General features: G+C 65.7%; 36 protein-coding genes, 1 tRNA gene and 1 pseudogene (2 of these 38 running past the window's edge). 16 read left to right on the top strand and 22 right to left on the bottom strand.

Features of this window, described 5'->3' with window-relative positions; translation table 11 throughout:
• The 4 genes from FSB78_RS01520 to FSB78_RS19395 all read left to right on the top strand — a co-directional run.
• Window positions 1–477 carry the 3' portion of a phage baseplate assembly protein V gene (locus tag FSB78_RS01520; protein ID WP_147079360.1) on the top strand. The gene continues 78 nt to the left of window position 1, outside the view, so 477 of the gene's 555 nt are visible here — the last part of the coding sequence; the start codon falls outside the window, past its left edge; its stop codon occupies window positions 475–477.
• Window positions 474–836: a GPW/gp25 family protein gene (locus tag FSB78_RS01515; RefSeq protein WP_147079358.1), complete on the top strand. Its 363-nt coding sequence runs from the start codon at window positions 474–476 to the stop codon at window positions 834–836. The genes FSB78_RS01520 and FSB78_RS01515 overlap by 4 nt, the downstream gene beginning before the upstream one ends.
• 11 nt (window positions 837–847) lie before the next feature.
• Entirely contained in the window at window positions 848–1,276 is a 429-nt protein-coding gene (locus FSB78_RS01510) for a phage tail sheath protein (RefSeq protein WP_147079357.1), read from the top strand.
• A gap of 450 nt (window positions 1,277–1,726) precedes the next feature.
• Window positions 1,727–5,659 (top strand): beta strand repeat-containing protein, encoded by a 3,933-nt coding sequence (locus FSB78_RS19395; RefSeq protein ID WP_242007917.1) that lies wholly within the window; start codon window positions 1,727–1,729, stop codon window positions 5,657–5,659.
• 291 nt (window positions 5,660–5,950) lie between these two features.
• Here FSB78_RS19395 and FSB78_RS19810 read toward each other — a convergent pair whose 3' ends face one another.
• Complete coding sequence (locus FSB78_RS19810; RefSeq protein ID WP_479685472.1) at window positions 5,951–6,517, bottom strand: terminase large subunit domain-containing protein; 567 nt, start codon at window positions 6,515–6,517, stop codon at window positions 5,951–5,953.
• Here FSB78_RS19810 and FSB78_RS19380 point away from each other — a divergent pair.
• The 4 genes and pseudogenes from FSB78_RS19380 to FSB78_RS01465 form a co-directional block, all read left to right on the top strand.
• A pseudogene (locus FSB78_RS19380) lies at window positions 6,479–6,793 on the top strand (P2 family phage major capsid protein); the annotation flags it as partial. The gene FSB78_RS19810 and the pseudogene FSB78_RS19380 sit on opposite strands and share 39 nt — an antisense overlap.
• A 104-nt stretch (window positions 6,794–6,897) precedes the next feature.
• A complete protein-coding gene (locus FSB78_RS19025) occupies window positions 6,898–7,230 on the top strand; it encodes a phage tail protein (RefSeq protein WP_158637947.1) in 333 nt (110 codons plus the stop codon).
• Window positions 7,223–7,549, top strand: coding sequence for a phage virion morphogenesis protein (locus FSB78_RS01470; protein WP_242007915.1), 327 nt, complete (start codon window positions 7,223–7,225; stop codon window positions 7,547–7,549). The genes FSB78_RS19025 and FSB78_RS01470 overlap by 8 nt, the downstream gene beginning before the upstream one ends.
• Before the next feature lie 467 nt (window positions 7,550–8,016).
• The gene (locus tag FSB78_RS01465; RefSeq protein ID WP_147079353.1) at window positions 8,017–8,829 is read left to right on the top strand and encodes a GT-D fold domain-containing protein; all 813 of its coding nucleotides are present in this window, start codon (window positions 8,017–8,019) and stop codon (window positions 8,827–8,829) included.
• 230 nt (window positions 8,830–9,059) lie between these two features.
• Here the strand turns inward: FSB78_RS01465 and FSB78_RS01460 are convergent, their stop codons facing one another.
• Entirely contained in the window at window positions 9,060–9,320 is a 261-nt protein-coding gene (locus FSB78_RS01460) for a hypothetical protein (protein ID WP_147079351.1), read from the bottom strand.
• Between the two features lie 87 nt (window positions 9,321–9,407).
• On the opposite strand from FSB78_RS01460, the gene FSB78_RS01455 reads away from it, so the two are divergent.
• Together FSB78_RS01455 and FSB78_RS01450 are read left to right on the top strand one after the other, a co-directional pair.
• Window positions 9,408–9,848, top strand: coding sequence for a site-specific integrase (locus tag FSB78_RS01455; RefSeq protein WP_147079349.1), 441 nt, complete (start codon window positions 9,408–9,410; stop codon window positions 9,846–9,848).
• Window positions 9,849–10,083: 235 nt separating this feature from the next.
• On the top strand, window positions 10,084–10,917 hold the full coding sequence (locus tag FSB78_RS01450; protein ID WP_242007913.1) for a site-specific integrase: 834 nt from the start codon (window positions 10,084–10,086) through the stop codon (window positions 10,915–10,917).
• A gap of 21 nt (window positions 10,918–10,938) precedes the next feature.
• Here the strand turns inward: FSB78_RS01450 and FSB78_RS01445 are convergent.
• A tRNA-Thr gene (locus FSB78_RS01445) sits at window positions 10,939–11,014 on the bottom strand.
• Between the two features lie 164 nt (window positions 11,015–11,178).
• Here FSB78_RS01445 and FSB78_RS19375 point away from each other — a divergent pair.
• Together FSB78_RS19375 and FSB78_RS01435 are read left to right on the top strand one after the other, a co-directional pair.
• Window positions 11,179–12,618 carry a PAS domain-containing protein gene (locus FSB78_RS19375; RefSeq protein WP_242007911.1) on the top strand — a complete coding sequence of 480 codons (1,440 nt, stop codon included), beginning with the start codon at window positions 11,179–11,181 and terminating at the stop codon, window positions 12,616–12,618.
• A gap of 80 nt (window positions 12,619–12,698) precedes the next feature.
• Window positions 12,699–17,312, top strand: a complete 4,614-nt coding sequence (locus FSB78_RS01435; protein ID WP_147079347.1) for an NAD-glutamate dehydrogenase — start codon at window positions 12,699–12,701, stop codon at window positions 17,310–17,312.
• A gap of 18 nt (window positions 17,313–17,330) precedes the next feature.
• Here the strand turns inward: FSB78_RS01435 and FSB78_RS01430 are convergent, their stop codons facing one another.
• From FSB78_RS01430 to FSB78_RS19215, 9 genes are all read right to left on the bottom strand, one after another.
• On the bottom strand, window positions 17,331–18,875 hold the full coding sequence (locus FSB78_RS01430) for a DHA2 family efflux MFS transporter permease subunit (RefSeq protein ID WP_147079345.1): 1,545 nt from the start codon (window positions 18,873–18,875) through the stop codon (window positions 17,331–17,333).
• A gap of 175 nt (window positions 18,876–19,050) precedes the next feature.
• Entirely contained in the window at window positions 19,051–20,229 is a 1,179-nt protein-coding gene (locus FSB78_RS01425) for an HlyD/EmrA/EmrK family protein (protein ID WP_147079343.1), read from the bottom strand.
• Window positions 20,226–21,617, bottom strand: coding sequence for an efflux transporter outer membrane subunit (locus FSB78_RS01420; RefSeq protein ID WP_147079341.1), 1,392 nt, complete (start codon window positions 21,615–21,617; stop codon window positions 20,226–20,228). The genes FSB78_RS01425 and FSB78_RS01420 overlap by 4 nt, the downstream gene beginning before the upstream one ends.
• Window positions 21,614–22,084, bottom strand: a complete 471-nt coding sequence (locus FSB78_RS01415) for a MarR family winged helix-turn-helix transcriptional regulator (RefSeq protein ID WP_147079339.1) — start codon at window positions 22,082–22,084, stop codon at window positions 21,614–21,616. Before FSB78_RS01415 ends, FSB78_RS01420 begins: the two co-directional genes overlap by 4 nt.
• A gap of 57 nt (window positions 22,085–22,141) precedes the next feature.
• Complete coding sequence (locus FSB78_RS19020) at window positions 22,142–22,303, bottom strand: hypothetical protein (protein ID WP_158637946.1); 162 nt, start codon at window positions 22,301–22,303, stop codon at window positions 22,142–22,144.
• A 241-nt stretch (window positions 22,304–22,544) separates the two neighbouring features.
• On the bottom strand, window positions 22,545–26,420 hold the full coding sequence (locus FSB78_RS01410) for a M10 family metallopeptidase C-terminal domain-containing protein (protein WP_158637945.1): 3,876 nt from the start codon (window positions 26,418–26,420) through the stop codon (window positions 22,545–22,547).
• Between the two features lie 530 nt (window positions 26,421–26,950).
• Window positions 26,951–27,757, bottom strand: a complete 807-nt coding sequence (locus FSB78_RS01405; RefSeq protein WP_147079336.1) for an alkaline phosphatase family protein — start codon at window positions 27,755–27,757, stop codon at window positions 26,951–26,953.
• Window positions 27,750–29,141 (bottom strand): TolC family outer membrane protein, encoded by a 1,392-nt coding sequence (locus FSB78_RS01400; RefSeq protein ID WP_158637944.1) that lies wholly within the window; start codon window positions 29,139–29,141, stop codon window positions 27,750–27,752. The genes FSB78_RS01405 and FSB78_RS01400 overlap by 8 nt, the downstream gene beginning before the upstream one ends.
• A 210-nt stretch (window positions 29,142–29,351) precedes the next feature.
• Window positions 29,352–37,451 (bottom strand): beta strand repeat-containing protein, encoded by an 8,100-nt coding sequence (locus tag FSB78_RS19215; protein WP_147079332.1) that lies wholly within the window; start codon window positions 37,449–37,451, stop codon window positions 29,352–29,354.
• Window positions 37,452–38,338: 887 nt separating this feature from the next.
• Between FSB78_RS19215 and FSB78_RS01390 the strand changes: the two genes are divergently transcribed.
• The 4 genes from FSB78_RS01390 (at window position 38,339) to acnA (ending at window position 47,159) form a co-directional block, all read left to right on the top strand.
• The gene (locus tag FSB78_RS01390) at window positions 38,339–40,012 is read left to right on the top strand and encodes a type I secretion system permease/ATPase (protein ID WP_158637943.1); all 1,674 of its coding nucleotides are present in this window, start codon (window positions 38,339–38,341) and stop codon (window positions 40,010–40,012) included.
• Entirely contained in the window at window positions 40,009–41,433 is a 1,425-nt protein-coding gene (locus tag FSB78_RS01385; RefSeq protein WP_147079328.1) for an HlyD family type I secretion periplasmic adaptor subunit, read from the top strand. Before FSB78_RS01390 ends, FSB78_RS01385 begins: the two co-directional genes overlap by 4 nt.
• A gap of 1,021 nt (window positions 41,434–42,454) precedes the next feature.
• Window positions 42,455–44,260 (top strand): calcium-binding protein, encoded by a 1,806-nt coding sequence (locus FSB78_RS01380; protein ID WP_147079326.1) that lies wholly within the window; start codon window positions 42,455–42,457, stop codon window positions 44,258–44,260.
• Window positions 44,261–44,474: 214 nt separating this feature from the next.
• Window positions 44,475–47,159 (top strand): aconitate hydratase AcnA, encoded by a 2,685-nt coding sequence (acnA, locus tag FSB78_RS01375; RefSeq protein WP_147079324.1) that lies wholly within the window; start codon window positions 44,475–44,477, stop codon window positions 47,157–47,159.
• Between the two features lie 346 nt (window positions 47,160–47,505).
• On the opposite strand, the gene FSB78_RS01370 is transcribed toward acnA, so the two are convergent.
• The 10 genes from FSB78_RS01370 to sucD all read right to left on the bottom strand — a co-directional run.
• On the bottom strand, window positions 47,506–48,057 hold the full coding sequence (locus FSB78_RS01370; protein WP_147079322.1) for a GNAT family N-acetyltransferase: 552 nt from the start codon (window positions 48,055–48,057) through the stop codon (window positions 47,506–47,508).
• The gene (locus tag FSB78_RS01365; protein WP_147079320.1) at window positions 48,054–48,836 is read right to left on the bottom strand and encodes a LysR family transcriptional regulator; all 783 of its coding nucleotides are present in this window, start codon (window positions 48,834–48,836) and stop codon (window positions 48,054–48,056) included. The genes FSB78_RS01370 and FSB78_RS01365 overlap by 4 nt, the downstream gene beginning before the upstream one ends.
• A gap of 145 nt (window positions 48,837–48,981) precedes the next feature.
• Entirely contained in the window at window positions 48,982–49,380 is a 399-nt protein-coding gene (gene apaG / locus FSB78_RS01360) for a Co2+/Mg2+ efflux protein ApaG (protein WP_147079318.1), read from the bottom strand.
• Window positions 49,377–50,582, bottom strand: coding sequence for a trans-sulfuration enzyme family protein (locus FSB78_RS01355; protein ID WP_147079316.1), 1,206 nt, complete (start codon window positions 50,580–50,582; stop codon window positions 49,377–49,379). Before FSB78_RS01355 ends, apaG begins: the two co-directional genes overlap by 4 nt.
• A gap of 99 nt (window positions 50,583–50,681) precedes the next feature.
• The gene (lpdA, locus tag FSB78_RS01350; protein WP_147079314.1) at window positions 50,682–52,076 is read right to left on the bottom strand and encodes a dihydrolipoyl dehydrogenase; all 1,395 of its coding nucleotides are present in this window, start codon (window positions 52,074–52,076) and stop codon (window positions 50,682–50,684) included.
• On the bottom strand, window positions 52,069–52,431 hold the full coding sequence (locus tag FSB78_RS01345; protein WP_158637942.1) for a DUF5615 family PIN-like protein: 363 nt from the start codon (window positions 52,429–52,431) through the stop codon (window positions 52,069–52,071). Before FSB78_RS01345 ends, lpdA begins: the two co-directional genes overlap by 8 nt.
• Window positions 52,432–52,436: 5 nt before the next feature.
• On the bottom strand, window positions 52,437–52,679 hold the full coding sequence (locus FSB78_RS01340) for a DUF433 domain-containing protein (protein WP_147079310.1): 243 nt from the start codon (window positions 52,677–52,679) through the stop codon (window positions 52,437–52,439).
• 7 nt (window positions 52,680–52,686) lie between these two features.
• Entirely contained in the window at window positions 52,687–53,955 is a 1,269-nt protein-coding gene (gene odhB / locus FSB78_RS01335; RefSeq protein ID WP_147079307.1) for a 2-oxoglutarate dehydrogenase complex dihydrolipoyllysine-residue succinyltransferase, read from the bottom strand.
• A 123-nt stretch (window positions 53,956–54,078) separates the two neighbouring features.
• Window positions 54,079–57,012, bottom strand: a complete 2,934-nt coding sequence (locus FSB78_RS01330) for a 2-oxoglutarate dehydrogenase E1 component (RefSeq protein ID WP_147079305.1) — start codon at window positions 57,010–57,012, stop codon at window positions 54,079–54,081.
• Between the two features lie 114 nt (window positions 57,013–57,126).
• On the bottom strand, window positions 57,127–57,671 hold the 3' portion of the coding sequence (sucD, locus tag FSB78_RS01325; RefSeq protein WP_147079303.1) for a succinate--CoA ligase subunit alpha. It continues 346 nt past the right edge of the window; 545 of the gene's 891 nt are visible here — the last part of the coding sequence; its start codon lies beyond the right edge, outside the window; its stop codon occupies window positions 57,127–57,129.

Below are 57,671 nucleotides of genomic sequence, written 5' to 3'. Positions count from 1 at the left end.
GCGGGCACCGCGCGCGTCCGCTTCAACGACGATCTGACCACCGGCGACATTCCATGGCTTGCCAGCCGTGCCGGCAAGACGCGCACCTGGTCGCCGCCGTCGGTCGGCGAACAGGTCGCGGTACTGGCGCCGAAGGCCGACACCGCGCGCGGCATCATCATAGGCAGCCTGTCGAGCGACGCGTACCCACACCCCGCCAACGACGCCTCGACGCTGATCGAATACGAAGACGGCGCGCGCATCGGCTACGATCCAGTCGCACACGCACTGACCGCGATCCTTCCCGGCGGCGCGACTGTCCGGATCGACGCCGATGGCGGGCTGTCCCTCAAGGGCGACGTGACCGTCGACGGCGACATCCGGTCGACGGGCACGATTACCGCCGACACCGACGTCATCGGCGCCGGCAAGAGCCTGAAGGATCACGTCCACCTCGGCGTCCAGCCGGGCGGCGCTGTGTCGGGGAAACCGCAATGATCGGCATGGACCGCGTCACCGGCGCGCCGATCGCGGGGGCCGATCACCTCGCACAGTCGATCGGCGACATCCTCGGCACGCCCCTCGGTACGCGCCTCGGCCGGCGCGACTATGGGGCGCTGGTTCCCCAGATGCTCGATCAGCCGAACAACGATCTCGGCCGGCTGCGCATCTTCGCCGCCGCGGCGCTCGCGCTGATGCGCCAGGAAGGGCGCGCGCGCATCTCGCGCGTCACGCTGTCCGCCGGTGCCGAGCCGCATCAGGCCGTCATCACCGTCACCGGCCGGCGCACCGACGCCCCCGGAGCGCCCGCCTTCTCGCTTTCGTCCACCATCCGCGCCCTGTCGGCGCTCGCCTGAAAGGTCCGCATATGAGTTTCCTGCACGGGATCCAGATCACCGAAGTCGCGCCCCGGTCGCGCGCGATCACAACGATTGCCACCGCCGTCATCGGGCTGGTCGCAACCGCACCCGACGCGGCTGTCGGCGCATTCCCGCTCGATACCGCAGTGCGGGTCACGAGCATTGACGACGCCATCGCAAAGGCGGGCGCCACCGGCACGCTGCGCGCCGCATTGCGTGCCATCGCCGGCCAGGTGATCGCGCCGATCGTCGTCGTGCGCGTCGCGCCTGGCGCGAACGCCACCGACACCACCGCGGCGATCGTCGGCACCGACGAAGCGGGCGTGAAGACCGGGATGCAGGCGCTGCTCACCACGCCCGCGCAGCTGAACCTCCACCCGCGGATCCTCGGCGCGCCGGGTCTCGAAAGCGAGCTGGTGACGACGTACGCAGTTTGATGCTTCACCAAGCCCGAAGGCCCCGAGCCACACCCCGACAGCGTCAAGCGACCGCTGTCGAACGTAGCCGCTTGGGCGGCTACGGGGGCTCCCTGGGGGGAGCAGGCGGGTTCTGATGCGTGTCAATCACGAAGCGCGCGCTATTTGACTCGTTGCTGCACCGAACTGCACCGGTGATCGATATTCCTAATAAGCCCCAAACCTTAGGATCGAGGCCGGATCCGGCTGGGTCACCAACTGCACCTTTTGCGCCACGAAAAGCCCGCAAGCGAGGCGGGGGGAAAAGCGTGCTCCCCGGGGCCATAGCTACAGAGGTTCCGGGCGCGAGGTCCGGTTCAAGATCGAGCCAGGCAAAAGCGAGCCGCATAGCGAGCGGATGCGCTGCTGCTCCGCCGCCCTAGAATCATATGTTCCCTTTGGCGTTGGGCGATCTTCACTGGAAATGAAAATTTGTTCCAAAAACCGCTGCCACATACGATTGAGTTTCAGCGATCTTCTACCGCCATTGCCGTTACGCGTCTGGCGGAAAGTGCGAACAGCTTGAGACGGCAACAACCGAACGGGCAGTGGCCGGCTGTGAAGTTGCTTGGCGGCATGATCGTACGGGATATGTCATTGACATTTCTAGGCGATCATAGGTTATGCGTCGATTTTTCGGCGGCCAAGAATCTGCTGAACGCGTCGGTTTTTTGGGGAAGACATTCAATGGACAGTTCGACCTGGAGCGACGCTCAAGCGCTCGCTTACATCGCATCGTACGCGGATCTACGCGCTGCCTTCGGCTCCGACGCGCAAGCTGGACGGTTGCACTACGCGCAAGCCGGCCTCTCGGAAGGTAGATCCATTTCGTTTGACGTGTACGGCTATTTGGCGAGCTATAGTGACCTTCGCGCCTTGTTCAACACGGACATCGCAGCTGCAACCCGGCATTTCATCCAAACCGGCGCTGCCGAAGGTCGAAGTGTTTCGTTCGACGCTTACAGTTATCTCGCAAGCAACGGCGATCTCAGGGTCGCGTTTGGCAACGACACCGCGGCTGCAACGCGCCACTTCGTTCAAACCGGCGCCGCTGAAGGCCGGAGTGTTTCATTCGACGCTTACGGTTATCTCGCAAGCAACAGCGATCTCAGGGTTGCGTTCGGCAACGACACTGCGGCTGCAACGCGCCACTATGTACAAACCGGCGCCGGTGAACACCGTAGCGTTTCATTCGATGCACTCGGCTACGTTGCATCCTATGCGGACCTGCGGGCAGCGTTCGGGACAGACACGGCTGCCGCTACACGCCACTTCGTGCAGAACGGAGCATCGGAAGGCCGTACCATTTCCTTTGATCCCGTTGCATACCTTCTTAGTAACGCTGACCTATCAGCGGCGGGTTTCGACGTGCAAAGCGCAACATGGCACTGGATTGGCAACGGCGCCAATGAGGGGCGCAGTGCGTCAGGCTTGTACGGCACCGAACAAACCAGTCACGATCTCGCTATAGGTTTCAACACGGTCGGAGTAATAAACCAAGCTGGTGACCATGATTGGTTCAAGGTCAACCTTGGAGCAGGCGACCGGGTAACGTTCGGTCTCTCCACATCTAACGGCAACGGTATCTTGACGATTTATGATGCGACGGGACACCAGCTGACGACCGATGGAGTGGATGGAACTGGCACGCGCTTTGTCGCAAGCACAACTGGCCTGTACTATGTTGCTGTTTCTGCAATCAATAACGCGACCGGTAATTACACCTTGAACGCGCATGCAACGGCGACGATCACGGGCACTAACGGTTCCGACACCTTGACGGGTACGGCAGGCGACGACGTGATCGACGCACTGGCAGGCGCTGACAGCGTGGATGCGGGTGGCGGCGCCGACACGGTGTACGGCGGTTCTGGCAACGACAGTATCCGGGGCGGACTCGGCAACGACAGCCTGTTCGGCGAAGCTGGCAATGACTCCCTCTATGGCGGCCAGGGTACCGATATACTGGACGGCGGGGACGGCGATGATTATCTCTACGATAGCGACGCTGGCTCTGACACTCTACGCGGTGGGGCCGGCCAGGATTATATCTCCTCTACGCATTATTCCAGCAGCTCCAATGCCAGCGAGACCATCACAATCGACGCCGGCGCCGATGATGATCAGGTTTCTTTCTATAGCATCGCATACGGAAGCTCCACGATAGATCTTGGCACCGGCAACGACAAGCTTGAGCTGTCTCAGAATTATTATGGTGATGTGCACGTAACGTTGGGTGCTGGACAGGATACGGTAACCTTAGGGTCCAGCTACAGCATTTACGGCTACAGCTCAGCCACAACCTTTACTGATTTTGCTGCCGGGCCGGCTGGCGACGTACTCAACTTAGACAACTTTCTTACTTCCAGCCTGGTCAACTGGGACGGCTCCAACCCATTCGGCACCACTGGCTACCTGCGATTGGTCCAGTCGGGTAGCGACACCCTGCTCCAGCTCGACCGCGACGGCTCGACTGGCAACAGCTACAACTTCAATACGCTGCTGACCCTCGAACATACGACAGCCAGCCAGTTCACCGCAGCAAACTTCAACGGCTTGGCCCCCAACGGAGCCTCGGCAAGCGGCCAGACGATCACGGGCACTAACGGTTCCGACACCTTGACGGGTACGGCGGGCGACGACGTGATCTACGCACTGGCAGGCGCCGACAGCGTGGATGCGGGTGGCGGCGCCGACACGGTGTACGGCGGTTCTGGCAACGACAGTATCCGGGGCGGACTCGGCAACGACAGCCTGTTCGGCGAAGCTGGCAATGACTCCCTCTATGGCGGCCAGGGTACCGATATACTGGACGGCGGGGACGGCGATGATTATCTCTACGATAGCGACGCTGGCTCTGACACTCTACGCGGTGGGGCCGGCCAGGATTATATCTCCTCTACGCATTATTCCAGCAGCTCCAATGCCAGCGAGACCATCACAATCGACGCCGGCGCCGATGATGATCAGGTTTCTTTCTATAGCATCGCATACGGAAGCTCCACGATAGATCTTGGCACCGGCAACGACAAGCTTGAGCTATCTCAGAATTATTATGGTGACGTGCACGTAACGTTGGGTGCTGGACAGGATACGGTAACCTTAGGGTCCAGCTACAGCATTTACGGCTACAGCTCAGCCACAACCTTTACTGATTTTGCTGCCGGGCCGGCTGGCGACGTACTCAACTTAGACAACTTTCTTACTTCCAGCCTGGTCAACTGGGACGGCTCCAACCCATTCGGCACCACTGGCTACCTGCGATTGGTCCAGTCGGGCAGCGACACCCTGCTCCAGCTCGACCGCGACGGCTCGACTGGCAACAGCTACAACTTCAATACGCTGCTGACCCTCGAACATACGACAGCCAGCCAGTTCACCGCAGCAAACTTCAACGGCTTGGCCCCCAACGGAGCCTCGGCAAGCGGCCAGACGATCACGGGCACTAACGGTTCCGACACCTTAACCGGTACGGCGGGCGACGACGTGATCTACGCACTGGCAGGCGCCGACAGCGTGGATGCGGGTGGCGGCGCCGACACGGTGTACGGCGGTTCTGGCAACGACAGTATCCGGGGCGGACTCGGCAACGACAGCCTGTTCGGCGAAGCTGGCAATGACTCCCTCTATGGCGGCCAGGGTACCGATATACTGGACGGCGGGGACGGCGATGATTATCTCTACGATAGCGATGCTGGCTCTGACACTCTACGCGGTGGGGCCGGCCAAGATTATATCTCCTCTACGCATTATTCCAGCAACTCCAATGCCAGCGAGACCATCACAATCGACGCCGGCGCCGATGATGATCAGGTTTCTTTCTATAGCATCGCATACGGAAGCTCCACGATAGATCTTGGCACCGGCAACGACAAGCTTGAGCTGTCTCAGAATTATTATGGTGACGTGCACGTAACGTTTGGTGCTGGACAGGATACGGTAACCTTAGGGTCCAGCTACAGCATTTACGGCTACAGCTCAGCCACAACCTTTGCTGACTTTGCTGCCGGGCCGGCTGGCGACGTACTCAACTTAGACAACTTTCTTACTTCCAGCCTGGTCAACTGGGACGGCTCCAACCCATTCGGCACCACTGGCTACCTGCGATTGGTCCAGTCGGGTAGCGACACCCTGCTCCAGCTCGACCGCGACGGCTCGACTGGCAACAGCTACGGCTTCAATACATTCTTGACCCTCGAACATACGACCGCCAGCCAGTTCACGACAGCAAACTTCAACGGATTGGCCTCCAACGGAGCCTCGGCAAGTGAATACGGTTTTATCGATGCCGACGACCATTCCAGTGCCGCCAGTGTCTTTAGCGGGGCTGCGATAGATTCTTCGCATGATTTTATGTTTGCATAATCTCAAATATCCAACTTTTGCGGTGGGCATAGCCGTCATGGTCGACGCGCACGATCATGGGGACCAGGCGCCACGCCAGGTTGCGTTTGCCACCGATATAGCCTGCCGCGGGTGCGACGGGCCGAACAGGATTAGGGATGTTCATGTTGGAGAATCTCGCCTTGTAGAGATCCCGCCCGGCGCGAGCCGGGTGCGGGACGGCCGGTGGCCGATGGTCGTGGCGAGCTTGTCCTCGTCGGTTTGCTAGGTTGCCGCCCGACATCCCCCGCCCGGCTCTGCCGGACGCGAAACCTATTTGCCCTTTGCGGGCGCGATCCGTTCCCGAAAGCGGAACGCCTCGATACCGAGCGCCGCGTTCACGTCGGCAAAGACGGCCTGCAGCGGCTGGATCTCCAGCTCGAAGAACATCGACGTCGCATCGGTCGGGTTGCCGAACGCCGAGCCCTGCGCCGGCACGATCCCGAACAGCTGGGGCGGCACGCGGTGCGCGGCCAGGACGTCGGCCTGCGTCGCGGTCTTGATGCCGAGGAACTCGTCCTTGGCGCCCACCTCGGCGATCGGCACGACCCTGATGCCGTGTTCCTTGCCGGCAGGCGCATGAATGAAGAGGTTGCGGAAGTGACCGACTCCGCATCGCCGAAGCTGAACGCCTGCACCGACGACGACGGCGCCGCGGTCGCCTCGATCGCGCCGGCCGACGCGTCGCGCGCCTCGGAGCGCGCCATGCGGCGCGTGGCGGCTGTCCGCTTCGACATCAGATAATCTCCATGGTGGCTTCCGGCCCGTCTCGATCGCGTCGATCAGTGCCTCGAACGCGAAATAGTAGGTCGCGCCGATCTGGCGCGACTTCAGGATCATGCGCGTGCGGAACGACAGCGCCGCGAACCATGCCTCCTGATAGCCATAGAGCTGGTCGAGGAAGATGGCCGCTATTTCTGCGCGCAGACCAACAGCGACACCGCGATCAAGTACGGCAAGCTCGACATGTGGGCGCACAAGCCCGAGTTCCAGACGCTCTACCGCGACACCATCGCCAAGCAGCAGGGCCGCGACCGGATCATGATCGGCTGGAACGGCGTCGCGCGCGCCGACACCACCCACATCGAGACCTACCCGCTGCTGCAGGACGTCAATTACGGCTGGCTCTACAAGATCCGCTATTACGCGCCGTCGCGCCACATCGCAGGCGGCGCGCTGACGCCGGCAACGCGCGATCCCGGTACACGGCTTCAATCTGGGTGCAGGACTTCGCCGGCAGCGTCAACAACCTGTTGGTGCCTCTGCTCTTATGGATCGCGGGCAACCAGTCGGATCTATTCGAGAAGGCCGACCGCAAACCGTTCACGTTTGAATCGGAACTGCTCGATGCCGAGACGTGCGACATCACGATCTCGATTGACCTCACCGAGCTGGTCCGCGTCGAGCAACTGCCGAATGGCCTGAAGGTCACCAACCTGCCCGAACCCGACATGCTCGACGTCTTTCCCTGCGTCCCCAAAGGCACGATCCTATGGACGGGCCTGATCGAAGATCCGGCCAGCGCGATCGAGATCGTCACCCACGATGAATGACTTCGCGCCGATCGAGCAGCTATGCCGAGATCTGCTGTTGCGCACCGCCGCGCCCGAGCGCGCGCGTCTCCTGCGCTCGATCGGCCGAGAGATCCGCAAGAGCCAGTCGGATCGTATCGCTGCCCAGCGCGCCCCGGAAGGCGTCGCGTTCGCTCCGCGACGACCCAAGCCCGATCGCGGCGGGAAGAAGGGCAGGCTTCGCCAGCAAAAGATGTTCCGCAAGCTCCGGATGGCAAAGAGCCTGAAGGCGGGCGCGAACGCCGACGAAGCATGGGTCGGCTTTGGGGGTCGCGCGTCGCGAATCGCTAGCATCCAATAGGAGGGTCTGTCTGATGCGCCTGCTACAGGTCAGCGCAGAGCGCGCTACGCGCGTCGCGTGCTGATCGGCCTGACCGACGCCGAACGCCAGCGGATCCTTGATCTTATTATTGGCGCAGTTGCGAGGCCCTAACCGGTATCGGCGCCCACCCCCGGATCGAGCGCTTGTGTCCGATTTTGGTGGGAAGCGGCCTGTCTGCTTTCGGACAGCGATCGGCGTAAGCGGACGTTCGTTGGGGCGGGGCAGCAAAATCTCGTCGACCGCTTCTGGCGGATGAGGAAGGGTCAGAATTCGGAACATCAGCGATTTGGACGACGCAACGCTAAGTCGAACTAGACATTGCATGAGAACGGAACGAAGCTCCAGAATGCCCCGATCGCCGCACATGGAGCGTATGTTTGATAGAACCTGCTGCCATTGAAGACGTACCACGGTGGTGGCTGCAGGACCGGGCCCCGATCGAGGCGGTGATCAGTCAGATCCTCGACCATCTCGGTTCGGGACGGGCATTCTCCGCGATACGGCTCGGTGACAGCGAAGGTACTGTTATGGACGATCCGCTAGCTGATGAGAGCGAAGTAGCCCACAGTCAAAGAATTTGGTGTGGAGATCAGCAGGTCGGGCAAGCTGACGTTGACCGTATCTCGCACGGACTGCGGTCGGCTTGCGAACAAGCTGATATTCTGGGCCTGCCAAGCGCGTTCCAGTTCGGGGCGCACGAACGCTATCGTCGTGTCTTTAGTGCACTGAGCAAGTGGCAGTGGCCTCGCCCAGAGCAAATGCTAGTCGACGCAAATCTTCATTGGTACCTGCAACTTTCAGGTGCGATGGCGCCAATACTGCGAAACCGCCCGGTAGTCGGGCTCGTAGGTTGTCGCGATCTTGCAATACCGATTCAGGAAACCTTCGGCGTCGATGAGGTTCGATCGTGGTTCGTGCGGGGGGAGACCCAGTATCCCGGCGAGGTGACCGAACCGCATTGGCCGGATGGCTTCAATCGCGTGATGGATACCCTTTCGGTGGCCTATCCCGGACAACTCTTCTTGGTAGGTGCGGGCATTTTGGGCAAAATTTACTGTCAGCGGATCAAGTCGTTGGGGGGCGTGGCGCTGGACCTGGGTAGCGTGTTGGACGCATGGGCCGGTGTCGTAAGCCGGCTGCGATTTGGGCCACATCAGCGCCTTTTCGCGCTCGAGGCTGCGAGAATGCCCGCAGCCACGAACTATCGGGAAGCACTTTCCGACGCTTGCCGCATCGCGAACATACAAGGCCTGTACTGAGCTTTGCCGCGGCAGGTGATCTTATACGCTTCAGTGCCTGCTATTTCGACGAGGGTCCGACGTCGGTCGGTTGACGCTTAGCTTACCGACCAGTCCGTCGTGGTGAAACCGTAGAACGCTCCCGATTGTTTCAATCCAATGCTCACCACCTCATTGTAGTGGATGTACGAGCGTCCACAATCGGGGGCGGCATGCGTCCCCCTGAACGGCAAGGATTGGGCGATAGCGGTCTACGGCCTGATGTCGTCTTCCGCCGTGTAGGCAGGCAACCCGACAACGGCGCTCTGGAACGCAGCTGAAATGTTGGTTGCTCGGAAGCATTGATCCCATAGCTCGGTCGCCAACGTGTTGATCGCGTTCGCCAGCACCGGGTGTTCGGGCCAAGGGTTCGTCTCGTGAAGCTTCTTCAAAGCGACGAAGTATTGATACGACGCCTCGTAGAGCGCCGTCTGCCACTCATGGCACGCGACCTGGTTTTGCTCATCCGTCATAACCGGGAGATGCCACCGCCCATCTACGACCGCAATCGGGGCGCATCGTTTAGCTCGTGAACGGCAACAACTGGGCGATTTGCGACCATGCCCGTGCTCCCGACGCTCGATCGCCGGCTGCGCGCGGAATACGCGACTTTAATGGACCTGGCACCCGCCGACCGGGTCGGGCGCGGGTGGCTCGTCAACTACCACGGCCGCGCGGTGCAGGACGTCGACCGTGCCTGGGACACCATGCTTACGAAGCTCGGCCTGCCGAAGGGGCGCGAATGGCGGTCGTATCTCCTGCGCCACAGCCTCGCGACGCTCGCGCGCAACCGCGGCGCTACGAAGTGGGATCTCGAAGGCTTCATGGGTCACAGCGACGGCAGCCAGACCGAAGTCTACGCGATCGGCGAATTTCCCAGCGTCGTCGCGGCTCTCACTGGCATTCTGGCAGACCTCGAACGGCTCGCTCCAGGTGCATTGCACCGAAGTCGCACCGAACAGCCGGAAGCCCTGCTTCAGAGCGGAGTGACGAAAATGTGAGGTAAACCAACGACTTGTCGCTTGGTATAGGTGGTGCCGCTTACAGGACTCGAACCTGTGACCCCCGCATTACGAACGAAGCCCTTATCCCGGACTTCTAACGTTTCTGCTTGGGGAACTGGGGAGCCTCGCGCCTTCTAGCCCGCAGAAATCCGTCATCAACAGCGGTCTGCACCGGAAACGCACCGGAGCCGGAATTCATCGACATCGAGCCTTCGGGCTCACCGCACCCGCAATGGCCAGCCGGCATCCAGCCCGCCCGCATTGCCTGCCATCGACTTCCTTCGGGAGCCGACACGATGTCGAACACACTGCCGCCAATGCCGAGCCGCCGCGTTCCGACAAGCGACCGATCTACAAGCCGCTCCCCGCCCGCCAGGTGCAGCGCATACGGCGTACCCGCATCGGCGTGGAGGAACTGGCGAAGATGTTCGCCTACGCGGCCGAGCCGGATAAGCAGCGCGGCTCGCTTCATGCCTTCCTGGTCGCGTCGGTCTGCACGATCGCTCGGCCTGGTGCCGTCGTCGACATCAACGTCGCCCCCGACCGCCAGCAATGGTGGCCGGGCGCGCCGACGATCGACCTCAACCCGCAAGGGCGCACACAGAACAAGAAGCACCGCGCGCTGCTGCCCGTGCTGCCCCTGCTCGGTCGCTGGCTGCGCGAAGAATACGCGACGTACATGGCGCTCAAGCCGGCTGATCGCGCCGGCCACGGCTGGCTGGTCAACTATCACGGCCGCGCCATCCAGGACGTCGACCGCGCCTGGGATACGATGCTGTCGAACCTCGACATGCCGTCCGGCCGCGAGTGGCGCCCGTACGTCCTGCGGCACAGCCTCGCCACCCTCGTCCGCAACCGCGGCGCCGAGAAGTGGGATCTCGAAGGCTTCATGGGTCACCGCGCCGGAAGCCAGACCGAGGTCTACGCGATCGGCGAATTTCCGAGCGTCGTCCAAGCCTTGGAAAGCGTGATCGCTGAAATCGGGAAGCTCGCGCCGGGCTCTTTGCACCGGAAGGTTACCGGAAACGGTGTCTCGTCAAACCCGACCGGGGAGAGCAAAATGTGAGTTAAACCAACAACTTGTCGATGGTGCCGCTTACAGGACTCGAACCTGTGACCCCCGCATTACGAATGCGATGCTCTACCAGCTGAGCTAAAGCGGCATGTCGACGGCATCTGTCCGTCTGGGGGCGCCACTAACAGGTCGGGAAATTGCTGACAAGGGCCCTCGCGCACGGTTCGGGTACGGAGCTTCGCGGGCCGGCGATTTACGGCTCGTTTACCAAGCGCGGTGCACAAGCGTGGCCGATCAAGTGGGGACGAGCGGATGGATACGGCACGCGGGCTGGATGACGAGCGGATCGAGCGCGACGCCGACTCATCTGGCGACTCGGGCCCCGATTCGGCCGACGCCGGCGTGAACGATGCGATGTTCGACCTCGGCGGCGACGAGCGGCGGATGCACGTGCGTGCCTACAACCACTGGGTGTCGCTGCTGAAGGGGCGTCCCTATCCGTCGATCAGCGATCTCGATCCGGCTGGCATCACCGACTTCGGGCCGCACAGCGTCCTGCTCGACTTCAGCGGCGGCGTGGACGATCCCGGCATCGCCTATCTGGGGGCGGCGCTGCGTGCCGAATGCGCGCTCGAGGGCACGATCACGTCGATCGCCGATGTGCCGAGCCGGTCGCTGCTGTCGCGGCTGACCGACCATTATCTGCAGATCATCGCCAACCGCGCACCGATCGGGTTCGAGGCGGAATTCGTCGGCAGCCGCGGCTGCACGACGCTGTATCGCGGAATCCTGATGCCGTTCTCGTCGAGCGGCGACGACATCGATTTCCTGTTCGGCGTGATCAACTGGAAGGAACTGGTCGACGACGTCCTGCAGGCGACGCTGGATGCCGAACTCGACGCCGCGGTGCGGTCGATCCCCCGCACCGACGTCGACGCGCCGGTCTGGGCCGACGGTCCGAGCGGCGGCTTCGGCCTGTCCGTCGACCCGGTGCCCGCAACCGCGCCGGCGCCGTCGCCGGCCCTATTGCCGGTCGCATCGTCGATGGCACCGCCCGCCCCCGCTCCGGTTCATGCGCCCGTCATCGCGACCGAAGCGCCCGGCGCATCCGCTCCCGACGAATTCCTGCTGACCGAACTCGCGCCGCCCGAACCGTCCGCTGCCGAATTCGGGGCGTCGAACACGCTCGCGGACCAGCTGGCGGCGGCGCGCGAGAGCGCGGCGCAGGTCCGTGCCGCCGATACGCGCCGCCGCACCGCACTGTACCGTGCGCTCGGCCGCGCGCACGATTTCAGCCTGGCGACCGACGCGAATGTCGCGGATTATGCCGAGATCCTGTCCGACGCTTGCATCGCCGCCCCATCGGCCGCACCGATGACGCCGGTCGTCGAACTGGTGTTCGGTGCCGACTATGACGCCGTCCGGCTCGCCGAATTCGCTACCGTGCTGCAGCATGCGCGCCGGATCGGCATCGGCATGGGCGGCTTGGCGCCACTGCTGGGCCGCACGCCCGGCGGTATCAAGGCGATCGCCGCCGCCGCGCGCGCGGCAACCGAGACGGCCAAGCCGCGACGCAAGAAGGCGCCGGCAATCCCGCCGGTCCTCACGCATCTCGCGCTGGAAACCGAGGCGGCCGTGGGCGAAACCGTCATTCTCGTCGCGCGCGCGGCTCCGAATGGCGGGCTCGACATCCTCGGATCGGTCACCGGCGATGCCGCCCTGGCCAGGCAGGCGGTCCGCGCGCTGCGCTGACGTTTTGCACCGCAACAAGCGCCCTTCGCACCTGCCACAAGCCTTGAGCTGATCCCGCCACGGGCGCATAGGCGCCGCCTATGGCGAACCATATGCAGATGCTGACCGACGCCCTTGCGGCCCGGCTTACCGAACGCGCGCTTCCGGGCGAATTGAAGGACTTCGGGACCGACGAGATCGCGCACGCCGCGGCCTTCGTCGCGACCACCGCGGCACGGCGCGACGGGCATGCGCCCGCGATCGCGATCGAGCCGATCGCCGCCGACGATGTCCGGCGGCGGATGCGCGTCGCGATCGTGAACGACGACATGCCGTTCCTGGTCGATTCGATTGCCGCCGCGATCGGCACGCAGTGCATAGCGGTCGACCGGATCATCCACCCTGTCGTCACGACCAAGCGCGACGCCGACGGCACGCTCGTCGCGATCGGCGATTCGGCTGGGGCCGACGGCGCCCCCGAATCGATGATCTACCTGGAAATGGAGCGCGCCGACGCGCGCGACCGTCGCGGACTGCTCGACGAGCTCGCGGCGGTGCTGGCCGATGTGCGCGCCGCGGTGACCGACTGGCGTGCGATGCAGGCGCGGATGGCCGCGGACATCGTCGGCGTCTCCGACGACGAGGGCACCGCGCTGCTGCGCTGGTTCCTCGACGGCAGCCTGACCCTGCTCGGCCACCAGCTGTGGCACCGCGACGGCAGCAGTGGCGCCGCACTCGGGATCGCGCGGCAGGAGCACCGCGTCCCGATCCTCGCCGAAGCCTCGCGCGCGCTCGCGATCGAATGGTTCGAACGCGGCGGGACCGCGCCGCTGCTGCTGAAATCGAACCTGATCTCCACCGTGCACCGCGCGGTGCCGCTCGACCTCGTGGTCGTGCCCGTGTTGACGGGGACGACCGTGACCGGGCTGTCGATCCATGCCGGGCTGTGGACCAGCGCCGCGCTGGCGACGGCGCCGCGTGACGTGCCGGTACTGCGCGCCGCGCTCAAGTCGCTCGAGCAGAAATTCGGCTTCGACCCGCGCGGCCATGCGGGCAAGGCATTGACGCACGCGCTGACGCAGTTGCCGCACGACTTGGTCATCGCGTTCGAGGCGCCTGCGCTCGAGGAGCTGGTGCTGACCGCGATGAGCCTGGCGGATCGTCCCCGCCCCGCGCTGGTGCTGGTCCAGTCGACGCTGAAGCGGCATTTGTTCGCGTTCGCCTGGCTGCAGCGCGACGACCTGACGACGAGCCGCCGCGTCGCGATCGGCGACATGCTGGCCGAGGCCGCGAACGCGACCGTGCTCAACTGGTCGATCGGGCTGGAGGATGGCGGCGTCGCGCTGATCCGCTACACGCTCGACCTGCGTGGCGAGGGGCGCATGCCCGATGTCGCGCCGCTCGCGTTGCGGTTGCAGCGGATGGTGCGCGGCTGGGGCCCCGATGTCGAGGCGGCGCTGGCCGATACGCTCGCGGCGCCGCGCGCCGCGCGTCTGGCGCTCCGCTGGGCTGCGGCATTCCCGCAAAATTATCGCAACGTCAGCAGCGCCGCCGAGGCCGCTGCGGACATCCAGCGCCTCGCCGCGCTGGAGGGGCCGGAGTCGCGCGGCGTACGCCTGATCGCCAGCGCGCCGGGTGAGAACCGCCAGCTGAAGATCTACCGGCTGGGCGGCGCGCTCGCGCTGTCCGACGCGGTGCCGGTGCTGGAGAATTTTGGGTTCCGCGTGATTGGCGAACTGCCGACGCGGTTGCAGGGTGACGGCGACGCCTTCGTCCACGACTTCGTGCTGGAGGCCAACGACGCCGCGCTCGATACCGACGCCGAAGTTCTGGAGGGCGCGATCGCCGCGGTGCTGGAAGGTGCGGCGGAGAACGACGCGTTCAACCGGCTGATCGTCGAGCTGGGCATGGCGCCGCGTGCGATCGTCCTGTTCCGCGCCTGGTTCCGGTATCTGCGCCAGGCGGGGCTGCCCTACGGCCTGACCACGGTCGTCGATGCGCTGCGTCGCGCGCCGACCGTCGCCGCCGCGCTGATCGCGCGGTTCGACGCGGTGCATGATCCGAAGCATCCCGGCAACGCGATCACTGCCGACCAGGCGATCGAAACGGGGCTGGATGCGGTCGCGGCGATCGATGACGATCGCATCCTGCGCGCCTATCGCAGCCTGGTGGCCGCGACGCTGCGCACCAACGCCTTCACGCCCGCCGCGGCCGAAGCGCTGGCGTTCAAGCTCGACAGCCACCTGATCCCCAACCTTCCCGCGCCCGTGCCGTGGCGCGAGGTCTGGGTCTATTCGCCCCGCGTCGAGGGCATCCACTTGCGCGCCGGGCCCGTCGCGCGCGGCGGGCTGCGCTGGTCCGACCGCCGCGACGATTTCCGCGTCGAGATCCTCGGGCTGATGAAGGCCCAGCGCGTCAAGAACGCGGTGATCGTGCCGACCGGTGCCAAGGGCGGCTTCTATCCCAAGCAGCTCCCCTCGCCCGCCAACCGCGACGCGTGGCTCGCGGAGGGCACCGAGAGCTACCGCATCTTCATCCGCTCGCTGCTGTCGATCACCGACAACATCGTCGAGGGCGAAGTCGTCCATCCCGACAACGTGACGATCCTCGACGGCGACGACCCCTATTTCGTCGTCGCCGCCGACAAGGGCACCGCGACGTTCAGCGACGTCGCGAACGCGCTGGCGCTGGAGCGCGGCTTCTGGCTGGGCGATGCGTTCGCGAGCGGCGGCAGCGTCGGCTACGACCACAAGGCGATGGGGATCACCGCCAAGGGTGCGTGGGTTTCGGTCCAGCGGCACTTTGCGGAGCGCGGCATCGACGTGCAGACGCAACCCATCACGGTCGTCGGTTGCGGCGACATGTCGGGCGACGTGTTCGGCAACGGGATGTTGCTTTCTAAGACGCTCAAGATCGTCGCGGCGTTCGACCATCGTCACATCTTCCTCGATCCGAACCCCGATCCGGCGGGGAGCTGGGACGAGCGTGCGCGGATGTTCGCGCTGCCGCGCTCGAGCTGGGCGGATTACGACGCATCGCTGATTTCCGAGGGCGGCGGCGTGTTCGCGCGCACCGCCAAGGTCGTGAAGCTGACGCCGCAGGTCCAGGCGGCGCTCGGCATCACAGAGACCGAGATGGACCCCGGCGCACTGATCACCGCGATCCTCAAGGCGCCGGCCGACCTGCTCTGGTTCGGCGGCATCGGCACCTATGTGAAGGCGGCATCGGAAGCGAACGTCGCGGTCGGCGATCCCGCCAACGACCGGTTGCGGATCAACGCCGAGGACCTGCGCGTCACCGCGATCGGTGAGGGCGCGAACCTAGGCGTCACGCAGGCCGCGCGCATCGCGTTCTCCGCGCGCGGCGGGCGGATCAACACCGACTTCATCGACAATTCGGCGGGCGTCGACTGTTCGGATAACGAGGTGAACATCAAGATCGCGCTCAACCGCGAGGTGATCGAGGGCCGTCTCGATTACGAGGCGCGCAACACGTTGCTCGCGTCGATGACCGACGACGTCGCGCACATCGTGCTCGAGGACAACCGACTGCAGACGCTGGCGCTGTCGATCGCGGAGGCGGACGGCGCGGTCGCGGTACCGAGCTATGTCCGCGTCATCGAGATCTTCGAGAACACCGGGCGGCTCGACCGCGTTGTCGAGGGGCTGGCCCCGAACGACATCCTGCTGCGTCGCGGCCAGGACGGACAGGGCCTGACCCGGCCCGAGCTCGCGGTGCTGCTCGCGACCGCCAAACTCGCGTTGCAGGACGCGATCGAGCACAGCGCGGTCGCGACCGACGACGAGCTGAAGCCGGACCTGCACGCCGCCTTCCCGGCGGCGATGCGCGAGCGGTTCGCCACCGCGATCGACGAGCATCGCCTGCGCGGCGAGATCGTCGCGACCAAGCTCGCCAACCGGATCGTCAATCGCCTGGGCGTGCTCTACCCGTTCGAGCTCGCCGAGGAGGAAGGCGCGGCGATGGGCGACATCGCGGCGATGTTCGTCGTGGCCGAGCGGTTGTTCGACCTGCCCGCGCTCTGGGCGGAGATCGAGACGACGGCGATGCCCGAGGCGGCGCGGATCGCGCTGTTCGACGAAGTCGCGGTCGCGACGCGGTCGCAGATCGCCGACCTGCTGCGGGTTTCGGCCCCTGGTGCGGGGCCTGGCGAAGTGCTCGCACGCCTTGCCAAGGGCATCAGGCATCTCGACGGCCAGACCAAGGCGCTGCTGCTCGCCGAGGCGAGCGCGCAGAGCGCGCGTATCGCCGCGCAACTGGAGGCGGTCGGCGCCCCCGCTGAGCTGGCGCGGAAAGTCGTCCGGCTGTTCGAGCTCGACGGTGCGGTCGGGCTTGCCGATCTGGGCCAGCGACTCGCGCTCGACGAGGCGGTGCTGACCCGCGCCTTCACGCATCTGGGGCAGGCGCTGGGGCTCGACTGGGCGCAGGCCAACGCCGCGCGGATCAGCCCGACCGATCCGTGGGAGCGGCTGCTGATCGCCGGCCTCGCGCGCGATTTCCAGCAATTGCGGCTGGAGTTCCTGGCGCGCTGCGGTGCGACCGATCCGCAGGGTGCGGTCGAAACCTGGCTGCTCGCCAATGCGCAGCGCGTGGCGCAGTTCAAGGCGGTGATCGACCGGGCGCGCCACGCGGCCGTGCCCAACGCCGCGATGCTCGCGCAGATCGCCGGGCAGGCGCGGGTCCTGCTCGGCCGGTAACGGAGGGCCCGGGCGCGGCTAGTCCGCCGCGATCGGGCCCTTTGGCGGCGACGCCTTGCGCGTGAACCAGACGATCACGACCAGCGACAGGCACAGCCACGCCGAAATCCGGAACAGGTCGGTCGAGGCAAGCAGATAGGCCTGACCGACCATCTGCCGCGTGATCGCGCCCGCCGCCTGCGTGTCGGTCAGCCCCATCCGCGCAAGGCCATCGACGGCGAGGCGATACGGCATCCCCTGCCCCACGGCTTCCGACAACCGCGTCTGGTGCAGCGCCTCGCGCCGGTCCCACATCGTCGTGATCAGCGATGCCGCGAAACTGCCCGCGGTGATGCGCGCGAAGTTCGACACGCCCGTCGCCGACGGCAGCCGCTCGGGCGGGATGCGGTCGAGCGAGATCGTCAGCATCGACAGGAAGAAGGTCGCCATCGCGATCCCCTGCACCATCATCGGCAGCATCAGGTCGTAGAAGCTCGCGGTCGTCGTGTAGCCAGAGCGCAGGTAATAGGAATAGCCGAACGCCGCGAACGACACCGTTGCGAGGATCCGCGCATCGACCTTGCCCGCGAGCTTGGCGACGAACGGGGTCAGGATCACCGCGACGATCCCAGAGGGCGCGGCGACCAACCCCGCCCAGGTCGCGGTATAGCCCATCTGCGTCTGCAGCCAGAGCGGCAGCAGCAACGTGTTGGCGAAGAACACCGCATAGCCGAGACAGAAGGCCAGCGTGCCGATCGCGAAGTTGCGGTTCTTGAACTGGGTCAGGTTCACCGCCGGATTGGCGTCGGTCAGCTCCCAGATCAGCCAGGTCGCAAAGCCGATCAGCGCGACCACCGCGGCGATGACGATGCGGTCCGACGCAAACCAGTCGTCGTTCTTGCCGAGGTCGAGCGCGATCTGCAGCGCGCCGACCCACAGCACCAGCAGCATCAGCCCGACTCCGTCGATCGGCAGCTTCCGCGTCGGCGTGTCGCGCTTACCGAGCATCTTCCAGCAGACGAAGCCGGTGAACAACCCGAACGGCACGTTGATCAGGAAGATCCAGCTCCAGTGATAGTTGTCGGAAATGTAGCCGCCGAGGATCGGCCCCATGATCGGCGCGACCAACGTCGTCATCGACCAGATCGCGAGCGCGGTCCCGCGCTTGTGCGGCGGGAAGATCGCGATCAGCAGCGCCTGGCTGCCCGGAATCATCGGTCCCGACACCGCGCCCTGCAGGATGCGGAAGCCGATCAGCGACGGCAGGTTCCAGGCGATGCCGCACAGGAACGACGCGATCGTGAACAGGATCACCGACACGCAGAAGGTCTTGACCACCCCGAACCGGCCCATCAGCCAGCCGGTCAACGGCACCGCGACGCCGTTCGCTACTGCGAACGCTGTGACGATCCAGGTCGAATTGTCGCTCGAGACACCGAGATTGCCCGCGATCGTCGGCAGCGACACGTTGGCGATCGTGGTGTCGAGCACCTGCATGAACGTGCCGAGCGCGAGCGCGATCGCGGTGAGCGCGAGCGGGCCGCCGGTGAGCGGCGCGGGACCGGGGCCGGAGGGGGCGGCCATCAGTGTCGCGCCTCGACGTCGAGCCAACCAAATCCTCCCCCGGAGGGGGAGGGGGACCGCGCTTGCGCGGTGGAGGGGTAGCTCTCCAACGACGCAGCGCTTGCGGCGAATACCCCTTCACCGTGCTTCGCACGGTCCCCCTCCCCCGCCGGGGGAGGATTGAGCGGAAGAACCATCACCGGTTCGCCGCGATGATCTGCCGGATCCTCGCCTCGACAGCCGGATCGCCCGCACCGGTCGACAACCCCTTGTACGCCGCAGCGGCCGGCCGACCGACCATCGTCCCCGACGTGTTCGCGGTATCCACCGTCGCGTTCACCGACAGGCCGATCCGCAACGGGTTGCGCCGCAGCTCGCCCTTGTCGATCGCGATCCGTACGGGAACGCGCTGCGTGATCTTGATCCAGTTGCCGCTGGCGTTCTGCGACGGCAGCAGCGCGAAGGCGTTGCCGCTGCCGGCGCCCAGCCCGACGACATGGCCGTGATAGACCAGGTCGTCGCCATACATGTCCGCGGTCACCGTCGCCGGCTGGCCGATGCGCAGGTCGCGCAGCTGCGTCTCGCGGAAATTGGCGTCGACCCACACCCGGTCGAGCGGCACCACCGCCATCAACGGCATGCCCGCCGAGACCTGCTGGCCCAGCTGCACCGTGCGCTGCGCGACGACGCCGTCGATCGGCGCGACGATATGCATGTGGCTGCGCGTGATCGCGGCGCGGCGATAGGCCGCGATCGCCGCCATCACCGCGGGGTTGTTCGACACCGTCGTCCCCGCCACGCTGTTGCGCGACTGCGCCTGCTGGCTGCGCACGAGCTGCAGCGTCGCGCTCGCGACCTTGACCTGGTCGGCGGCGTGGCCGAGCTCCTCGCCCGACACCGCGCCTTCCGCCGCCGCCCCGCGCCGGCGCTTCAGATCGTTCTGCGCGCGCGCCAGTTCGGCCTGCGCCTGGACCACCGCCGCGCCGGTCTCGCCGAGCTTGGAGAAGTCCGACCGGGTCGCGCGCACCGCCCGTGCGAGTTCCGCCTCTGCCGAGGCGAGCCCGACGTCCGCGGTCGCGGCATCGAGGTCGAGCAGCGGCTGGCCGGCCTTCACGACCTGCGTGTTGTCGGCATGGATGTCGGTCACCTGCCCCGGATCGCGCGAGGTGATCGCGATCACGTCGCCCGCGACATAGGCGTCGTCGGTCTCCTGCTCGGGCGCCGCCAGCAGGAAGTGGAACACCGCCCAGACGATCGCGCCGATCACGACGACGACCGCGAGAATGGTCAAGCCGCGCCTGCGGGCCGGGTTGCCCGCTGGCGGGGTGTCGGCGACGGGGTCAGCAACGGGGGCTGGCGTCTGCGTGTCGGTCATCGGATATCCTGCGTGAAGCCGCCACCGAGCGCGAGCACGAGCGCGACGCGCTGCTGGGCTGCATCGGCGGCGAGATTGGCGTCGGCCTGTTCGGCCTCGAGCGTGCGTACGTCGTTGTCGACCAGTTCGAGCCGGCTATCGAGCCCGCTCGCGACGCGGACCGCGTTCAGCCGGCCGGTCTCGGAAAAGCCGCGCACGACTTCGCGCTGACGTGCGCGATCTGCCGCGAGCGCACCGACCCGCGCCAGCGCATCCCCAGCCTCGCGAACCGCGCCCGCCACCCGGTCGTTATAGTCCGCGGTCGCCAGGTCGAGCGCCGCGGTTGCGCCCGCCAGATCGGCCTTCAGCCGGCCATTGTCGAAGATCGGCAGATGGACCGCCGGCCCCGCACCGACCGTTCCGGCATCCAGCGCCAGCAGGTTGCCGAGCCCGACCGCCTGGAAGCCGGCGAGCGCCGCCAGGTTGACGTTGGGATAGAAGGCTTTGCGCGCGACCTGCCGGCCCGCCGCGGCTGCCACGATCCGCGCCTGTGCCGCACCGATATCGGCCCGGCGCGCGAGCAGGTCTGCAGGCAGGCGCTGCGGCAACGGCAACGCCGCGTCGAGTTGCAGCCGGGTCGCGCCGATCGTCGCGGGATAGTCCGCCCCCCGCCCGGCCAGCGCCGCGAGCGCGTTGCGCGCCAGCGCCTGTGCGGCCTGCGCACGGAGCAACGCCTGGCGCGCCTGCGCGACGAGCGTGGTCGCCGCCTGCGCGTCGAGCTTGCTGTTGAGCTGGTTGCGCACGCGGACGTTCACCAGCCGCAGCGAATTGGTCCGCGTCGCGATGGTGCGCTCCGCGATCGCCGCCTGCGCCTCGGCGCGGGCGAGGTCGATATAGGTCTGCACCACCGCCCCCGACAGCGACAGCCGCGCCGCCGACAGGTCGAGCGCGGCTGCCTGCACGCTCGCCCGCGCGCCCGCGATCGCCGCCTTCTGCCGCCCGAACAGGTCGAGGTTCCAGTTGAGGTTGGCGGCCACCGACCCGACGAAGCGAGTCGAACCGGCGAATGGCGGCGGGATCGTGTAGCGCCCCGACAGCCGCGCATATTGCTCCTGCGCGTCGAGCGTGACGTCGGGTCCGTTCTCGGCATTCCGCGTCGCCAGCACCGCCTGCGCCTGCCCGATCCGCGCGAGCGCGGCATCGAGCGACGGGCTTCCTGCTACCGCGTCGCCGACCAGCCGGTCGAGCTGCGGATCGCCGAACCCGTGCCACCAGTCCGCAGCGATCGCCGGCGCGACATCGCTCGACAGGCCGAGCGCGGTGTCCGATACCGGCGCGACCGCCGGCTTCGACGCCGGGATCGCGCAGCCGGCGAGCAACGCGGAGATCGAAAGCGCGGCGACCTTCATACCCGCATCCCGGCCGCGGCGGCCGACTCCATCGTCTCGTTCAGTTTCTGCATCAGCGCGACCAGCGCAGCGACCTCCGCCTTGTCCCAGTCCTTCAATACCGTGTTCCAATAGTCGACGACGCGGATGCGACAGCGGCTCGCGATCGCGCGGCCATCGTCGGTCAGGATCAGGTTGATGATACGGCGGTCATCGGTATCGCGGTTCCGCGTCACCCAGCCGCGCTGTTCGAGCGTATCGACGAGCCGCGTCATCGCGCCCTTGTCGTGATTGAGGTCGCGCGCGAGCTCGGCGCAGGTCGTGCCGCGCTCGAACCACAGCGACACGAGCGCCGACCACTGGATACCGGTCAGGCCCTCCTCGGCGAACATGGGCTCCAGCGCCGTCAGGCCGATCTGGTACGTCCGCCGCGCCAGATACCCGATCGAGCATTCCGGCGCAAAATCATCGGTGGAATAGAATTGCATATGGTTGCCTTGGCAACCATTGCCTTGGCAGTCAACCGGTCGTTTCCGCGAGTCCGGTCAGTGGTCCAGCGACGACCGCCGTGCCAGCGCACAGACGAGGCAGTCTTCGAGCTTCGCCCCGATCAGGTGTTCGCCCTCGTCATCCGCGATCGTCCGCGCCTCGTCGACGAGATGTTCGATGAGGCGGAGCTTCTCGATCTTCCGCGCCTTTTCGGGCATCGTCGCTCCTTTCGAACCCTAGAGCCTGTCGTCCGGCCATGCTGCGCTTCACCGGCTCATGTCGCAATACGCAAATGGCGCGCGCGCGGTCGATATGTCCGGCCTGCCGGCCGATCCCGCCGTCACTATTGCGATGACAGCTGTTCAAGCCAAACCACGCTGAATGCACAAAGGGCGGCACCATCGGCGCCGCCCTCCATGTCCGTCCGGTGCCGGCAACCCGCCGACGCCGTACGGTATATTATGCGAACATCATGTCTTCGTGCGCTGCGCTGCCCATGTAGAGCTTGTGGACCTGGAATGCGCTGGGCGCGACCGCGAACACGTCGGCAACGGTCTCGGTGGCGAATATATCGGCCACGGCGCTGGCGTCGTGCGCCTGGTCTGCCGCCACCGCGGACGAGGTGACGACTGCCGAGGTCAGGATCAGGTCGTTGGCCGACACCGCATTGGCGCCGGAAACCTGGATGCTGAGATCGACCGAACCGTCGCCGCCGAGGTCCATCGTGACGAACGTCGTCGACCCCGATGTCGAGATGGCGACGCGGTCGGCGGCGCTGGTGTTGATCGCCGCCAGATCGATCTTGTCGGTCCCCGACTGGAAATCGAGGATCGTGTCCGACGCAGCGGCCGTCGAGTCCGCCGCGGTGATGTAGCGGAAGATGTCGCTGCCGATGCCACCCGTCAGCACGTCCACACCGACGCCGCCCTGGATGACGTCGTTGCCGTCGCCACCGTCGAGCGTGTCGTTGCCCTGGCCGCCGAACAGCTGGTCGTTGCCGAGACCGCCGACCAGGATGTCGTCGCCCTGGTTGCCGAACAGCGCGTCGTCGCCCTGCCCGCCGTACAGCGTGTCGTTGCCGACGCCGCCGTTCAGCGTGTCGTTGTCCTGGTTGCCGAACAGCACGTCGTTGCCGTCGCCGCCGTTGAGCGTGTCGTTACCGAAGCCGCCGGTCAGGACGTTCGCCCCGGCATCGCCGGTCAGCGTGTCACCGAACGAGGACCCGGACAGGTTCTCGATCGACGTCAGGCTGTCGAGACCGCCACCGCCGGTGTTCTGGTTGCCGGCGATCAGCAGGCTGACGTTCACCGCCGACGTTGCGCTGGCGTAGCTTGCCGTATCGATCCCCACGCCGCCGTCGAGCGTGTCAGGCGCAAGCTCGGTCGCGCCGGTATAATCGACGGTGGCCGAGGTCGACGAGACGTTCAGCGTATAGGCCGCATTCGCAGCAGGTCCGGCCGCACGATCGAAATCCTGAACGCGCAGATAATAGGTTCCGGCGGTTGCGAACGTGTAATCGATCGCGCTGGCGACGGCATCGCCGCCCGGATCGCTCGAATCGTCGTTCTCGGCGAGCACGGTACCGCCGGCGTTGAGCACCTGGATGACCGAGTCGAAGCTGTTGCCATCGATGTCGAAGACCACGCGCGTGTTCGCCGCAACCGAGATCGCGTAATATTCGAACACGCCACCCGAAGCGCGGGCGTTGACCGTAGCATGCGGGATCGATGTCGAGCTGACGATGTTGCCGTTCGAGACGAGATCGAAATCGCCGCCCGACGCCGTGTTGAGGACCAGCGCGGTCGCCATGCTGCTGATGACCTGCGTGTTCGGCTTGGTGATATCGGGGTGATTGACGGTGATCTGGATCACCGCTTCACCGCCGACGCCACCGTCCAGCGTGTCGTCGCCATCACCGCCCGACAGCGAGTCGCTGCCCTGCCCACCGATCAGGACGTTGTTTTCGGCGCTTCCCAGGATGGTGTCGGAATAGTTCGAGCCGGTGACGTTCTGGATGCTGAACAGCGTGTCGGTGCCAGCGCCGCCGCTGGCCGTGCCCGCGCCCAGATTGACTGCCACCGCCGACGTCGCGTTGACATAGGATGCCGTGTTGAACCCGGTCCCGCCGTTGATGATGTCGTTGCCGAGGCCCCCTTCGAGGACATCGTCACCGATCCCGCCGTACAGCGCGTCGTCGCCCTGTCCGCCATAGATCGTGTCGTTACCCGACTCACCGTAGATCGTGTCGTTGTCCTGGTTGCCGTAGATGGTGTCGTTGCCGGCGCCGCCATAGATCTTGTCGGCCCCGGTACCGCCGGTGATCGTGTCGTTGCCGTCATAGCCGTACAGCGTATCCGCCGCGGCGCTGCCGTTGATCGTGTCGTTCAGGTGGGTCCCGTAGAGTACGGTCTGACCGGCATTCGCGATTACGAGCGTCTTGGCAGCCTGCACTGCCTTGTCGGCGAGCACGAAGCCCGATCCGGTCTTGACGTCGTACCCCGTGTCGAACGCCGCGGTGGCGGCGTCGTCCATGTCGAGCGCCGTGCTCTGCATCAGCGCGCGGATATCCCGGCCGTTCAGGTTCGGGTTCGCCTGCAGCATGAGCGCTGCAACCGCAGCGGCATCGGGCGCCGCCGCCGACGTCCCGAAGAAATTCGGGAAGCTATCGGGATCCGCGGCACTGTCACTGCTGAAGAAGGTGGTGTTGCCGCCGTCGACCGCGGTGACCGCGACCCCGTAATATTGCGGTGCCGCCAAGCGTGCGCCGGTGTCGTCGTAAAGGATCTTCTGGGTTCCGCGCGACGAGAAGCTCTCGGCGACCGGCGGATTGAACCCCGCGAGCGGAGTCCGCGCGAACGAGGTCGCGCCGATGCCCATGCCGCCTTCGACCGCATGATGGCCGTACAGCGTGCCTTCGTTGGTGTTCGAGGCCGGGTTCTCGAGGTCGACGGCCGCGCCATTGCCCGACGCAATCAGGCGGATTTCGCCCGGCGCTGCGCCGCTGCGCAGGCCGACGCGGAGCTGGAGCGTCGATCCGACGGTCGCACCCGTTGCCGTGAAGCGGAACACCTCGACCGGATCGCCGCCGATGTTGTTAGCGATCGCGCCTGCACGGATGGTCGTGCCGTCGGCGTTGGTCAGGAAGATGTCGAGATCGCTGGTAGCGCCCGGACCGCCCGCCGACGAACCTGGCTGATCCCATTGCAGGATGAAGGTCTGGCTCGCCGCGACGCGGACGTTGATATAGTCCTGGCCGGGCGCGAACTGCATCAGCGTGTAGGACTGACCGTTCAGCGTCTGCGTGGCACCCGACACCCACGCGCCCTGATAGCCTTCCTTGCCGTCGTTGCCGGCGGAGCTGAAATAGGCGACGCCCTGGCTCGCGACTTCGTTCACCGCCTGCGCGATGATGCCGTTCTGATAGGTGAGCTCGGCGAAATAGCTGACGTCGTCGACGATCACCTTGTCGCCGGCAGCAGCCAGCCGGACGATGTTGTTGGCGAACGACGCCTGGCCATTGAACGCAGTGGCGAAATCGATCGCAGAGCCGGGCGCGAGATCGTGCACCAGCTGCGCCATTGCGCGCCCTTCATCCGACCCGGTGGCGGCATCCTGAAGGATGCGCGTATCGGTCGGCAGGTCGTTGCTCGCGATGTTCTGCTGCATCGAATCGCGCGAGTTCTCGCGATTGAAGCTGTCCGACAACACGCCGACGCGGATCCCGCTGCCGTCGACGCCGTAGGTCGAACGCGCGACGTCGGCATACATGCCCGAATCGGCCTGCGTCGTGACGAGCCCGACGCTGGTCGCAAAGCCTGATTCACGTGCCGACTGCAGCAACGTCGTACCGACCAGTGCCCCGATCTGGTCGACCGGCAGGAACCCGGATGCGACCGCGCCATATGCGCTGCCGCCCTTCAGGCCGAGCGCCTGGAGTTCCGCGAGCAGGCTGGCACCGTTGCCGTTCTTCGACACCGTATCGATCAGAACATATTTGCCATCGGCGGTAATCGCGTTGTCGAGATGGTCGATCCCACTGGTGAACGCCGACATCGCGGTGGCCTGCGACGACGACGCGTAGAACAGCGAGGCAAGCTGTGAATCGAGCACCGACAGCGGGCCGCTCTTCAACGCGCTCGTCGCGACCGAGAATGCGTCCTCGAAGCTCAGAGCGACGGGACTGCCGATGCCCGCGGTCTCCGCGACCGCCCCGCCCGTTGCGACGACCGGGGCATGGGCGGTGGCAAGCCCGAGCGACGACACCGCCTCGGCGCTGACCTCACCGAAACCGCTGCCGAACGTGCCCGACTCGCGAACGAACGACGAAAAATCCACCCCCTGTGATTCCAGGGGCTCCGCGCCGGCGTTTCCGACACTGTCAATTACGTATTTGTTCGCCATCGCGTTGAGCCCCGTTCTGCGGATAGTGGAAAGTAGCGTAGTGCCTGCACAAACATCGTTCGGCTTTGCGACCGAACGCAACTTGACCGAACCGCATCAAAATTGCGCGGCTCGCGGGAAATCATCCCGTAATTTCCAAAAGCTATACGCGAAACTTTTGCACCACAAGCCCCGCGCAACACGCCGTTGCATTTTACGAAGCACGCTTTCGGCGAGCGTTTCGTCAGCGCGGAAACGGGGTCTTGCCGACATGCCCCCCCCCCCCGCTGGGGACACGCCGGCAACAGCGCGGACAGCGCATCGCGGCGTGCTTCCGGAGCCGGTGATTCGGCGCACGCGTCATCGATGACGCACCGGTATCCGGTCGCATCCCATCTCGCTGTGTGGATGTCATCGCTCAACCGGCTGGCCGAACGCCACCTAGTAGGCGGCCTCCGACGGCGTCGCTCTAATCCTTGGGCGCTCTAGACCGGATCGCCGCGGTGGCGGATCATCAGGGGGACGGTCAGGACCTTTTCGTGCGGGACTCCGTGTTCCCAGATACCGTCCTCACCCCAGGCGTCACCATGATCCCCGCAGATCAGGATCGTCGCGTGCAGGAACCGAGCGATCAGCGGCGCGAGGACCGCATCGATGTGACGAAGCGACGACGCCTGGCGGGCCGCGCACTCATCGCGGCGATCGACCGTCTGGAAGGGTTCGCAGCAATTGTCGTCATACGGCCAGGCCGCGCCCTGGTGCCAATAGGGGACGTGCGTCTCGGCACAGTTCAGGAAGGTGAAGACGGGTCCCGGCGCCGCATCGATCTGCTGCCCGATCCAAGCCACCTGACGTTCGACTGCCCCGGGTGCGCCATCGTAAAGGAAATGCTGGAACGGGCGCCCGAGATGCACGCCGGTCGGCGTATCGGGGTTGAACCAGCCGACCGCCCCCGAGCCGATCGTGCTGTGGCCGCGGTTCGCGAACCCCTCGATGATGTTCGCACCCGCCAGTTCGAAGCCTTCGCCGCCCTTGCCCGGATGCCCCGCGCCGACCAGCTTGAAGAGCTTCGCCGCCTTCGGGTTGAGCATCGCGACGGGTTCCAGCGTGGCGACCGGCGTGAACCCCACGAACATCGCGCAGTGCGACCCGTAGGTGAAATAGCTCGGCGCCTGCGCGGGCCGCATCGGCGCGACCGCGCGCATCGCCAGCGGCCCCGCGTTCGCCATCGTATCGAAACGACACGAATCAAGCGTGATGAACAGGACGCTCTCGGGATCGAGCTCAGTCATGAAGGTCACTCGTCACGACCCCGTCGAACACGCTGGACTGGCCGATCGAATCGATCGCATCGACCGCCATCATCCACGGGATCCGGTCGCGATCGTTGAGCCGCTGGACGTCGGGCGCTAGGGGATCGATCGCTGCCTTGATCCCGAAGGTCTGCGGGCTGAGTCGGCCGGCGGCGGCGATCAGCGTCGCCTCGCCGACATAGCTGTCATGCGCCGCATTGGCGCGGGCGATGCGCGCGTTGTTGAGCTCCTGCGCGGCGTTCAGGATGTCGAGCGCCGAGCGCAACGCGAAGCGTTCCTCGATCTTCGTGCCCTTGTAGACGCCGGCCTGCGCGGTGACCTGCTGGTCGTAGAGATCGAGCGCCTGCTGGCTGCCGCGCATCTGTTCATAGGCCTGCGAGACCGACAGCCGGACCTGGCGCCGCGCGCTCTCGATCAGGTCGATGTCCGAGCGGTTGCGCGCACGCGATTCGCGGATCCGCGACGACACCGCGCCCGACGAATAGATCGGCACGCTCAGCACCAGCCGGACGGTCTGGTTGTCGTTGCGCAGCTGGTCGTTGTAAGGCAGCAGCGGCCCCTGGCTGACGTCGCCGCGCAGCGCCAGCGACGGCCGCGTCGCCGCCTTTGCCTGCAGGACGCCGGCGCGCGACGCACGCTCCTGGAAATCGGCGCTCAGAAGCACCGGGCTGCTCCGCTCGGCGATCGCGTAGAAACCGTCGACCGATTTCGCGAGATCGGGGAGCGGCGGGACCGGCTCGAGCGTACCCGGATCACGCCCCACGACGGCGCGAAAACTGCTCTCGCTGGCGCGCAGGCGCGCGGTCGCGACGACCAACTGCGCCTGCGCGGCCGCGAACCGCGCGAACCCTTGGTCGCGGTCGGTCAGCGTCGCCGACTTGGCGGCCAGCTTCGCGCGGGTCTGGTCGATCTGGCCCTGGAGCAGCCCGACATTCTCGGTGCTGATCGCGACGATCTGCTGGTCGCGCTGGACGTCGGCGTAGGAGGTCACGACCTGCGTCAGCACGCGGGCCTGCGCGCGCCGGACATATTGATAGTTCAGGAACACGTTGGCGAGCGCCGCCTGCAGTGCGGCGTGGAGTCGTCCGCCGGAATAGAGCGGCTGGATCACCGTCAGCGTCTGCGACGCGGTCTGCGCGGTGACTTCGTTGTTGGCCGTGACGTTGCTGTCGACGAGCGCGCGCTGAGTCTGGATCGAGGCAGTGGCGTCGACCGTGAAGCCGAGCTGCGCGCGCGCCTGGAGATAGCGTTCGTTGATCGCCCGGAGCAGTTCGCGTTGTGCCAGGATGTCGGGATTGGTGTCGTAGGCCGTCGCGATCGCCTCAGCGAGTGTCTCGGCGCGGGCCGTGGTGGCCGCGGTCATTGCCAGTCCGGCCGCTGCCGACCCCAATATCCGCGCAAGAAAGTGGCGCCCGAAGACGCCACGAAGAAAACCGGAAGCTGACACCATCATTCGTCCACGCTTTTACACCAGGCACTATCGGCTTCGCTAGGCTCCGTGCCGGCCCCGTGCCGACACTATTGTACGATAGCGACCCGGTCCACATGGATAATGTGGACCGGGCTCATGGGTTTAGGCGAAGATGAACGCGTCATGGTTCGGCGCCGTCGTCGCACCGAAGACGTCGAGGTGGAAGTCCGCGACGCCGTTGGTGCTGGCGACGCTCTCGACGGTGTAATGGTCGCCCACCTGGCTGACGACCAGTTGGCTGTCGCTGGTATAGCCGAGCGTGCGCAGGTCGATGCGGTCGCCCTCGCCCTGGTGGAAGTCCAGGATCGTGTCACGGCCAGCCGCGTTCATCACGAACCGGTCAGCACCAGCACCGCCGGTCAGCGTGTTGCTGCCGAGACCGCCGACCAAGACATCGTCGCCGTCGTCACCGAACAGCACGTCGTTGTTCTGCCCACCGTACAGCGTGTCGTTACCGGCCCCGCCATGCAGCGTGTCGTTGCCTTGGTTGCCGTACAGGGTATCGCCGCCGCCGTTACCGAACAGCGTGTCGTCACCGTACAGCCCGGTCAGCGTGTCGTTGCCGCCAGCACCGTCGAGCTCGTCGTGAAGACCCGACCCGGTGACGATGTGTGCGACCGTTGCGTCCAGGTTGGTCGGCGCGAAATCGACGCCGATATCGGATGCAGTGACGATGTTGCCGCTGACCGCGATCGTCTGCGGACCGATGGCGCCATCGACGATGATGCCGGTATCCGCATTACTGATCGTGTTGCCGGTGACGCCGCCGCCGGTGACGTCGGTGTCGACGTAGATGCCTGTGAAGAAGCTCTCCGCCGACGCACCGACGACGGTGTTGCCGGTCACCATCAAGTCATGGCTGCCGCTGACCAGCAGGATTCCCGTGGCGCTGCTCGCGTCGGTCGCATAGCCGAGCCCGCCGATGGTGTTCCCCGCGATGAGGCCCGACGACCCGAAGGTCACGATGCCGTTCTGGGCAAGACCCCCGACCACGCCGCCCCCGGTGATCTCGACCCCCTGGACGTTGAGCACGGCGTTCGTGGCGACCAGACCGTTCTTCTGGAAGTCGCTGATCGAACCTCCCGACATCTGGAAGGCGAGTGCGCTGTCGTTCTCGACAAGGACCGCACGACCGCGCTGACCGCCGCTGATCCCACCGTCCTCGTCGACATACGCGTCGCGGATGCTGGTCACGTTGACGTCGAACAGACCGCCCGAGCTGTTTTCGAAGAACACGCCCGAGAACTCGTCCTCGCCGATCGCCGAACCACCGGCGCCTGCACCATCGATATGGATCCCTTCGATGCGGACGTTGGTGGAGTCCGTTACGGTGAGGATCCCGTTGACGGCGGTCCCGTTGATCCGCTCACCCGTGATTTGGAGGACTTCCGGCGCGACGATGGTCACCGTCTCGTTGGCAGCCGCCTTGATCGTCAGGTTCGTGACACCGGTGACGGTGACCTGTTCGACATAGGTGCCGCCGCGGATGATCACGGTGCCGCCCGAGACCGCCGAGTCGACCGCGTCGTCGATGGAGTTGAACGTACCGGTCAGCTTGCCCGCCGCGTCGAACACCTGGACCGCGTCGTCCGCCGAAAGCCGCACATCCGCGAATTGCAACTGCTCGATGCCCGTCAGCGTGTCGGTGCCTTCGTTGCCGTTCGCGATATTGGTGTCGGTCACAGCTGAGAAGCCGGTGACCAGGCCGTCGGCATTGGCGATCGTGGTGAACGTATAGCCCGCAGCTACCCCGGCGAACGCCGCGGTATCGACGCCTTCGCCACCGTCGAGCGTGTCGTTGCCGAGGCCGCCGGTGAGGATGTTGTCGTTGTCGTCGCCCGTCAGCGTATCGCCGAAGCGGCTGCCGGTGATGTTGGCAATGTCGTAATAGGTGTCGACCAGGTCGCTGCCGGCATTGGTTGCAGCTGCGGTGCCGACGCCCACGCCGTGCAGCGCAACCTGCGGCAACCATTGGTCGCTTCCCTGACCGATTAGCGTGGCGGTCACCGCGCTGGCTGCGTTGGTATAGCCGACGGTGTCATTGCCGCCGCCCCCATGAATGGCGTTGGTGCCCTTGCCGCCCTCGAGATAGTCGTCGCCACTGCCGCCGAACAGCATGTCGTCGCCTTGGCCCCCAAACAGTGTGTCGTTGCCTTGGCCACCGTACAGCGTGTCGTTGCCTTGGTTGCCGTAGAGGACGTCGTTGCCGTCATTGCCGTAGACGTTGTCGTTGCCCTGGCCCGCCATGACGATATCGACGACGTTGCTGCCGTAGATATCGTCATCATACAGCGTGCCGTTGGTCGGCCCACCGTCCTCGAGAGCGAAGATCTGTTCCGGCTCGCCGGTAACGACGACCGTGTAGGATCCGGCCACTGGGTCCGCCTCGCCATCGCTGACGGCATAGTCGATCCGGATCGTCTCGGTCTGCCCGTTGTGCAGCGGGACACCGATCTCGTCGAGATTGAGCGTTACCGAGCCGTCCTCGTTGATCTCATAGAGATCGGGGTCGAGCAGCGTGTCGGTGCCGTCGGCGTTGACGACATGCACCGACGGGGTGCCCGACACCGACAGCGTGTCGCCGTCGACGTCGCTGGCTTTCGATGCCAGGTCGATCCGGTAGTAGCCTTCGCTTTCGGACACGGTTTCCCCGGTTCCGACGATCGTCGGCGCATCGTTGACCGGGTCGACGGTCACGGTGACGGCAATCGCGATCGGCGTTTGTGTGATTACCCCGGTCGACGACACCGTGAAGTGGTAAACGCCGGTGATGCCCGTGTTGCCAGTCGTCGTATCGAGCGTCAGCGCGTCGGCTGTAACGACCACCCGGTTCTCCAAGGTGCCGTCGGTGATCCCGACGAAGGGCGCATTCGATTGGGGATTATTGTCACTAAAGCGCCATTCGACGTTTTCATAACGGTAGGTCACATCCAGCGAGCCATCGGCCAACTGATGGATCGTCATCTGATAGGCGTTAGATTTCGCACCTTCGATCCCACCTGAGTCCGACGGGTAATGCCCGACGTCGTCATAGGTGATCGTCAGCGTCTTGGTGGCCGCATCGAGGTCGTAATAAACCCTGCCGGTTCCCTGCGAGTTCCCGCCCGGCGATGTGCCGCTAGTTGGTGCGATGCTGCTTGAATCGGCGCCGAACACGCTAAACACTGGCGAGCCGATATTTGCGATAGCACCGGGTAGATAGTCCATGCCGGCATTGTTTCCGAGCACGAGATACCCATTCGTCGCAATCTTCGCGGTCAGGTACGTCTGCCCAAACACGGTCAGTCCGTTCGCGCCGAATACTTCTGTGAGGGCGATCGACTGAGCGCCGTCTTCCGAGGCCGGCACGACGTTCTCGCCAAACCCTGCAGCGCCGCCGAGGGTGTTTACAAGGCTCGACGTCACGTTGGCGACAGCACCCGGGCTGGTGACATAGAACGTGTCCGTGCCGTTGAAGTTCGCGTCGGGCGTGTAGGTGAACGTGCCGTCAGCCTGCAGCGCGACGGTCCCGTGGGTCGGGCCGCTTACCAACGAGACCGTGCCCGTCGGGCTATTGCCGTTGTCTACGTCGAACGTCGCGACATGGCCGGTGAGAGCCGTATCCTCCTGCGTCGTCACCGACGTGGCCACCACCACGGCGGCGTCGTCTGCACCCTGCACCGCGATGACGCGGAAGTCCTGGAACGTCTCCGTCCCACTGGTCACGGTATAGGCGATGCGGACCTGGTTCAGCTGGCCCACGTTGAGGCGGTCGAAGAAACCGGTGTTGAGCGTGAAGTCGGTGCCGTCGATTGTGTAGGCGCTTTCCGGCAGAACAGCGCCGGGGATGATGTGACCCGACCCATCGAGCAGGGTGATGCGCGTGATCTCCACGGTCGGGGTGTCGTCGGGATCGGTGATGTCCGACACCAGGTCGACCAGTACGGCCCCCGCATTATCGTTGGTCAGGATCGCCGACCCGCCATCGCTGGTGGCGATGTCGTTGGTGCCGTTGATCGTGACGCTGAGCGTGACGGTCTCGGCGCCGGCCTGGACCTCCAGCGTGTCGGTCACCGACTCCTCGACGTTGAGGTACTGTACCGACGCGTTGTCGACGGTGAACGACCACACGCCGGCCGAGTCGATCGAGAAGCTGCCATGCGCGGTCCGCACATTGCTCTCGGCCATGATCGACGTTTCGTCGTCCGCGTCCGAGACCACCAGCGTGCCGGTGACCGGCGCCGTCGCGTCCTCGTCCGTTTCTCCGGTCCGGCCGGAAACGACCGCGACATCGTCGATGCCGTTGACGGTGACGGTGACCTGCTTCGAAGACCCGTCGTCGGTGTACACCGTGAAGGTTTCGTCGAAGTCCTGCTTGAGCGACTGCGCGTCCTCGATGTCGAGCGTGTAGGTCCAGACGCCCGATTCGGTCACCGAGAAGGTACCGTATTCACCCTGGACGAAGTCCGCGACAGCACCGTCCTCGTCCTGCACCGAGAAGATGTGCGGGGCGTCGGCATCGACGTCGGTCTCGGTCAGCGTGCCGCTGACGGTGTTCGACGGCGCGCTCTCGGGAACGGACGTGCCGTCCTCGCTGATGCTGCCCGTCACGGTGCCGTCGATGACCGCCTTGTCGTCGACGCCGGTCACGACGAAGGTATAGCTTGCCTCCGTCTCCGCCGCCTCTTCGTCGTCGACGAGATAGTTCACGGTAACCGTCTGGGTCTCGCCCTCGGCGAGATCCGCAAACACCGTCGCGTCGAGCGTGAAGATGCCGGCCTCGTCGACCGAATAGTCGTCGCTGGTCAGCGCGTGGTCGCTGTCTCCGCTCGACGTGGCGTCGATGCTGCCGGGAACGACCTGGGAATCTGCGCGATAGGTATAGTCGGGGTCAGTGATGCCAGCCAGCAGGTCGTGCGTGAACGCGGCGTCCTGATCGGTGGTGGCGCCGGACTCCTGCGGCGTGAAGACGGGGAAGTCGTTGTTGCCCGCGACGCTGATGACGTAGCTGGTCGCGGTCGGGAACACGCCGTCGGTGACGGTGTAGTTGACCTGAACCTGCGCGAATTCCAGCACCGACAGGCTGTTGAAGTAGTTCGGATCGATCGACAGCGTTGAACCCACCAGCGTGAAGCCGGTTGGCAGGTCGTCCGCATCGAACGTGCCGTTGAGCCCCGAACCTTCCGGCGCGCCACTGATGACGATCGACACCTCGGCGACCGACAGCGTTTCGTTGCCGTCGGGATCGGTAGAACCGGCGAGCAGGTCCTGCGAGTAGAGGATGTCGTCCTCGTCGATCGGGTCGGCTTCGATCGTGCCGACCGTGGGCGCATCGTCGATGCCGTTGATGGTGATGACCACCTGGCCCGCCGTGCCGTCCGGCGTGGTGAAGTCGAACGTGTCGGTCGGGTTCTCCTCACCCGACAGCGGCCCCGCCGCCGCCGGGTTGACCGTGTAGACATAGGTACCATTGCCGTTCAGGACGAGCTTGCCGTACGTGCCGACCAGCGTGCTGGTCGACGTCAGGGGCGCGGTGTCGCTGTCGGGATCGATCGTGACCACGGTGCCCGAGACGCTCGTTTCGTCCGCGTCGACTTCCGCAGCGGTACCGGTAAACGTCGCGACATCGTCCGCACCGTTGATACCGACCGAGATTTCCTGCGCGGTGCCGTCGAAGGTGTACACGATGATCGTGTCGTTCGCCTTGGCGCCGATCTTCAGCGCGTTGATGAACGGATCGGTCTGGTTCAGCGTGTAGGTGTAGTTGCCGTCCGCAGCGATCGTCAGCGAGCCGTAATCGCCGGCGAAGGTACCCGCCTGCCACGTATTCTCACCGGCGTCGGGATCGTTCGCGATGACCAGCCCGGAAACCGTGCTCGCGGTATGCAGCACGTCGTCTGCGTCATAGCCATTCTCGAACATGTTCGGGCCGGTGTCGCCGCCCGGCTCGGACAGGTCGTTGCTGCCGTTGACCGTGATCATCACGCTGCTGGCGGCGCCGCCATTGGTCGCGACGGTGAAGGTGACGGTGTCGAACTGGCCGCCGGGAATGTCCTGTGCGTTGCCGGTGTTGACGGTGAACGTCCAGGTGCCGTTGGCGTCGATCGTGAAGGTTCCGAGATCGCTCGTTTGCGTGCCGGCCTGGAACGCATGCGGGCTGTCCGGATCGGTCGCGACGATCGTGCCGGTGATGGCCGTCGTCGCGTCCTCGTCGGTCGTGCCCGTGCGGGCACCCAAGAAGACAGTCGGGTCATTCTCGCCCACCACGGTGATGACGATGTCCTTGGGCGTGCCGTCCGAACTGATGATGCGGAACGTCTCGGTCGCGTTGGCGGTCAACGCCACGGCGCGCGAGTCGACGACGTAGTTCCACGCCCCAGCGTCCGTAATCGTGAAGGTGCCGTAGAGACCCGTTGCCGAGAGTGGGTTCGGTGCGATCGCGAGCGAGGGATCGGATACCTTGGCCAGGTTCGGCTGCTGCGAGACAAAGGCAACGCTCGTGACCAAGTCCGCACTGTCGACGTCGTTGACCGCGACCTGACCGGTGATCGGCGATACCGCCTTCTCGCCGACGCTGCCCGTCAGCGTGCCGGTGATCACCGCCGCGTCGTTGCTTCCCTGAACACGGACCGTGACGGTCGATGGAGTACCGTCGGCACTGACGATGTCGAACGTCTCGGTCGGGTTGGCGCCGACGTTCAGCGATTGCGCATTCTCGTTAAGGATGTAGGTCCAGAAGCCGTCCGGCGCGATCGAGAAGGTGCCGTACGTTCCGATGCCGTCATCGGTCGGTGCGAGGTTGAAGTCCATCGCGTTGTCGACATCGGTCACGTCGAGCGTGGCAAAGGCGAAAGGCGCATCCTCGGTCGTCTGGACCGTACGCCCCGTCTCGGCGAAGACCGCGGCGTCGTTCGCGCCCTGCACGACGAAGCTGAAGGTTGCGGGCGTCGTGCCGCCGTTGCCGTCGCTCAGCGTGTAGTTCACCAAAACCGTTGCCGATGCGCCGAGGTTCAGGCGATCGAAATAACTCGGGTTGAAGGTGAAGTTGCCGTTGCCGTCGACCTGATAAGCCAGAGGCGAAAGCGGTTGCGGCGTAATCGTGCCGGTTTCGACGAAGGTCGCGCTGACGCCGCTGACCGCCAGCGTGTCGCCGTCGACATCGGTCGCGCCGGCCTTCAGATCCTGCGTGAGCGTGCCGGCGTTGTCGTTGGTCGTCTGGGTGATGGTGCCCTGGACGGGCGCGTCGTTCTTGCCGGTGACGTTGAACACGAGGCTGGCGGTGACGGTCGCCTCGCCGTCGGTCGAGCTGTACGTGAAGGTGTCGGCGGCGACGACCCCTTCCGCCAGCGGCTTGGCGTTGTCGGCGACATAGGTGTACGCGCCGTTCGCGCCGAGCGTCAGCGTGCCGTAGGTCCCGGCGAGTGTTACGGTGCCGCCCGCCGCGATCGCCTGAACCGCGCCGGTACCGGCGCGAATTCCGGTCACGCTCATCCGGTCGTCGATGTCGAGGTCGTTCCGGAGAACGCCGTTTCCGTAGTCGAAGCCAATCCCGCCCGTCTCGCTTGCGGTCGCATCCGCGAGGACGCCGACGGTGTCAGCGTTCGCCTGCAGGATCGCGTTGCCCGATGCGGCGACCTGGACCTGGACGTTGTTGTCAAAGACGATCGTCTCGACGGTCGAGACGCGGTCGATGCCGCCGCGGCCGGTAGAGATCAGCTGCGTGATCGACGACTGGACCGAGATGCCGTTCGCCGCGACCGTATGGACCCGCGCGGTGTCGGTGCCGAGGCCGCCAGAAAGCGAATTGTCGCCCGCGTCGGCGCCACCGTCGAGATAGTCGTTGCCCGACCCGCCGTTGAGCTGGTCGACGCCCGTGCCCCCGAACAGCCTGTCGTCACCCGCGCCGCCGTTCAGCGTGTCGTTGCCGCCACCGCCGGTCAGCGTATCGTTGCCGGCGCCACCGTTGAGGGTGTTTGCGTTGTTGTCGCCCGTGATGACGTCGTTGCCCGACCCGCCGGTGACGTTCTCGAAATTACGGAAGGTGTCGCTGCCGATGCCGGTCCCGCTGAGCGTGCCGGCGACCATGTCGATCGTCAGGTTCGCGGTGACCGACGCATCCGCCGCCAGCGTGTCATTGCCCGCAAGGCCGTCGAAGACGTCGTCGACGTTGTTCTGGCCGAAAGTTACCGTATCGTTGCCGGTCGTACCATTGATGATCGCCATGGTATTTATCCTCGGATTGTGTCGCTCGCCGGAGTTCGGCGCCGCTGAATGATGATGAACTGAACGAGAATTGGGAATTTGGTCGTGGACGCGTGTCAACAGCGCTTCGGATCGACCGAAACGCACGTCACGTGATGTACTGCTGATAGGCTTGCATCGGCACTCCGCTCTCTTTGAGCGGCAGCTTCACTTACGTATAATATAGATCGCGTGCCGACATCTCGTCAAACCCCCCGGTTTACTGACCAAATGTTGCCTGATGCATGGCAGCGGTACCAGACTGCTGCACGATAGCCGACGACTCGCCCCAACCCAAGTTAGCCCCCCTCCTCACTTCATTGAAGTTGACGCTAGCTGTGACAACTGTGGAACAAAGTCAAATGACCGATTGTTGCAAAACCGTCCGGACCCCGCAGTCCCCTCTTGAGGACAGCGAGCTGCTGCAACCTTCCCAAGAATATTGTAAGAATTAATCAGGCGGGGCCCGACGTTTGTTGCGCTGCAAGACCCGTAGGAGCGTGGCGGCCCGGATAGACCTGACAGTTACATGTCGTTCCATCGCCACCTCTTTCCAGTACGTTATGAGACGCATCGGTTTTGATCGGTATCTGATTTCGCTTGTCGCGCTCTTGCCCGCGCTATACCGCAATGCCTGCGCGACGTGCCGGGGGTGGGCGCGCCGTAGACGAACGCTTCGAACAATCTGCTGCCGCCACGTCATCGTGCGCGATCGGGATTTTTTTGCGGGACTGTCGCCGGCGCCAGTCGATCATCGCCTTTCATCGAAGGGGCGCATGGTCCACAAGCGCATCACACGATGATTGCAAGATCTTGAGGTAGCGTCGATGTTTGCGGCCAAGGAACCCTTCAGCAACCAGGCCTGGAGCTTGATCCGATCGCATGTCCGCTGGGCCGTGCTGTTCAGTGCGCTGGTCAATATCCTCTACCTCGCGCCGACGATCTACATGATCCAGGTCTATGACCGGGTCGTACCGACGCGCGGCGTGCTGACGCTCGTGTTCATCACGCTGGTGATCCTGGGCGCACTGGCGACGCTGTCGGTGCTCGACCAGATGCGCAACGCGATCCTGTTGCGCGCCGCGATCCGGCTCGACGACGAGATCGGCCCGCGCCTGGTGCGGATGACGGTCAGCACGCCGGCGGCGGGCGGCCATCCGCAACAGGTGATGCGCGACTTCGACACGTTGCGCCAGTTCCTTGCCAGCCCCGCGCTCGGCGCGCTGTTCGACATGCCCTGGGCGCCGATCTACATCATCGTCGCGACGATCATCCATCCGCTGCTGGGGCTCGCCACGCTGATCGGCGCTGCGATCCTGGTCGCGTTGGCGATCGCCAACGACCGCGCGACCCGCGCTGCGGCAAAGGCCGCCGCCGAACGCTCGACCGACACCTATTTCGCGCAGGAAGCGGTCGGCAGCGTGACCGACACGATCCGCGCGCTCGGCATGCGCGACGCACTGGTCAACCAGTTCGTCGCCTCGCGCGTCCAGTCGGCCGCGCCCGGCCGCGCCGTCGCCGAGACCGCGAGCCGCTATTCGGGCGTCATCAAGTTCGCCCGCCTGTCGCTGCAGTCCGCTGCGCTCGGCATCGGCGCGTTCCTCGCGATCAACGACATGATCTCGGCCGGCGCGATCATCAGCGCCAGCGTGCTGATGTCGCGCGCGCTCGGGCCGATCGACCAGATCGTCAGCGGCTGGCGTGGCCTGGGCGATGCACGCAACGCGCTGGCCAAGCTCAACGAGTTCACGCTGAACTATGCCGAGCCCGGCCCACGCACCGCATTGCCCCGCCCGCGCCCCGTATTGCAGGTCGAGAATGTCAGCGTGCTCGCCCCCGACGGCAAGCGCCTGCTGATCGCCGACATCAGCTTCGCGGTCGACAAGCCCGCGATCGTCGCCGTCGTCGGCCCCAGCGGCGCGGGCAAGTCGACGCTGTTGCAGGTGATGGCGAATGCCCGGGTGGCCGATCGCGGCGCGGTCCGGCTCGATTCCGCCAAGCACACCGACTGGGAGCCCGAGCAGCTCGCCGGCCATCTCGGCTATCTGCCGCAGGACATCACGTTGCTGTCGGGGTCGATCAAGGACAATATCTCGCGCTTCCAGTCGCGGCTGGGCGACGACATCGACGCCGCGGCGGTCGCTGCCGCGCAGCGTGCTGGCGCGCATGACATGATCCTGCATCTGCCCGCGGGCTATGATACGATGCTGGGGCCCCGCGGCCGTGGGCTGTCCGCCGGACAGCAGCAGCGCGTCGGGCTGGCGCGCGCGCTGTACGGATCGCCGGTGATGCTGGTGCTCGACGAACCCTATTCCGCACTCGACAACGAATCCGAGGCGCGGCTGCTGCGCGGCCTGGCGGAAATGCGCGAACAGGGCACGATCGTCGTCGTCGCCGCGCACAAGAACTCGATCGTGAAACTGTCCGACTATCTCGTCATCATGAAGGACGGGGCGTTGCAGGCGTTCGGACCGACGGCAAAGATCCTGGAGCAGATGCGCCCGGCGCCTGTTCCGCGTAGCGAAGTGGCGACCATCGCATGAACTACCATAGCGACATCTCATCCGGCGAACCCGAAGTCCCCGAGGTCCCCGCACCGCCCCCGCGGCGCAATCTGGGCGCGATCTTCCGCCGGACGTCGACGCCGGCACTCGACGGTCCGGGTGATCCCGGCCGGCCGATCCGCGTCGGGCTGGGCGTCGCGCTCGCCTTCTTCGTCGGGTTCCTCGGCTGGGCAGCGCTGGTCCGCCTCGATTCGGGCGTCACCGCGCAGGGCTATGTCGTGGTCGCGGGCAACCGCAAGGCCGTGCAGCACCGCGAGGGCGGCATTGTCGGCAACCTCTATGTCCATGAAGGCGACACGGTAAAGGCGGGCCAGGTCCTGTTGCGACTGGCCGACGACGAGCTGCGCTCGCGCGAGCGCGCCGCCAGCAGCCAGGTGATCGCGCTGAAAGCGTACAAGGCGCGCCTGACCGCCGAGATCGAAGAGAAGCGGTCGATCGCCTTCCCCGCCGAGTTCGCGTCCATGACCGGCGCCGATCTCGAGGATGCGCGGATCAACATGCGCGTCCAGCAAAAGGAATTCGACCTGCGCGGGCTCGCGCTCGCGACCGAGAAGAAGGTGCTGCGCGAGCGCATGACCGAGCTCAGTCACCAGGCGAGCGGCAGCCGCGCGCAGGTATCGGCGAGCGAACGCCAGGGCCAGCTGATCGGCGAAGAGCTGGTCGGCCTGCGCGATCTCGAGCGGCAGGGCTATGTCGCGATGTCGAAGGTCCGCGAGGCCGAGCGCGCGGAAGCGCAGTACAGGGGTTCGCGCGGCGAATATGAGGGCGGCGTCGCGAAGAGCATGGCGTCGATCGGCGAGACCAAGGTCCAGATGATCGGGCTCGACCGCAACCATGCCGCCGACGCCGCGCAGCAGTTCCGCGAGGCCGACCTGAAGCTCGCAGAGCTCGAGCCGCAGCTGGTCGCGCTGCGTACGCAGCTCGGCCGCACGATCGTGCGCGCACCCGCGTCGGGGCAGGTGGTCGGCCTGAAGATCTTCACCAACGGCGGCGTCATTGCCGCGGGCGAAACATTGATGGAGATCGTCCCGACTCGCGAGACGCTGGTGGTTCTCGCCAAGGTCGAACCGTCCGACATCGACGACCTGACGATCGGCCAGAAGACCGAAATCAAGATCCCGGCGTTCCACAACCGCGGGCTGCCGATCCTGAACGGCCAGGTCTCGAAGGTCTCGGCCGACCGGCTGGTCGACGACAAGACTGGCAAGGCGTATTTCGACGTCGAGGTCGTGGTGCCGCCATCCGAGCTGAAGATCCTGCGTGACGTGCGCGGCAGCAAGACCGACCTGATCGCGGGCCTGCCCGTCGACATCGTCATCACGCAGCGCAAGCGCAGCGCGCTCGACTATATGTTCGAGCCGATCAGCCAGGCGCTGTGGCGGTCGTTCCGCGAGGAGTGAGCCAGGAGTAGGGAGAGTGCGTAGACCGCTCTCCCCATTCACCACCTCAGTGCTAAGCCGGGGTCTCCGAAAGCTTGAGAAACGCCGTCAAGCCAACCGGGTCTGAGAGGTCTGACGGACGAATCGGCCTAGCCAGCCTCCTCCGACCTAATCCGGGCGTTATCTCGCACGCTTGCCTAAGGAGCCCTCAGCCTTCGCTGGGGTGACGCGATGTGAGGCTGCACCGCCCGGCCGACACCGCCCCCGAGCCACCCGGGGCGTTGCCCCGAGCCCCGCGGTAATCGCGTCTCCCTCGCGCACGATTACAAGCGACCTGCGGTCTAGCGTGAACCCATCGAACATCACGCGCTCGGGCGTGAACAGTGCGCGCGCCTTCACGAGAGCCGCCGTCGCCGGCATCGCATAGCGCACGGTACCCCGCGCCTCGTCCAATCGCACCGCCATGGCGGTCCGCCGGTCACCGTCGCCGATCGCGCACGCCAGTGTGGATGGCGTGGAGACCAGCAAGAGAAGCGTGATGACCATCGAGATTGGCTCCTTCGAGCGATCGGCGTCGGACTACCGCTCCGGGGGGAAGGTTTCCGTGACGCCGGGGCTCTTGTCCAGCGATCCATCTGGGTAGTCACGGCTTTCAATCACAAGCCAAACCCGGAGACACGGCTGGCATTGCCCTCGCCTGACAGGTCCGCACGCATGCGGCGCTACGGTTACCCACGGAGTGGGTTGCTGATGCCGCGCTGTAGTGCAAATCGAAAGCAACCAGTCCCCACCGAAAAAATGTCACCTGCCAACAATAACGAACTCGGTTTTGGTTTTTATCAAATCGGGTTTATTGAATACACCCACTCGCGTATCAATTAATCTTAATATTACTCAAATGCGTATTCTTATAAAATTATACTTACCCTGCCATCAACCATCTTCTTGACTTGCGTATTAACAAGCATCTGAGAATTTAGTTCGTCACAGGCGCAGCCGACACCATCATGGTTCATGACAGGCGCTTGGTAAGGAGACGACTATGCCCGTAATTCGTCAACTGCTCTCGAATGCCGCTTTCGGCACCGCTCTGCTCGGAGACGACGATGCGCAGACCGCATTGCCCGGCCTGCCGATCATCGGCACCTTCGGCGACGACATCATCAACGGCACCATCAACGACGAGGTCATCACCGGCCTCTCCGGCAACGACATCATCTACGGCAATGCCGGCGCGGACACCATTTCGGGCGGTACCGGGAACGACGTGTTGTATGGCAACACGGGCAACGACCTGGTCAATGGCGACGAGGGCGACGATCAGGTCTTCGGTGGCGACGGCAATGACGTACTGAACGGCGGGTTCGGCTCCGACCTGCTCGAGGGCGGTCTTGGCAACGACGTCATGGACGGTGGCGGCGTGCTCGGCATCATCGATCCCGATGTCGATACCGTCAGCTATTTCAACACCAACGTCCGCGGCGGCGTGACGGTCAGCCTCGCGCTCCAGGGTTTTGCCCAGAACACGGTGAACGCGGGCATCGATACGCTGTTCGGGTTCGAGAACCTGATCGGGACCTATTTTGGCGACACGCTGACCGGTGATGGCGGCAACAACCGCATTGCCGGCCATGACGGCGCGGACCAGTTGTTCGGCGGCGGCGGCGACGACGTGCTCGAAGGCGGTCGCGGCGACGACAGCATCAACGGCGGCGACGGCAACGACACCGCATCGTATGAGAATGCCGGACTTGCAGCGACGGTCAGCCTGTTGCTGCAGGGCGTTGCGCAGGATACCGGATTCGACGGCGTCGACACGCTGACGTCGATCGAGAACCTGATCGGATCGCGCTTTGCGGACACGCTGACCGGCGACGACGGGATCAACATCATCACGGCCGGTGCCGGCAACGACCTAGTCACGGGCCTCGGCGGCAACGATACGATATCGGGCGGCGATGGTGACGACGTCCTCTATGGCAATATCGGCAACGATCTGCTCGGTGGCGATGCCGGCAACGACTCGCTCTTCGGCGGCCAGGGCGACGACGTGTTGCGCGGCGGCACCGGCAACGACTATCTCGAGGGCGGCAAGGGCACCAACTACGTCTATGGCGATGGTGGGTCCGACACCGCCGGCTATATCAACGGCGCAAATGGCGTCACGGTCAGCCTAGCGCTGCAGAGCGTCGGCGGGTCGGCTGCGATCGCGCAGAACACCGGGGTCGGCACCGACTATCTGTTCGACATCGCCAACCTGACCGGATCCGGGTTTGCGGACACGCTTACCGGCGACGGCAACGCCAATATCCTGACCGGCGGCGGCGGCAACGACCTGCTTACCGGGCTGTTCGGCAACGACACGCTGTTCGGCGATGACGGCGACGACGTGCTTTACGGCAACCAGGGCAACGACGTGCTGAATGGCGGCGCCGGCAACGACACGCTGTACGGCGGACAGAATGACGACGTGCTGTTCGGCGATGCCGGCAACGACGTCATCGTCGGCGGGCTGGGCCTCAATACCCTGACCGGCGGTTCGGGCGCCGACAGCTTCGTCATCAATGCGTTCGGCCGCGATACCATCCTCGACTTCAACGCCGCCGAGGGCGACCGAATCGACCTGCGCACGATCGATGCGAACTCGACCAACGGCAGTTTCGATCGCTTCACCTTCTCGTCGAACACGACGCTGTCGGGCACGGCCGGCGAACTCGTCGTCCGACAGGGCGCCGACGCGACTCACTTCCAGGTCCTGGGCGATTACAACGGCGATGGCATCGCCGACCTCGTCATCGACGTTGCGAGCACGGTGGCACCGCACGCCGATTCGTTCCTGTTCGGGTGACCGACCGGGCCGTCACCCCTTCCCGGCGGGGTGACGGCCGCCCGTGCAATGATAACCACTCGCAGCAGCCCCGCTGCCCTTCCCCCACCCTCTCCCCCTTGCTAAGGGCCGCCGGGTAACAGCATTTTGCTCGGTTCCCCGGCGCGCCCCGCGCGGCCTTGCGGTCGCTTCCCCCCCGGCGCGCTTGCGACCGGCGCCCATGGGAAGGACCCCTATGACTGCCATCGGCCAGGACACCCTCAAGACCCGCACCAGTCTTTCGACCGGCGGCAAGACCTACGACTATTACAGCCTCGCCAAGGCGTCCGAGCAGCTCGGCGACATCAGCCGCCTGCCCTTCTCGATGAAGGTGCTGCTGGAGAACCTGCTGCGCTTCGAGGACGGTGTGACCGTCACGCGCGACGACATCCAGGCGATCGTCGACTGGCAGAAGGACCAGCGTTCCAACCGCGAAATCCAGTATCGCCCCGCGCGCGTGCTGATGCAGGATTTCACCGGCGTGCCCTGCGTCGTCGACCTCGCCGCGATGCGCGACGCGATGACCAAGCTCGGCGGCAACCCCGAGAAGATCAACCCGCAGGTCCCCGTCCATCTCGTCATCGATCACTCGGTGATGGTCGACGAGTTCGGCACGCCCAAGGCGTTCGAGGACAACGTCGACCTCGAATATCAGCGCAACTTCGAGCGCTACGAATTCCTGAAATGGGGCAGCAAGGCGCTCGACAACTTCCAGGTCGTGCCGCCGGGCACCGGCATCTGCCACCAGGTGAACCTCGAATATATCGGCCAGGCCGTGTGGTCGTCGGCTGCTTCGGGCGCGCACGGTGACGGCACGATGATCGCCTATCCCGACACGCTGGTCGGCACCGACAGCCACACCACGATGATCAACGGCCTGGGCGTGCTCGGCTGGGGCGTCGGCGGGATCGAGGCCGAGGCCGCGATGCTCGGCCAGCCCGTCTCGATGCTGATCCCGGAAGTCGTCGGCTTCAAGCTGACGGGGGCCGTCAACGAGGGCATCACCGCCACCGATCTGGTGCTGACCGTCACGCAGATGCTGCGCGCCAAGGGCGTGGTCGGCCGCTTCGTCGAGTTCTACGGCCCCGGCCTCGACACGATGACGCTCGCCGACCGTGCGACGATCGCCAACATGGCGCCCGAATACGGCGCGACCTGCGGCTTCTTCCCGATCGACGACAAGACGATCGACTATCTGCGCCTGACCGCGCGCTCGGACGAGAACATCGAGCTGGTCGAGGCGTACGCCAAGGCGAACGGCTTCTGGCGCGACGCCGATGCGCAGGACCCGATCTTCACCGACACGCTCGAGCTCGACATGGGCACCGTCGTCGCGTCGCTCGCCGGCCCGAAGCGGCCGCAGGACCGCGTCAGCCTGAACAAGGTCGACGAGGTGTTCAACAGCGACCTGTTCAAGATCTACCACAAGGAACAGCCCAAGCGCGTCGCGGTCGAGGGCAAGAGCCACGATATCGGTGACGGCGACGTCGTGATCGCCGCGATCACCAGCTGCACCAACACGTCGAACCCGAGCGTCCTCGTCGCCGCCGGCCTCGTCGCCCGCAAGGCCCGTGCCCTCGGCTTGACGTCGAAGCCCTGGGTCAAGACGTCGCTGGCGCCCGGTTCGCAGGTCGTCACCGACTATCTCGACAAGGCGGGCCTGAGCGAAGACCTCGACTATCTCGGCTTCAACCTGGTCGGGTACGGCTGCACCACCTGCATCGGCAATTCGGGGCCGCTGGCGCCCGCGATCTCGTCGGCGATCAACGAGAACGACCTCGTCGCCGCCTCGGTGCTGTCGGGCAACCGCAACTTCGAGGGCCGCGTGTCGGCCGACGTCCGCGCCAACTTCCTCGCCTCGCCGCCGCTCGTCGTCGCCTATGCGATCAAGGGCACGGTCACGACCGACATGATCGAGACGCCGCTGGGCCAGGGGTCGGACGGCCAGGACGTGTATCTGCGCGACATCTGGCCGACCAACGCCGAAGTCCGCGCCACGATGGACGCCAACATCGACGCCGGCATGTTCGGCGCGCGGTACGGCGACGTCTATGCGGGCGACGCCAAGTGGCGCGAGATCGAGGTGACCGGTTCGGACACCTATGCATGGCGCGCAGGGTCGACCTATGTCGCCAACCCGCCCTATTTCGACGGCCTGTCGATGACCCCCGCGCCGGTGCAGGACATCATCGACGCCAAGCCGCTCGCGATCCTTGGCGATTCGATCACCACCGACCACATCAGCCCGGCAGGCTCGATCAAGGCCGACTCGCCCGCGGGCAAGTGGCTGATGGAGCAGCAGGTCGCACGGGCCGACTTCAACAGCTACGGCGCGCGCCGCGGCAATGACCTGGTCATGGTCCGCGGCACCTTCGCCAACATCCGCATCAAGAACGAGATGGTCCCCGGCGTCGAGGGCGGCATGTCCAAGTATGACGGCGAGATCATGCCGATCTACGACGTCGCGATGCGCCACAAGGAGAACGGCACGCCGCTCGTGATCGTGGCGGGCAAGGAATACGGCACCGGCTCGTCGCGCGACTGGGCGGCGAAGGGCACCAACCTGCTCGGCGTCCGCGCGGTCATCACCGAGAGCTTCGAGCGTATCCACCGTTCGAACCTGGTCGGCATGGGCGTGCTGCCGCTGCAGTTCGCCGAGGGCGTCACGCGCCAGACGCTGGGCCTCGACGGATCCGAGACCTTTACGATCACCGACGTGGCGGCAATCCGTCCGCGCCAGGACGTGACGGTGAAGCTGACCCGCGCCGACGGCACGAGCGAGACGTTCGAGACCAAGTGCCGGATCGATACCGTCAACGAGCTGGAGTACTTCCTGAACGGCGGCATCCTGCAGTACGTGCTGCGCAACCTGGCCGCCTGACGCGGAAAAAGCGGGGCGACCGTGATGGTCGCCCCGTAGTTCAGGGAGGAGACCGGGCATCCAGGGAGAAGCCCGGTCGGACCGCCGCCAAAAGGGGGGAAGCGACGGCCTCGCCCCCTTTGGTCTTCGTATGTTGCGGGAATATGTCGGGAGAGGCCGCGCGGCAACGCCACCGTGTTACCCTCGCCAACGACGCTCTCCAATAACCCGTTTGTGCTGAGCGAAGTCGAAGCACCGTCGCTTTTGGCATGCCCTTCGACTTCGCTCAGGGCGAACGGGGAGGATGGGTCAGGGTCGCCAAATCGCCCTATCGTTCCACGCCGGGACGACGCTCCGACCGATGCCGTCAGGCCCGCCCCGCCCCATTCCATTCACGCCGACGAAGCCCGTAGATCAGGCTGTCGCGCATCCCGAGATGCGTTTCCCATTCGTCGCGCAGCAACCGCTCGCGGCGGAATCCCAGTCGCTCGAGCAACAGGATCGACGCGGTGTTCTCGGTATCGGCGTCCGCGAACACGCGTTTGCGCCCCTCCGCGAACAACCGGTCGATGACCGCGGCCACCGCCTCGCTGGCGATCCCACGTCCCCAGGCTTCGCGCGCGAGGATGAAGCCGATCTCGGTCACACCGCCGCGGTCGTCGCCATCCGCCTCGCTGCCCGATACCCAGCCGATCGCGCGGTCGTCGCCGGTGCGCGTGATCGCCCAGGTCCGCTGGTTGCCCGGCTCGGCCTCCTCGGCGAGATAGGTGCGCACGTCGTCGACGGTCGCGAGCGGGCCGTCCGCCGAATAGGTCATCAGGTCGGCATCGGCGAGCATCGGGTGCAGCGCCTTCGCATCGTCCTCGACCAGAGGACGCAGGCGGAGCCGCGCGGTGGCCAGCACCGGATGGTCGGTCACGCCGTCAGCGCGTCGACGAGCGCCCGCACCTTCTTCTGCCGCCACTGCGGCAGCGGCGCAACCAGCCAGTAACCGCCGCGCGACGGCTGCGCCTCGCCGACCACCGCGACGCGGCCGCTCGCGATCTCGCGTCGCGCCAACATCTCGGGCACCGTCGTGCGGCCAAGCCCGGTCGCGGCGGCGTCGATCGCGAGGCCGGCATCGGCGACACGGACCAGCGCACCGACCCCGTCGCCCGACCAGGCGATTACCGCCTCGGACGGGCTGCCCGCAGCGGCGATCGTCACCAGCCCTTCGGATTCGAGCGCCTCGCCCTCATGTTCGCCCGGGCCGTCGCCCCAGCGGATCGCGAGGTCGAGATTGGCCTCGGTGAAATCGACATTCTCGTCGGCGGTGATCAGCACGAACCGGAGTTCGGAATCGGCGGCGGCGATTTCGGCGAGGCGCGGCATCAGCCATTTCTCGGTCAGGTCGCGCGGCGCGGCGATGGTCAGCGACTTGGACGACTGCCCCGCCTGCATCGCGCGCACAGCTTCCTCGAACTGGAGGAAGCCGTTGCGCAACGGGCCCAACCCCGCCTCGGCTTCGGGCGTCAGTTCGAGCCCGCGCGTCGTGCGGCGGAACAGCACGACGCCCAGCGTGTCCTCGAGCGCGCGGATCTGCTGCCCGACCGCCGCAGGGGTGACGGCGAGTTCGTCGGCGGCGCGCGTGAACGACAGATGCCGTGCCGCGGCGTCGAGGACGCGCAGGCCGTTCAGGGGAAGATGCGTGCGCTTCACTGCGCCCCTCCCCGAACCCCGTCCGTCACCCCAGCGCAGGCTGGGGTCTCTGTGGGGCGGGTGGCGCGATCACCAACGGGAAGACCCCAGCCTTCGCTGGGGTGACGGAGTTGGCGGCGCTCCGAGCCACGAAAAAACAGACCCCTCACGACGTCACCGCCGGCGCGAACAGCGTGAAGCGCGGGATCTCGACGTCGAACACGGCGCCGGTATCGTCGACCATCCGGTACGACCCCTGCATCGCGCCCGTGGGCGTCGCGAGCGGGCAGCCAGAGACATAGTCGAAGCTCGCGCCCGGCTCGATCAGCGGCTGTTCGCCGACCACGCCCTCGCCCTCGACGGTGTGCCGGGCGCCGCGGCCGTCGGTGATCTCCCAGTGCCGCGTCAGCAGCTGGACCGCGCCGGGCGAATCGTTCTCGATGCGGATGTGATAGGCCCAGAACCAGCGGCCGCGCTGCGGCTCGGACTGTTCGGGCAGGTAGCTGACCGAGACGCGCACCGTTACCCCGCGCGTGGTCGTCGCGTTGGGGAACAGCGCCTTCACAGCCCGACCCTGCCCAGAGCGCGGTCGAGGTCCTCGATCACGTCGGCGACGTCCTCCAGCCCGACGTTGAGGCGCAGCAGCCCCTCGGTCACGCCCATCTCCAGCCGCTTGTCCTCCGCGACGCCCGAATGCGTCGTGGAGGCCGGATGTGTCATCAGCGAGCGCGAGTCGCCGATATTGTTCGAGATATCGACCAGCTCGAGCGCGTCGAGCAGGCCGTGCGCCTGTTCGCGGCCCTCGACCTCGAACGCGAAGATCGGCCCGCACGCGTCCATCTGGCGCATCGCGAGCTCGTGCTGCGGATGGCTGACGAGCCCCGGATGCAACACGCGCGGCACGCGACCCTCGAGGAAGGCGCCGACCTTCAGCGCATTCTCCGACTGACGACGGATCCGCAGGTCGAGCGTCTCGAGCCCCTTCAGCACCACCCAGGCGTTGAACGGCGACAGCGTGGGGCCCGTGTTGCGCGTGAACGGCAACAGCGTGTTGGTGATGAAATCCTCGGTCCCGCACACCGCGCCGGCCAGCACACGCCCCTGCCCGTCCATCATCTTGGTCGCGCTATAGGCGGTGACGTCAGCGCCGAACTCCATCGGCCGCTGCAAGGCCGGCGTCGCAAAGGCATTGTCGACGACGGTCGTGATGCCGCGTTCGCGCGCGATGTCGCAAACCGCCTTCAGGTCGACGACGTCCATCGTCGGGTTGGCAGGGGTCTCGAAGAAGAACACCTTCGTGTTGGGCTTCACCGCGTCGAGAAACGCCTGCGGGTCGCGCGCATCGACGATCGTGGTCGCGATCCCGAACTTGGGGAGCAGCGTGTCGGTCAGCCAGCGGCACGACCCGAACGCCGCGCGTCCGCCGACCAGGTGGTCGCCCGCCTGCAACTGGCAGAGCAGCACCGCGGTCATCGCCGCCATGCCCGTCGCCATCGTCCGGCACGCCTCGGCACCTTCGAGCAGCGCGATCCGTTCCTCGAGCATCTGCACGGTGGGGTTCTGCAGCCGGGAATAGGTCATCCCGTCCTGCTCGCCGGCAAAGCGCGCCGCCGCGTCGCCCGCCTTGTCGTAGCAATAGCCGGACGTGAGGAACAATGCCTCGGACGTCTCGCCATATTCGCTGCGCGCGGTACCGCCGCGCACGGCTTGCGTCTGGGGACGCCATGTCTGGGTGATCGAACGATCCTGGCCGGTCTTGCGCTTCATGGGCTCGCTTTGACGGGGGGCGCCCCCGATGACAAGGGCGGAGCCCGGACTATGGGTCGCCCCGGCCCCTGTCAGGGACCGGGCCAAGGGCGACGGGCATCAGATGTGGATCGGCTTGCCCTGTACGGCCATCGCCGCTTCCTTGAGCGCCTCGGCATGCGTGGGATGCGCGTGGCAGGTATAGGCGATGTCCTCGCTGGTCGCGCCGAACTCCATCGCGATGGCGGCTTCGGCGATCAGCGTGCCCGCGAGGCTCGACACGATCCAGACGCCGAGGACACGATCGGTCTTGGCATCGGCGATGACCTTCACGAAGCCGTCGGTGTCGCGGTTGGTCTTGGCGCGGCTGTTCGCGGCGAACGGGAACTTGCCGACCTTGATCTCGCCCTTCTCCTTGGCGGCTTCCTCGGTCAGCCCGACGCCGGCGATCTCGGGCATCGTGTAGACGACGGACGGGATGACGTCCTCGTTGACGATCCCGGTCTGGCCGGCGATGTTCTCTGCCACCGCGACGCCCTCGTCCTCGGCCTTGTGCGCGAGCATCAGGCCGGGAATCGCGTCGCCGATCGCCCACACGCCGTCGACCTTGGTCTTGAAGCTGTGATCGGTCTCGATCTGGCCACGCTTGTTGAGCTCGAGGCCGATGGCGTCGAGGTTGAGGCCGTCGACGTTCGCCTTGCGGCCGATCGAGACGAGCACCGCGTCGGCGGTCAGCGTCTCGGCCGCGCCACCCGCGGCGGGCTCGACGGTGACGGTGGCGAGGCCGTTCTCGACGGTCACGCCCGTGACCTTGGTCGAGAGCTTTAGCTCCATGCCCTGCTTCTTGAACAGCTTGGCGGTCTCGCGACGGACTTCGCCGTCGAAGCCGGGGAGGATCTGGTCGACGAACTCCACCACGGTCACCTTCGCGCCGAGGCGGCGCCAGACGCTGCCGAGCTCGAGCCCGATCACGCCACCGCCGATGACGACCATGTGCTCGGGCACCTTGGGAAGCGCGAGCGCGCCGGTCGAGTCGACGACAGTCTTCTGGTCGACCTCGACGCCGGGGAGCGGCATGACGCTCGAGCCGGTGGCGATGACGATGTTCTTCGCGGTGACCTTCTGGCCGTTCACGTCGACCGTGTGCGCGTCCTGGAACGCGGCCTTGCCCTTCAGCCAGGTCACCTTGTTCTTCTTGAACAGGAACTCCACGCCGCCGGTCAGTTCCTTGACGGCCTTGGCCTTCTCGGCGTGCATCTGGTCGAGGTTGAGCGTGACGCCCTGGAAATCGATCCCGAACTTGGTGAGGTGACCGCCCTTGGCCTCCTCGTAGATCTCAGATGCGTGCAGCAGCGCCTTGGACGGGATGCAGCCGACGTTGAGGCAGGTGCCCCCCAGCGTCTCGCGCGACTCGGCGCAGGCGGTCCGCAGCCCGAGCTGCGCGGCGCGGATCGCCGCGACGTAACCGCCGGGTCCCGCACCGATTACGAGGACGTCATAGTCATAGTCAGCCATGGTATCTGCTCTTCACTGGAAGGGGAACGGAGCGATCACGCTTCGTCCCGACAACGGTCATATGGCCATTGCACGCCTCGAATTCGAGGAGCGGCAACAACCGCGGGAGAATCTCTTCGACGTTATCCGGCTCGAACCGGACATAGATGATACCGGGCGGTGCGGTCGCTTGCTTCAGGAAAACCAGTTCTCCGAAATCGCGATCGCACGTGATCAGAAAGCGATCTTCGGCGACCGCATAGGCAAGAATGACATCGTCCTTGGCGTCAGGCAAAACGACGGACGCGCGTGCCACGTCGTGACCGACTGCACTCAAAACGTGCGCGATGCGGCTACCAATGTTCGCATCGCACATCAGTCTCAAGCGGCGCGCGCCCTACCAATCGCAACATAGCTTTCGTCGTGCATGAGATCCGCGGCAAACAACGCGGCGGCGCGGAGGTGTTCAGACAACACCCCCGGATATTCCTCTGCAATCTGGTCATAGGACCATCCCGCGCCGACCAACTTCAAGACGCGCTCCACGGTGTAGCGCGTACCCCGGAAGACAGGTTTACCGCCCATAATGCCGGGATCCGAATGAATGTGGTCGCGCCAGTCCATTGCTACCTCACAGGTCGATGAGAATCCGCGTCGGGTCCTCGATAGCATTTTTCAGCGCGACGAGGAACGTCACGGCTTCGCGGCCGTCGATCAGGCGGTGGTCGTAGCTGAGCGCGAGGTACATCATCGGGCGGACGACGACCTGGCCGTCGCGGACGACCGGGCGTTCCTCGATGCGGTGGAGGCCCAGCACCGCCGACTGCGGCGGGTTGATGATCGGGGTCGACATCAGCGAGCCGAACACGCCGCCGTTCGAGATGGTGAAGGTGCCGCCCTTCATCTCGTCCATCTTGAGCGTGCCGTCCTTGGCGCGCTTGCCGAAGTCGCCGATCGTCTTCTCGATGCCGGCGACGGTCAGGTCCTGCGCGTCGCGGATCACGGGAACGACCAGGCCGCCCGGCGACGACACCGCGACCGAAATGTCGGCATAGTTGTGATAAACGATGTCGTCGCCCTCGATCGAGGCGTTGACGCTCGGAATGTCCTTCAGCGCCATCGTCGCGGCCTTCACGAAGAAGCCCATGAAGCCGAGGCGGACGCCGTGCTTCTTCTCGAACAGGTCCTTGTACTTGGCGCGCGCCTCGATCACCGCGGTCATGTCGACGTCGTTGAACGTCGTCAGCATCGCGGCGGTGTTCTGCGCTTCCTTGAGGCGCTTGGCGATCGTCTGGCGCAGGCGCGTCATGCGGACGCGCTCTTCCGGACGGCCCGAGGCGGCGGCAGGCGCTGCGGCGGCGGCGGGGGCCGCGGCCGGTGCGGCGGCAGGCTTCGAGCTCGCCGCGGCGGTCACGTCTTCCTTGGTGATGCGGCCGTCGCGGCCGGTACCCTTGACGGTCGAGGGGTCGACGCCGTGCTCCAGCACCGCGCGGCGGACCGACGGCGAGAGCGCAGCAGGCGAGTCGCCGGCAGCCGGTGCGTCGCTGGCCGAGGTACCCGGCTGGTCGCCATAGCCGGCGCCGCCTTCACCGCCCGCGGGGGCGGCAGCGGGCGCGGGTGCGGGAGCCGGAGCGGCAGCCGCGGGGGCTGCAGCGGCACCATCGCCGGCATCGATCGTGGCCAGCATCGCGCCGACCTGGACCGTGTCGCCGACCGCGACGGCGTGCTGGCCCATGACGCCGGCGACCGGCGACGGGACCTCGACCGAGACCTTGTCGGTCTCGAGGCTAGCGATCGGCTCGTCGACCGCGACGGCCTCGCCGGGCTGCTTCAGCCATTCGCCGAGGGTGGCTTCGGTGATCGATTCACCCAGGACGGGGACGGTGACTTCGGTTGCCATTTTCTATCTTCCTATCGTTCCCCGGCGAAGGCCGGGGCCCAGGTGGGAAAGGTCATTTCTTAGCGACTGGCCTCCCCCAACTGGGCCCCGGCCTTCGCCGGGGAACAGTGAGGGTGGCCTTGATTACGAGGCGCGCGTGCGGCGGATTTCGTCGCGGACGCTGTGGCCGAGCGCATCGGCGACAAGCGCCCCCTGCTCGGCCTGGTGACGCTTCATCAGGCCGGTCGCGGGCGAGGCCGAGGCGTTGCGGCCAGCATAGCGCGCGCGCTTCACCGGGCTGTTCACCGTTGCCAGTGCCTCCTCGATCAACGGCTCGACGAAGAACCAGTAGCCGTTGTTCTTCGGCTCTTCCTGCGCCCAGACGATCTCCTCGAGGTTCGGCATCTTCGCGACACGGGCGGCGATGGCGTCGCCCGGGAAGGGATAGAGCTGCTCGACGCGGACGATCTGCGTGTCGGTATCGCCAGCCGCATCGCGTGCCTCGATCAGGTCGTAGGCGACCTTGCCAGTGCACAGCACGAGCCGCTTCGTGTCCGCATCCGCCGCCGGATTGGTGTCCGACAACAGGCGACGGAAGTGGCTGCCGCCCTGGAAGTCTTCGGCGTTCGACACCGCGAGCTTGTGACGCAGCAGCGACTTGGGCGTCATCACGATCAGGGGTTTACGGAAGTTGCGGTGCATCTGCCGGCGCAGCAGGTGGAAATAGTTCGCCGGGCTGGTGCAGTTCGCGACCTGGATATTGTCGTCCGCACAGGACTGCAGGAAGCGCTCGGGACGTGCCGAGCTGTGCTCCGGCCCCTGCCCTTCATAGCCGTGCGGCAGCAGCATCACGAGGCCGTTGGCGCGGAGCCACTTCGATTCGCCGGACGTGATGAACTGGTCGATCATGATCTGCGCGCCGTTGACGAAGTCGCCGAACTGCGCCTCCCACAGGACGAGCGTCTTGGGGTCGGCGAGCGCATAGCCATACTCGAACCCGAGCACGCCATATTCGCTCAAGGGGCTGTCGAGCACTTCGAAATTGCCGTGCTCGATCTCCTGCAGCGGCACATACTTGTGCTCGTCGGTCTGGTCGACCCAGACGGCGTGGCGCTGCGAGAAGGTGCCGCGACCCGAATCCTGGCCCGAGAGGCGGACGCCATAGCCTTCGGACAGCAGGCCGCCGAACGCGAGCGCTTCGCCCGTCGCCCAGTCGAAGCCGCGCCCCGAGTTGAACATCTCGCGCTTGGCGTCGATCACGCGCGCCAGCGTCTTGTGGATCTTCACGCTGTCGGGAACGGTCGTCAGCGTGCGACCGAGCGAGTCGAACAGCTTGGCCGAAAGCCCGGTCTCGACGTTGCGACGCACGTCCGCATCCGCCTTGGGCGCGCTGAGCCCGGTCCAGCGACCGCCGAACCAGTCCGCCTTGTTGGGCTTGTACGAGGCACCCGCCTCGAACTCGCTCTCGAGGCGGACGTTGAGCTCCTTGATGCTCTCGTCGATCCAGGCCTGGTCGACGACGCCTTCCTTGACGAGACGGTCGCCGTAGACCTTCGACACGCCGGGGTGCTTGCGGATGATGTCGTACATCAGCGGCTGCGTGAACGACGGCTCGTCGCCCTCGTTGTGGCCGAAGCGGCGATAGCACCACATGTCGATCACGATGTCGCGGTGGAACTTCTGGCGGAATTCCATCGCCATCTTGGTGGCGAAGGTCACCGCCTCGGGATCGTCGCCGTTGACGTGGAAGACCGGCGCCTGGACGCCCTTCGCGACGTCCGACGGATAGGGCGACGAGCGCGCGAACTGCGGGCTGGTCGTGAAGCCGACCTGGTTGTTGATGATGAAGTGGACGCAACCGCCGGTATTGTAGCCGCGAATCCCTGAGAAGCCGAGGCACTCCCAGACGATGCCCTGCCCCGCGAACGCCGCGTCGCCGTGGATCAGCACGGGCAGCGAGGCGGTATGATCGGTCAGGTCGTTGTTGAGCGTCTGGATCGCGCGCGTCTTGCCGAGCACGACGGGGTCGGCGGCCTCGAGGTGCGACGGGTTGGCGACCAGGCTCATATGCACCTTGTGGCCGTCGAACTCGCGGTCGGTGCTGGTGCCGAGGTGATACTTCACGTCGCCCGAGCCACCGACGTCCTCGGGGTTGGCCGAGCCGCCCGAGAATTCATGGAAGATGACGCGGAGCGGCTTGGCCATCACGTTGGCGAGCACGTTCAGACGGCCGCGATGCGCCATGCCGATGACGATCTCGCGGACGCCCATCTGGCCGCCATATTTGATCACGCTCTCGAGCGCGGGGATCATCGATTCGCCGCCGTCGAGCCCGAAGCGCTTGGTGCCGACATACTTCTTGCCGAGGAACTTCTCCCACTGCTCGGCTTCGACGACCTTGTTGAGGATCGCCTTCTTGCCGTCGGTGGTGAACTCGATCGCCTTGTCCTGGCCTTCCATCCGCTCCTGCAGGAAGCGGCGCTCCTCGACATCGGTGATGTGCATGTATTCGAGGCCGACATTGCCGCAATAATTCTTGCGGAGCGTGTCGACGAGCTCGCGGATGGTCGCCCATTCCATGCCCATCGTGCCGCCCAGATAGACCGGGCGATCGATGTCGGCGTCGGTGAAGCCGTGATATTCGGTGCGCAGGTCCTCGGGCATCTCGCGCTTGGACAGGCCGAGCGGATCGAGGTTGGCGGCGAGGTGACCTCTGACCCGATACGTGCGTATCAGCAGCTGCGCGCGGATCGCGTCGCCGGCTGCCTTGATGATGTCGGCCTGGCTGACCGCAGGGGCGGCCGCCGCGGCGGGGGCAGGCTTGCCGCCCTTGGCCGGCTTGGGCGCGGGCTCCATCTGCGTCGGATCGAGCGCGGACGTGAGGTCGTCGGTCGTGGTCAGCGGCCAGCGCGCGCTTTCCCAGCTCGGGTTCTGCGCGGTCTCGAGGCCCTCGAAGAAGGTCCGCCAACCGGCGTCGACCGAGGCGGGGTCGGCATTGTACTTGACGTACAACGTCTCGACGAAGGCCGGGCTGACGCCGGCGGCGATATCGCTGAAATCCTGGCCTTCGTAGCCCATGTCACTCGTCCCAGCCGCTAAGTCTTCGTCATCCCGGGCTCGTCCCGGGATCCAGGGTTACGGGCGGCGCGCTTGCGGCCCTGGATCCCGGGACAAGCCCGGAATGACGTCACATCACTTGTTCAGCACCGACAACAGCGTCTCGCCGAGCAGGCTCGGGCTTTCCGAGACCTTGATGCCGGCCGCTTCCATCGCCGCGATCTTGCTCTCGGCGTCGCCCTTGCCGCCCGACACGATCGCGCCGGCATGGCCCATGCGACGGCCCGGAGGTGCGGTGCGGCCCGCGATGAAGCCGGCCATCGGCTTCTTGCGGCCACGCTTGGCCTCGTCGATCAGGAACTGCGCGGCCTGCTCCTCGGCGTCGCCGCCGATCTCGCCGATCATGATGATCGACTTGGTCTCGTCGTCCGCGAGGAACAGCTCGAGCACGTCGATAAAGTTCGTGCCGTTGACCGGGTCGCCACCGATGCCGACCGCGGTCGTCTGGCCAAGGCCCGCGTTCGAGGTCTGGAACACCGCCTCATAGGTGAGCGTGCCCGAGCGGCTGACGACGCCGACGGACCCCTTCTTGAAGATCGAACCGGGCATGATGCCGATCTTGCACTCGCCGGGCGTCAGCACGCCGGGGCAGTTCGGGCCGATCAGGCGCGACTTGCTGC

Origin of the sequence: Sphingomonas ginsenosidivorax (genome assembly GCF_007995065.1) — a bacterium.
Classification (GTDB): Bacteria; Pseudomonadota; Alphaproteobacteria; order Sphingomonadales; family Sphingomonadaceae; genus Sphingomonas; species Sphingomonas ginsenosidivorax.
This window is presented reverse-complemented; position numbering and strand designations above follow the sequence as displayed.

What these genes read in the sequence shown, in the direction of transcription:
- FSB78_RS01415 (WP_147079339.1), bottom strand. Translation starts at nt 22,084, where the DNA reads ATGCAATTCTATTCCACCGATGATTTTGCGCCGGAATGCTCGATCGGG.
- FSB78_RS01340 (WP_147079310.1), bottom strand. Translation starts at nt 52,679, where the DNA reads ATGGACTGGCGCGACCACATTCATTCGGATCCCGGCATTATGGGCGGT.
- FSB78_RS01330 (WP_147079305.1), bottom strand. Translation starts at nt 57,012, where the DNA reads ATGGGCTACGAAGGCCAGGATTTCAGCGATATCGCCGCCGGCGTCAGC.
- FSB78_RS01430 (WP_147079345.1), bottom strand. Translation starts at nt 18,875, where the DNA reads ATGGCCGCCCCCTCCGGCCCCGGTCCCGCGCCGCTCACCGGCGGCCCG.
- FSB78_RS01435 (WP_147079347.1), top strand. Translation starts at nt 12,699, where the DNA reads ATGGCGAACCATATGCAGATGCTGACCGACGCCCTTGCGGCCCGGCTT.
- FSB78_RS01515 (WP_147079358.1), top strand. Translation starts at nt 474, where the DNA reads ATGATCGGCATGGACCGCGTCACCGGCGCGCCGATCGCGGGGGCCGAT.
- FSB78_RS19375 (WP_242007911.1), top strand. Translation starts at nt 11,179, where the DNA reads ATGGATACGGCACGCGGGCTGGATGACGAGCGGATCGAGCGCGACGCC.
- FSB78_RS01400 (WP_158637944.1), bottom strand. Translation starts at nt 29,141, where the DNA reads ATGACCGCGGCCACCACGGCCCGCGCCGAGACACTCGCTGAGGCGATC.
- FSB78_RS01455 (WP_147079349.1), top strand. Translation starts at nt 9,408, where the DNA reads ATGCCCGTGCTCCCGACGCTCGATCGCCGGCTGCGCGCGGAATACGCG.
- FSB78_RS01405 (WP_147079336.1), bottom strand. Translation starts at nt 27,757, where the DNA reads ATGACTGAGCTCGATCCCGAGAGCGTCCTGTTCATCACGCTTGATTCG.
- odhB (WP_147079307.1), bottom strand. Translation starts at nt 53,955, where the DNA reads ATGGCAACCGAAGTCACCGTCCCCGTCCTGGGTGAATCGATCACCGAA.
- FSB78_RS19810 (WP_479685472.1), bottom strand. Translation starts at nt 6,517, where the DNA reads ATGATCCTGAAGTCGCGCCAGATCGGCGCGACCTACTATTTCGCGTTC.
- FSB78_RS19020 (WP_158637946.1), bottom strand. Translation starts at nt 22,303, where the DNA reads ATGCCCGAAAAGGCGCGGAAGATCGAGAAGCTCCGCCTCATCGAACAT.
- FSB78_RS01510 (WP_147079357.1), top strand. Translation starts at nt 848, where the DNA reads ATGAGTTTCCTGCACGGGATCCAGATCACCGAAGTCGCGCCCCGGTCG.
- FSB78_RS01460 (WP_147079351.1), bottom strand. Translation starts at nt 9,320, where the DNA reads ATGACGGATGAGCAAAACCAGGTCGCGTGCCATGAGTGGCAGACGGCG.
- FSB78_RS01380 (WP_147079326.1), top strand. Translation starts at nt 42,455, where the DNA reads ATGCCCGTAATTCGTCAACTGCTCTCGAATGCCGCTTTCGGCACCGCT.
- FSB78_RS01385 (WP_147079328.1), top strand. Translation starts at nt 40,009, where the DNA reads ATGAACTACCATAGCGACATCTCATCCGGCGAACCCGAAGTCCCCGAG.
- lpdA (WP_147079314.1), bottom strand. Translation starts at nt 52,076, where the DNA reads ATGGCTGACTATGACTATGACGTCCTCGTAATCGGTGCGGGACCCGGC.
- acnA (WP_147079324.1), top strand. Translation starts at nt 44,475, where the DNA reads ATGACTGCCATCGGCCAGGACACCCTCAAGACCCGCACCAGTCTTTCG.
- FSB78_RS01345 (WP_158637942.1), bottom strand. Translation starts at nt 52,431, where the DNA reads ATGTGCGATGCGAACATTGGTAGCCGCATCGCGCACGTTTTGAGTGCA.
- FSB78_RS01470 (WP_242007915.1), top strand. Translation starts at nt 7,223, where the DNA reads ATGAATGACTTCGCGCCGATCGAGCAGCTATGCCGAGATCTGCTGTTG.
- FSB78_RS01425 (WP_147079343.1), bottom strand. Translation starts at nt 20,229, where the DNA reads ATGACCGACACGCAGACGCCAGCCCCCGTTGCTGACCCCGTCGCCGAC.
- FSB78_RS19215 (WP_147079332.1), bottom strand. Translation starts at nt 37,451, where the DNA reads ATGGCGATCATCAATGGTACGACCGGCAACGATACGGTAACTTTCGGC.
- FSB78_RS01420 (WP_147079341.1), bottom strand. Translation starts at nt 21,617, where the DNA reads ATGAAGGTCGCCGCGCTTTCGATCTCCGCGTTGCTCGCCGGCTGCGCG.
- FSB78_RS01355 (WP_147079316.1), bottom strand. Translation starts at nt 50,582, where the DNA reads ATGAAGCGCAAGACCGGCCAGGATCGTTCGATCACCCAGACATGGCGT.
- FSB78_RS01450 (WP_242007913.1), top strand. Translation starts at nt 10,084, where the DNA reads ATGGCCAGCCGGCATCCAGCCCGCCCGCATTGCCTGCCATCGACTTCC.